Here is a 57178-nt window from a genome sequence, read left to right as displayed (position 1 = left end):
CCTGCTCCTCCTTCACCAGATATGCCCGCTTTCGTCCCGTTGACTGCAGCGGTTTTATTCGGCCGCGGCACGCTCCATAATGAGAGCGCGCACGGCACCGGCATCGGCCTTACCGTGAGTTGCCTTCATCACGGCACCGATAATTGCACCGGCGGCCTGCACTTTTCCACCGCGGATTTTTTCAACGACGTCAGGATTGGCAGCCAGGGCTTCATCCACGGCCTTCTCCAGGGCCCCGCTATCGGACACAATCTCCAGATTGCGCGCGGCAACAACCTCCTCCGGACTACCTTCCCCGGCGAGGACTCCCGCGAGCGCTTGGCGCCCCAGTTTGTCATTGAGACGTCCGCTCTGGATGAGGCCGTCCAGCTCGGCAACCGCCTCCGGAGTAATGGGGGCATCCTCGAGTTCGACGTCGTTATCCTTGGCGTAGCGGGCGATATCACCCATCCACCACTTGCGGGCTCCGGCGGGCGTTGCCCCGGCCCGAACGGTGGCATCTACCAGATCCACCGCGCCGGCGTTGATGAGGTCACGCAATTCCTCCGGGGAAAGCTCCCATTCCTCGGTGATACGGGCGCGCTTCGCGGCTGGCAATTCGGGCAGCCCCGCACGCACCTCCTCCACGTAGTCGGGAGTGCAGATCACCGGGACAAGATCCGGTTCGGGGAAGTAACGGTAGTCATCCGCGTCGGACTTCACGCGCCCGGCGATGGTGCCCTGGATTTCTTCCTTGTAATGGCGCGTTTCCTGAAGAATCGTACCTCCGGCGGCCAAAATCGCCGCCTGGCGGGAGATCTCGTAGCGAATGGTGTTTTCGATGCCGCGGAAGGAGTTGACATTCTTCGTTTCGGTTCGGGTACCGAAAGGCGCATCCGGGCTTTCCCGCAGGGACACATTGACGTCCGCGCGGATATTTCCGCGCTCCATCCGCCCCTCGGAAATCCCAAGCGCGCGCACCAGTTCGCGGATCCCGCGCACGTAGGCACCGGCGATCTCCGGGGCGTTCTTCCCCACCCCGGTAGCCGGGTCGGAAACGATCTCAATAAGCGGCACCCCGGAACGGTTGTAATCCACCAGGGAGTAGCGCGCCCCCTGGAGGCGCCCATCCGCCCCACCCACGTGGGTATTCTTCCCGGCGTCTTCTTCCAGATGCGCGTGTTCGATGGGGAAACGGTAGGGCGTGCCGTCGGCCAGCTCAATATCCAGGTAGCCGCCCAGGATAATCGGCTGGGCGTTCTGGGTGATCTGGTAGGCCTTGGGCAAATCCGGGTAGAAGTAGTTCTTGCGTTCAAAACGCGAGAGCTCGTTAATGCGGGAGTTGAGGGCCAGGCCCAGCTTCACCGCGTATTCCACCGCTGCCTCATTAACCACCGGGAGCGAACCGGGAAGCCCGAGGGAAACCGGCTGCACATCGGTATTGGGTTCGGCACCGAAAGCCACCGGTGCGGCGTCGAAAATCTTGGTCTTTGTGGACAGTTCGACGTGCACTTCCAACCCGATCACCGGATCGAAACGCGCGACGGCGTCCTCGTAATTCATGAGTTCATCCATGCTTTATTCCTCCCAATCCCGCGCGGGGCAGGCAGCGGGGACGTTGTGTCCAAGCGCGGCGTCGATGGCCGCGGCCACCCGGTACATGAGGGCATCGGCCCGGGCCGGGCTGAGAATCTGCAAGCCCACCGGCAGCCCTTCCGAGAGTCCGGCCGGCAACGAAATACCCGGGATTCCAGCCAGGTTGGCAGGAATGGTGGCGATGTCGTTGAGGTACATAGCCAGCGGGTCGTTTGTTTTTGAGCCAAAGGGGAACGCCACCGTGGGCGAGGTGGGCGAAACGATCACGTGGCACCGGGAGAAAGCCTGCTCCAGATCACGCTGGACCAGGGTACGGACCCGCAGCGCCGCGCCGTAGAAAGCATCGAAGTTTCCGGCAGAGAGCACGTGGGTTCCCAAAATAATGCGCCGCTTGACTTCCTCGCCGAAACCGACCGCGCGGGTAGCCCGCATCACGGTTTCCGCGGTGACCGGCCCTTCTTCGGGTTCGACCCGCAGGCCGTAACGCATCCCGTCAAAACGGGCCAGGTTGGAGGAAACTTCGGCGGGCATAATGAGGTAGTAGGCGGCCAGCGAATAGTGGAAACTGGGGCAGGAGAGCTCCACTGTTTCCGCGCCGAGTTCGCGCATGCGCCCCACCGCGTTTTCGAAAGCCTCAAGCACGCCCGGCGCGTAGCCTTCCCCGTGCATTTCTTCCACAAGGCCCACCTTGAGACCCGCGAGCGGCCGCTCCGGATCGCTTCCGGCACCTTCCCAACTCCCGGCTTCGCCGTGGCAGGCCGCAACGAGGCCAGAAGGAGTTTCGGGAAGCGAGGTGGAATCGTGGGGATCGTGCCCGCTGAGCAATTCCTGGAGCAGCGCGGCATCTTCCACGGTGCGGGTCACCGGCCCGATCTGGTCCAGCGAGGATGCCATGGCGATCAAACCGAAGCGAGAAACCGCGCCGTAGGTGGGCTTGGCACCCACTGTTCCGGTGACTGCGGCAGGCTGGCGGATCGACCCGCCGGTATCAGAACCGAGGGCGAGCGGCACCATAAAAGCACCGACGGCCGCGGCACTACCGCCACCCGAACCGCCCGGAATCCGGTCCAGATCCCAGGGGTTGCGCGAAGGCCCGAAAGCGGAATGCTCCGTGGAAGAGCCCATCGCGAATTCGTCCATATTGGTCTTGCCCACGATGGGGAGCCGGGCTTCTTTAATTTTTACGACGACGCTCGCATCGTACGGCGGGCGCCACCCCTCCAAGATCTTCGACGCCGCGGTGGTGGGAATCCCGCGGGTGCAAATATTGTCCTTCACCGCGATAGGAATACCGGCCAGCGGGTGGAGCTCCTGGCCTTCCGCGCGGGCGGCATCCACCCCGCGGGCAACCTCCAGGGCACCTTCACGATCCACGTGGAGGAAAGCGTTGACCTTGGGATTGAGCGCCTCAATGCGATCCAGGCAGGCGGTGGTGAGCTCCACGGAGGTGATCTCCCCCGCGCGCAGCAGCGCGGAGAGTTCCACGGCGGATTTGAGCAACAAGCTATTCATTTATTCCTCCCCCATAATGCGCGGGACGAGGAATTTACCTTCTTCGGCGGCCGGAGCCGCGGCGAGGACTTCCTCACGATCAAGGGTTTCCCCCGGAACATCGGGGCGTTTGACATTGGCCAGCGGAAGCGGATTGTATGTAAAGGGAATATCCGGCGTAACAACTTCGGATACCGCCTTCACTGCATCCTCGATGACGGAAAGTTCACCGGCCATTTTTTCGGCCTCGGTATCCGTCAGGGCGATGCGGGACAGGTCCGCTAGGCGCGCTACCTCTTCCTTAGAAAATGACGACATGGCTCAAGTCTACGCGGTTGCACCGCGCGATGGCGCACCGTCTACAATTGGCGCTATGACTGAGTGGACTTCGCGCCGGGTGCTGCGCACGGCGGGTGTGCTCGCGGCCGCGGCGCCGCTGGCCGCCGCGGGCGCCGTCGTCGTTGTGGATGAAATGCGCAAACGCCGCACCCCACCGGTCAATTCGTATCCGCACCTACCCCCGCAAGCGGTGCAGGTCGGGCGCGACCACGCAATCTTGTATACCGGCGCCGCGGACGTGTACCGCGCTATGCTCGCCGATATTAATAATGCACGGGATCATATTTATTTCGAGTGGTTTATTGTCAAAGCGGATCATGTGGGACACCGTTTCCGCGATGCGCTTATCGCTGCGGCCCACCGCGGGGTGCAGGTGCATGTACTGCTGGATACCTGGGGGAATCTCAACCAGCCGCCTTCCTTCCGGCACCCGCCACGCATCGCGAACCTGCACTGGATGAATTTCCCGCTGGTGCGCACCGGTATTCTTACCGGGCGTTCGCGTGATAAGGGGCGTGATCACCGCAAGATCCTAACCGTGGACGGGCGCGTTGGCTACGTGGGTGGCTACAATATCGGCGGCCTGTACGTAACGGAATGGCGCGATACTCACCTGCGCGTGGAGGGCCCCTCGGTATGGGAACTGGACGTGGCTTTTGTGGATATGTGGAATGCGTACCGCAAACGCGATCATCCCACCTTGCGCCGTGCTCTCACCCACCATTGGGATTCACGCATGCGGGCGGTCACGAATTCCCCGGCGCATAATACTTATCCTATTTCTTCGCTGTATTTGGATGCGTTGGCACGCTCCTCGCAGCGGGCTTGGATCACCATGGGGTATTTCATTCCGGATGCGCCCATGCTTGATGCGCTGACCGATGCGGCCGAACGCGGGGTGGACGTGCGGATTCTCATCCCGCAGTACTCCAATCATATTTACACGGACTGGGTGGGGCGGCCGCATTACGAGCGGCTACTGCGCGCCGGGGTGCGCATTTTCCTCTACCAGGACGCCATGATTCACGCGAAAACCATGACGATGGATTCCACCTGGTCCACCGTGGGAACCGCAAATATTGACCGGCTGTCCCTGCGGGGGAATTTCGAAATTAATATGTCGATTCACGATGCCGGTTTCGCGGCTGTCATGGAGAAGATTTTCGAATTTGACCTGCGTAATACCCACGAACTCACCTTGGAGGAATGGGGTCAGCGCGGCGCGCTGGCACGGGTGACAGAAAAAATCATGGCTCCGCTGGCACCGCTGCTGTAGTCGCGTTGCGGTCCGTGCTGCTGTAGCCGCGCACGGTCGCAAGGGGCACGACGCCGCAGCGCCGTCCCGTCGCGCCGCCGCTGCACGGCGCTCGGTTTTTGCGTTGTGCGGTTTTATGCGGGCAGCTGGCCGGTGCGCAACAGCTCGGTGAATTCCGCTTCGCTCAGGCGTGGAATGCCCAGTTCTTCAGCCTTAGCGGCTTTCGACCCGGCGTTCTCCCCCACCACCACCGCGGTAGTTTTCTTGGAAACCGAGCCTGCGGCCTTCCCGCCGTGCGCGAGGATTACTTCTTTCACCGAATCGCGGGTATAGCCCTCCAGGGAGCCGGTGGCCACAATCGTCATGCCAGCCAGGGTTTGGGGAACTTGCTCAGCGTCCGCGGCGCTATCGGCGAAAACCACCCCGGCCGCTTCCCATTGCTCAATAATCTCCAGGTGCCAGGGCACCTCGAACCATTCTTTAAAGGAGCGGGCAATAATCTCCCCCACCCCGTCCACCGCGGAGAGTTCCTCCACGGAAGCCTCGCGCAGCTGCGAAAGAGCCGGGAAAGCGGCCGCGAGCGCACGGGCCGCGGTGGGCCCGACGTGCCGGATGGAGAGGGCCACAAGTTTGCGCCACAGTTCTTTCCCGCGGGCCTTCTCCAGCTCGGTGAGCATGGTGAGGAGGGCTTTGCCGGGTTCGCTTTCTTTGGTGATGACGCGCTGGCCGGCGCTGCTTCCCCAGGTGGGTTTGGTCCAGGCGGCGCGCACATAGCGGTAATCACCGGTGGGTTGGCCGGCGCTGCGGATTTCTTTCCATACCCAGGTATTTGCCACATCCGCGGCCTGCACCGCGAATAGTCCGGCCTCGCTGTGGAGCACCGGTTCTTGGGGTTCGGGAACGCCCAAGCTGCGGGCTACCGCGGGTGGAATAATCACTTCGGAGTTAAGGATTGCGCCGTCGTCGTCCACGATTTCGAGTTCGCGTGCCGCCTCGCGCGCGAGGCGCAGGGTTTTTTTGCGCCCGTCCGGGCCTTCGATTTCGAGGCGGTGGCCGCTGGCGAGCGCGATAAGTGCTTCGCGGCGCCGGGCGTCCGGGTTGGTAAGCCACAGCGCGGTTTCTTCGCCGAGAGCCTCCACGTCCAGCGCTCCGCGCGAACCGATATGAACCACGCGTTCGGCCAGTTGTGCGGGGCAGGATTGCGCATTGGGACAGCGCATATCCACATCGCCTTCCTGGGCGGGGGCGAGAGTGGCCCCGCAGGAGGGGCAGGCGCGGGGCATCACCCATTCGCGTTCGGTGCCGTCGCGTTCCATAAGGACGGGGCCGACCACTTCGGGGATGACATCCCCGGCTTTGCGCACGATAACGACGTCGCCAATGCGTACGCCTTTGCGAGCCACTTCTTCGCGGTTGTGGAGGGTTGCCTGGGTAACAACCGAGCCATCCACGAGTACGGGTTCCATAATGGCGTAGGGGGTGGCGCGCCCGGTACGTCCCACATTGACCTGGATATCCAGGAGGGTGGTTTCCACTTCTTCGGGCGGGTATTTATAGGCGATGGCCCATCGTGGGACCCGGGAGGTGTAGCCGAGCCCTGCCTGGCTCGCCCGGTCATTAACTTTGAGGACGGCACCGTCAATCCCGTGGATGAGATCGTAGCGGTGGGTGGCCAGGTCCGCCACGAAAGCCTCAATATCATCCCAGGTTGAGACAAGTTTGGTGTAGGGAGAAATGGGCAGGCCCCAGCGCGCGAATGCTTCGTATACGCCAGCCTGGGTGGACAGTGCTTCCGCCAGGGAGGCCGGCACGCCCGCGAGCGCCCCGATGCCGTGGGCAATGAAGGAGAGCGGGCGGGAGGCGGTGACGGCCGGGTCTTTTTGGCGCAAGGAGCCGGCCGCGGCGTTACGCGGGTTTGCGAATTCGCGGCAGGAGCGGATGATGCGATTAGCTTCGCGCACCGCTGCGATATCCCCGGTTTGTTCCGCGGCAGCCCGCTCACGTTCGGCTGCGGCGCGGCGCTCACGCTGATCGGCGTTGAACTGGGCGAACTCTGCGAGCGGGAAGAAAACTTCCCCGCGTACTTCCATAACGTCCGGAATATTGTTGCCCTGCAAGCGCTGCGGAATGGCGGCGATGGTGGCGATATTGCGGGTGACATCTTCCCCGGTCACGCCGTCCCCGCGAGTGGCGGCTACCGTGAGCGCGCCGTTGTTATAGCGCAGGTTGATGGCGAGGCCGTCGATTTTCGCTTCCGCGGTGACGGCGGTGCCAGACTCCCCGGACGTTCCCGGGAGCGCGGCGTACCAGACACGCAGATCCTCGAGGGAAAAGACGTCCTGGAGGGAGTAGAGGCGTTCGCGGTGCCGCACCGGCGCGAAGGGCTGAGCATCGGGCAGGGGCACGGCGCTGAGCGAAGGCCCGGCACCGAGCTCCGGTCCGGCACCCTGCTCCGGTTCCACGCCTTCATCCGCCAGGGCATCCGCTGCGAGCGTGGCTGCGCCGTCGTTCTTAACAGGTGCCCCGACGGCGCGGCTGGGGGAATCCGGTGCCGCGAGCTCCGGGTAGCGCTCTTCCAGATCGCGCAGCTCGTGAATGAGGCGGTCGTAGTGGTCATCCGTCATGAGCGGATCGGCCCCGGAATGGTAGGCGATCTGCGCGCGGGTCAGCGTGGGGGCAATCTCATTCCAGCGGCGGCGGGCCTCGTCAATGCTCATGCCCCTATTGTCCCTCACCGCCCGGTTACCTCAAACCCCAGGGTACGGCGGGCCGCACCTATAGTTGTTTAAGCCTGGAATAACAAGAGAGGATCTCGAAAAGCCCAGGCCTTGAAATATCACACCGGCAGGCTCTTTACCGCGGCGCTGCTCTTTGCCAAGATATATGGGTCTCATATGCAGCTATCCCGCAGGAGCGGGAATACCCCGCGAGTGGCGGGGAAAAGGAGGATTCATGGATTGGCGTTCGCGTGCCGCGTGCCTGACGGAAGACCCGGAGCTTTTCTTCCCGATTGGTAGTTCGGCCTCGGCCCTGGCCCAAACGGATCGGGCCAAGCGGGTATGCCAGGAATGTACCGTCCGTGAAGACTGCCTCAGCTACGCTCTCGAACACAACCAGGATTCGGGCGTATGGGGTGGCACCTCCGAAGATGAACGCCGCCGGCTGCGCCGCCGCACCGCCCGCGCGCGGCGAGTACGCGAACTTGCCTCCTAAGGCGAACCGGCCCAAACCCTACCAGCCCACGCGCAAAGCGCGTGGGCTGCGTCGTCGTACTTAGCGCTCTGCGTCCTCGTACTTAATTCTTAGGCGCGCCGGGAGCGGAAACTATTTTTCATCCGTGGGCGGCAGCCCGGCCGTCACATTAATCGTGAGGGTAACGGTGGTGCCACCGCCGTCCCGCGCCTCCCATTTAATGGTGCCGTGCAATTCGCCTTCCACCATGGTGCGCACAATCCGAGTGCCCAGGCCCTGCTTGACGCCGGTGGTGGGCACGCCCACGCCGTCGTCACTCACCTGCACCGTGAGAACATCGCCCTCACGGTCCGCGCTCACCACAATATGCCCGCCGTGCGGCAGACCGTGCTCCACCGCATTGGAGACCAGTTCGTTGAGAACAACTGCCAGGCGGGTAGCGGTATTCGCGTCCACCATCCCGAATTCGCCGCGCACCTCGGAAGAAACACGCACATCCGTGGAGGCGATATCGGTAGCCATGGTGATAAGCGGGGTGAGGACCTCGGAAAAGTCCACGATTTCGTCCACGGTTTGGGAGAGGATTTGGTGGACGAGGGCAATGGTTTCCACGCGGCGCTGCGCCTCGGAGAGCACCTCGATTACCTTTTTATCGTCCGCGCGGCGCGCCTGCATCCGCAGCAGCGCGGATACGGTCTGCAAATTATTTTTGACGCGATGGTTAATTTCGCGGATCGTGGTGTCTTTGCTGACCAGCTCCAATTCGCGCCGGCGCAACTCGCTAATATCACGCGAAAGCACCACCGCGCCCACGTGCTTGCCGTCCTTCCACAGCGGCACCGCCCGCAGGGAGAGTACCGCCCCGCGCAATTCGAGTTCCGTCATCCACGGGGCGCGCCCGAGCAGCACCACCGGCAGCGCATCATCCAACCGAGTTTCCGCGTCAATACTCGAGGTGATTTGCTCGGCAAGTAGCTGGCCTTCGAAGGTGGAACGAATCCCGAGCCGGTGCAGATTAGAGACCGCGTTCGGGCTATTGAAAATCACAGCGCCATCGGCGTCGATATGGGTGAAACCGTCCGTGACGCGCGGGGCGCCGTGGCGGAAACCGCTCGGGGTGCCCTCCATCGGGAAAAGCCCCTGGGTGACCATATCAAGGAGCTGCTCTTCAATTTCCTCATAGGAGGAATGGCGCAGCACCGTTTCTTTGCGTGAACGCTGGGAGTAGACCAGGGCGAGAACCGCGAAAGGATCCTCACCCGCCCGGCGCACCGGATAACCTTCGTAACGCAGGCCGTGAATATAGACCGTGCCGCGCTGCCCGGTAGCAATAATCTCCCGGAACTTCTCCGAATCGGCCGGATCGAAAGTCATATTGACCACGTCATTATCCAGCGCGGTGGCATTGGTGGCCGGGCGGCAGGCCGCCGCGATAATGAAGCGTTCATCCTGGAGCGGGGTGACCAGCACGAGGTCCGCGAAGGAAAAATCGGAGAGTAACTGCCAGTCCCCCACCAGCTGATGCAACCATTCGCGTTGCGAAGCGGAGAGCGTTTGGGACCGTTCCAAGATATGACCGAGAGATGGCATACCCCTAAGAGTAGTCGCTCGCGCGAGTACACTAGTAGTTCCGCGTTAGTTATATTCACGGCAGTGCGAGGGCCGGGCTGCGCCGGCGGTGGAGGCCGGGTGGAGCGGCGCCGCGCTGCGCCGTCGTTCTATCCACGAAGGGAAACCCGCATGGCCGCACGTACCCGCGCCACCGCGCACCACACCGCGCTGGCGCGCAGCCTCACCTCCCCGCAAATCGCCATGATTGCGCTGTCCGGGGCGCTGGGCACGGGGCTGTTCCTCGGGGCGGGGGCCACGATTTCGCTGGCGGGACCGGCCACGATTATTTCTTACGCGCTGGCCGGGCTGCTGGCGCTCTCGGTGGTGTGGGCGCTGGCGGAAATGGTCAGCGCGCATCCCGTTCCCGGTGGGCACGGCACTATCGCGGGGGCTTATCTGGGGAACCTGGGCGCTTTTGTGACCCGCTGGAATCTGGCGGTCACCTATATTGTGGCGGTGGGCGCGGAGGTGACGGCCGGCGCGAAATACCTCCAGCACTGGCTGCCCCAGCTCAATAGTGCGGTGGGGACGGTGGCCTGTTCCCTCTTTATTGTGGGGCTCAATATGGCCACGGTGCGGCTGTACGGCACCGCGGAATACTGGTTCTCCATGATTAAAGTGGCGGCCATTTCGGTCTTTATTCTGCTCGGTCTCATTATTATTTTCGTGGGGCTGCCCGCGAGTGAGCCGGTGGGGCTGGTCAATCTCACCGAGCACGGCGGGTTTATGCCGCTGGGCGCCGGCTCGGTTTTCATTGCCGCGTGCATGGCGGTTTTTTCTTTCGGTGGGATCGAAACGGTCTCGGTAACGGCCGCAGAATCAGGGAACCCCCGATACGATATTCCGCGCGCGGCCCACACCATGATTTGGCGGCTGCTGCTCTTCTACGTGGGGGCGATTGCGGTGGTGGTAGCGATGCAGCCGTGGACCGTGACCGCCGAGCCACTCCACGATATTTCCCAATCGCCGTTCGTGCACGCGCTGGATGCCGCGGAGATTCCGGCGGCCGGGCATATTATGAACGCGGTGCTGCTGGTGGCGGCGTTGAGCGCGGCGAACGGGTGCCTCTACACTTCCTCGCGTATGATTCACGCGCTGGCAGCCGACCGCATGGCCCCCGCTTTTGCGGCGCGCACCACGCCGAAGGGCACCCCGCGCGGTGCGGTCACTTTGGCGATGGTGGGAATGGTGGTCGCCTGTATTTTGGCGCTCACCTCCCCGCAGGCCGGCTTCTCGTATTTGTACGGCTGCGCCACGGTCGGGACCCTTCTCACCTGGGCTTTAGTAATGGCCACTCATATTGCTTTTCGACGACGCCGCAAGCAGCTGGGACTCGAGCTCCCTCCGGCTCGCCTCTGGGGTGCCCCGGTGACAAACCTGGCCGTCATAGCCGGCTGCCTGGCTATTTTCGTGGCGCTCTTCTGGCTCATGCCGGTAGCCTGGTATGCCGGGCTACCCTATCTGGGTATCCTTCTTCTTATCTATGTTTTTCTGGATCGGGTGCGCGGGCTGCCCGCGCCGCGGGACCTGGCCGGGGAGGAAGCGGCGGGCGGTGCGAATGCGGCACGGGGAGCCGTGGCGGTGAGTGACACGAGAGCGACCCGGGGAACCGCAACTGCGCATAATGCCGCGGCCGGGAGCGAAGGAGCTACGACGAATGGAGTCAGCGAAAACTAAACGTTGGATGTGGGCCGGGGCGAGCTCGATTGCTGCCGGCCTCGTCCCCCTTCTTCTCACCATGGTTTTCCAGCGCGGCTGGTGGGTTCCTTGGGCACTCCTGCTGGTGATTGGCTGCGTTGAAATTGCGTACGGGTTGTTGGTGTGCAGGCGTGCTGAGATTCGTGCCAGCGTTGATACCGAAATAAAGATGTAGATATTGGGTGTTGCGATGAAAGCTACCACGTCACTCAGATTGGTGTGGCATAACCGTTCGTTAGCGCCCATGGCCCTGGCTATTATTGCTGCCGGGCTAACCTTTTATGTTCCGGTTAGCGTGGTTTTCCTGACTTCTCGAGGGCAGTCCCTCGAAAATATTTTCATTTTCGAGAGTATTCTCTTAGCGAGCATCCTTGTTGCAGAAGTACCCAGCGGGCTTATTTCGGACAGAATTGATCGCCGGTGGGTTATCCTTTCCGGTTTCGTATTCAACGGGTGTGCGGAAGTTGTTTTTGCGTTGGGAAACTCGTTCACTGCGTTCACCTTGTCATTTGTGCTGAGCGGCCTAGGAATTGCGATGCTCACCGGCACGCAGGATGCCTACATCTACGAAGCTCTCGGCGACGATGCAGATCGGGACTCAGTTGCGGTGTGGGGACACTTCGGCGCCCTTGAGTTAGCGGCCGGGGTCTTTGCTTCATTCGTGGGTGGAGTGCTCACAAAGATTGATGTTGCTTTACCGGCTTGCGCGGCCGCCATCGCTGCCTGTCTAGCCGCGGTAGCCGTTCTCTTCCTCCCACCACAACCCGCTTCTACTTCTGAAAAAGCCACGGAAGAAACGGCACTTGTTTCCTTGAAGCGGGGTATTTGTTTGCTGTTCAGCTCCCCGGTACTGCTGTATACCGCTGTCGCTTCGGCAGCGGTCTTCGTGCTCTTCAATTCAGTATTTACGCTCAACCAGCCAATTTTTGATCGTGTTGATGTGCCGCTTGCCTTCTGGGGTTTCATCGTTGGTGGTGCCCAATTAGCTGCGGCAGTTTACGATCATTTCTCCGGGGTGATCGTTGAACGAGTCGGTCGGCGAGCAGGTCTTCTCCTGGCTTTCGGATACGGCGTCATTGGATTTATCTTGATGATGATTCCGCACATTATATGCGTGATCATTGGTTTCACATTGGTGGTTATCAGCATGTTCGCGCGTGGACCGATCACTCGAGCAGTCGCTAACAAGGAAATTCCGAGCGAGCGTCGTGCGACGGTTTTAAACGTTGCAAGCACACTGGGAAGTCTCATTGGAATCTTGCTCAACCCGGTCATCGGCTGGGGCGCAGATCAAAGTCCAGTGGTGACAGTGGGCGGAATCGCCCTTGTTCTTTTCTTCGTCACGCTGACGTGGATTCCAATCGCAAATCGTTACGTTCAGGTCAAGGAAACAGAAGAGGAACAGCGGTGAAAAATCTGAGCTGGAAGTCGTACTTATCCGTGGCTCTGCTGATCTTTGTGTGCCATGCCGCGTATCCCATCGTGGACCTCATTCAACCCGATAAACGCTACTACGCCGGGTACCTGGCCTTCGGATCAATACTCGCTTGTAGCCTCCTCGGTTTGATCCTTCCGCTACGCCTTGTATCCAGAAAATCCTTAGTTTTGTGCGGGGTCAGCATCGTCATCGGATTGGTAGCCGGCCTGGCAATGTGGCCGCTGGCGTGGAATTGGTTTCCGGATATGCCGCACTTCTTCGGCGGTTATCTCCTTGTGAATTGCGGAGTTTATGCCTTTGTAGGCTTCTTTTCCTACCGCCACCGCAAGGAAAGGCTCCGCTACGCCCACGTCCTGCACCAGGCGGCGCAGAAATCTACCCCGCACACCCCAGAACAGGATCCGGGCATTACCGCGCCGAATGTGCCAACATCCGATGTACCGACACCGGACGAACCAGCCCCTGGCTTGTAGCCCGAGTGCCAACTAGATCATCCCGCTAGGTGATCTTTCCAAGTGTATGAAACACTTCCTCAAGGTAGGACTCGGTGTGCTCGAGGATGATTTTCCCTCCGACTGCGATGCGAAAGTGAACCGCCGCAGCCTCGGGAGAAGCGGGGTCCACTTCTTCGCCGATGAGACCAAGCCATTGCACGGTGATATCTGAGGGCTCAATCTGTTCTGCGGTAGACACACATTCCGTATACGGGATATCAAATGCCTTCCCGTACGCGGCGACGCATACATCACCCTCATCCCGATATACCGTGAAGATCTTTTCCCCGGCAGGAGCCTGATTGACGATGATGTGCGCATCTTTGGGAATCGTAGGGGTCCGGTCGATATAGAATCCTGGAACGATATTCCAGTAGAGCGCGCCTATAGCCCCAAGCCACGCAACGAGCACGGCTAAAACAACCATACAAGCCGTTCTAAAACGCAGGATATTCCTGATCGTTCTAGGACTCAGTATCGTCGTTATATCAGTAGCCATATCGCCTCCGCTGGGCATGTATACCGCAGACGCTTTCCACTGACCGACGCCTACGTCATCCTCACTCCCTCGATTCTATTCTGATCTTGCGAAGGTCGGGTGCGGGAGCGTTCGGATTGCCCAGGCGCACGGTATTCCAACCTTGACGCAGGGACACTGAGGTATTCACCCAAGAGAATGCGCCGCTGAAAGAGCCCGTTGATAGGCCGCCGAGCACATACGCGTCGTCGTTCACATCTACGTGGAGGTCACGCACCTCACCGCTGCGGTATTCAATACCGAGGCGATACGTGCCAGCTTCCGGTGCATAAACGGAGGTGAGGGTAACATCATTCCCCGCGCCACCGAGCCACCGTGTTGTCCCGCTCGCAACCCGGGTTTCACCCCGCATCACGCCATCGGTCGTTGCGAGGGTATAGGGCAGTGTGCTCGGCGCATATTGGTACGCGCGGAAATAATCAATCTCGAACGTCTTTGGATACGGGATCGCGGGATCGAAGGGGCCGGTCCAGGAGTCAGCTTCACGTTTCTCGTACAGGCCTAGGTAGGTGAGCATCGGATAATTCGGGGAAAGCGGGGTGGAGAATTTCTCAACGCCATCGACGTACACTTTCATCCCCGAAGGCTTCCATTCAAAACCGTAGGTGTGGAAACCTTCGGAAAGATCGGTGCCGGTGGAAATCTTGGTCGTCCAGGGGAAGAGCCTGCCCCAATCACCCCAGGGATGAATAGCGCTTTGCGCCACGGTGGCGTTATTGCGCCCGAGGATCTCAAAAATATCAACTTCACCGTTCTGGCGTGACCATCCGCCCTGGCCTTCGGGCACGTCTTGGTTCGCTCCTGTCATCCACCAGGCGCTGTGCAAGCCTCCCCCGTTCGCAGCCCGGGCCCGCAGCTCAAAATAACCGTATTTCTGGAGATGCCCACGGAACGGCTGCGTCTGCTGTGCAATCCCGGGGTATTTGGTCCACTCGTGCAAATAGTCTTTTTGGTAGGTCTGCAGCGAGGAAACCCGCGTCGAGCCATCAAAGCTCGGGTCCCAGGGCTGTTGATCCGCGGTGATCTTGAGTTTGAGCGTACCATCGCTCACTTCATAGTTCGCTTGGGTGCCGGGCGAGGTTGACCAATGGGGTAGGTAGCGATCCGTGAAAAGGGCATCGTTGATGCCTGTACCGTTGAATTCGGAAGATGCGGTCAGCACCATTCCTTCTTTTGCCGGAGTTGCCGGGTCGATAATCTGTTCCGGGGCAGCCACGCGCGGCGTCGCTTCACCAGTTTCCACAGATGCCGCAGGCTCCGTGGTTTTCACGGCGTAGCTTGTGCATGGTACAAGAGTTACCGCACCCACCAAGGCGAGGAGCGCTGCGGAGCTCCTACTTCGCCGTAACAGCGTATCTTTACCGGGTTTCATGAGGTGTCCTTTCGGGAATGTGTTTCGCCTCCGGAGCAGCATTGCTCCGTCGAGCTGGTGGAAGTGGCGTCCATGCTTTACTTCACCAAGAGCCGATCAGAAATACGGGTGCTCGGGTTGAGATAGGGATCAAAATCGATGATTTCCCCGTTGATCTCGAAGCGGTAGCGCCCGAGTTGGCGAACCGCCAGCGCCCCGCGGAAACGCGTGGTCCAGGCACACACCGCCGCTTTTTCTTCTTCACTTAGCCAGGCCGCAGGGCAGGAGCATTGTGCGAACTCACACGCAAGTGCCGCATCCGCGGTCAAGGCATTAACCTCGGGAGAGAGCAGCGATCCGCGGGTGCGGAAGTAGGCAACATCGGGGTCGCAATCGAGGAGCGGCTTAAGCCAGGTACGCGAGAGCGAATTCCGCAGCGCGTTGACCACCGCCGGACCGGATGGATCGCGCACGCGTTCGCTATTATCCCAGTAGGGTGCGGTATCCGGGCCAACCCTAACCCCATCCAGCACCCCGAGAGATGCGTTCATCACCGCTCCGGAACCGAGCAAATACACCTCGTCACCAAGCGCGGCGCGAATTGTTTCCAGGCCGCTCCGGTAGGCTTCTTCGCGCGGCATCCCGCCCGTGCGTTCCCCTGCTACCGCGGCGGCATAGATGAAATCAAGCTTGAACATATCCACACCCCAGCCCTGGATCGTGGACATAGTGGTAGCCAGCCAGTCATGCGCTTGGGGTTTGGAAAAATCGAGCGCGTAATAATTCGCTCCCCAATTATTGCCAGTTACAGTCAGGGAGCCATCAGCGTTATGGAGGAATAGCTCTGGATAAGAGGAGAGCACCGGAGTATCCGGGAGGGCGATAAAGGGTGCGACCCACAGTCCTGCTTTCAGGCCCGCATCATGAATCTTGGAGAAGACATCCGGCATACCCGCGGCGAATTTGGAGTTGGCCCGCCAGTCCCCGACCCGGCGTTCCCAACCATCGTCGATCTGGATGGTGCCGTAGCCCAGCTCGCGCGCGGGCGCTATTTCCGCGTTAATAATCTCCGCGGTTATTTCTTCGAACCAGGAGTACCAGGAGGACCACACCGGCCCGAGCGTTTCCGCAGCCCGCAGCGGCGTGCGCTCCCCCAGGTATTCTTCTTTGAGAACGCCTGCGTAGCGGGTAAATACCTCCGGTTCGCTCCCGATGCTCACCAGCCACGAAGCTTCGTCGGCTTCCGCGCTTGCCTCTACTTCTTCCGCGGAGATTTTCAAGAGCGGCGAGGAGGCGTGCACGGCTCCGATGAGGAGGGTGCGCCCTTCCGGGCCGCTCAGAGCGGTCATCATGGACGAGTGATGCTCGGCGGGAGTATCCGTTGCGGCGTCGTCGGCCGTGAGTGCGCGTAAGGGCTTGTCCCAGATTCGCCACGGTTCCCGGCGCAGCGTCCACCACCGCGTGGGGGTCCAGGAATTCCACCCGTGCCGGTAGTATTCGGTGGCGCCCCACGGGTGGGAGAGTTTCCACGAAGTTCCGGTAATGAGGTAGTCGCTTGTATTAAGTGGTACGACGGCGCTGGCTCCGTGAACGGTGAACGTGCCTGAGTCGGTGTGGATGTCCATGTTTTCTCCGCGAAAAATATGCAGCGGGGTACGGTTTGCTCGAGTGCCTAACCGCACCCCGCCGTGTAGGTAATGGGGGTTACTTGGTGAGGATGGAGTTCACCTTGTCATTGAGCTTGGCCAGTGCCTCGGCCGGCTCAACGGAGAGCTGTTCGATCTCATCGAAGGTGACCTGGCCTTCCGTTGCGATCTCATTGCCCTTATCGGTGATCGGGTAGTAGGCGAGGTTGGAGGCATCCTTGGTGATTTCGGTGAATGCCGAAACGTCCCGGCCTGCCTTCTCATGCGCCTGGGCGGCCTTCTCGGAGTATTCGGTCAGCGAGGGGAAAACAACCGCATCTTCCGCAACGATGGACTGGCACTTATCCGAGGTAAGGAACTTGACCCATTGGAACGCGGCTTCGGGGTTCTTAGCCTGCTTGGTGATGGAGGGAGCCAGGCCGTTAATGATAGTCTTACGGCCTTGCGGACCTTCGGGAAGCGGAGCGAAAGCAAACTTGTTCTTCTCCGAGCTGGACCACATCTTGATACGCCAGGATCCATCCGGAACCAGCGCAGCCTTGCCCTGCTCCATCATGGGTTCCAGGCCCAGCGGACCTGCAATTTCCAACGGGGTAACGTAGCCGGCTTCAATCTGCTTTTGCCACCAGGCCATTGCTTCAGCGAGCTTGGGATCGTTCATCTTGTACTCGGTGCCGAAGGGATTCTTATCGAGGTACTTGAAGCCATTGGAAAGAGCGAACCACGACCACTGGCCCTGGCCGACGATCCCGCCGCCCTTTTCCAGACCCCAGCCGTAAACCTTGACATTGTTCTTGTCGAAACCGGGTTCATCACCGCGCTTGCCATTATTATCAATGGTCAGATGAGCGATGAGTTTGCCGAAGGTGCCGCCGTCTTGCGGATTCCAGGTGAGCTTCTTGAGCTCATCGGCGGAGACACCGGCTTCTTCGGTCAGTTTGGTGTTGTAGACAAAGGCGATGGTGTCCCAGTCCTGCGGGATACCGTAACGCTTACCGTCCTTGACCCAGAGGTTCGCCAGTTCGCCGGTGTACTTGGAGAAATCAATCTCCCCATCTTTCATATACTGGTTGAGATCTAGGAGCTGACCCTTACCTGCCAACTCGGGATAGTACTGAACGTGGTTGGTAATAACATCCGGCGCTGTGCCAGAAACAAGGTCGGTAGTCAGATTCTTCCAGTAGTCATCCCAGCCCTGCTGTTCAATCTTGACCTTGATACCGGTTTCCTTTTCAAAAGCAACCGCGCACTTCTGGTAGGTGGCCTGCTGGCCAGCGTCCCAGAGCCGGTAGGTGACTTCTTTGGAGGTGGAGTCCTTTCCGGAGTCGGTTTTACCTTGGGATACGGAGGTGCCATTGGAGCACGCTCCCAATGCGAGGCACATAGTTGCACCTACGGCAAACAGCTGCGTTACCTTGCGCATCTGAGTTCCTTTCTCGTGGGTTGACGTCGTCGTCGTTCTTATTTCAATTTTTGGGTACTTGACTTGTGCCCGCCTATTTCGCGGCGGTCAAACCAAGAGAGTTAACTAGGCGCTTGCCGAAGATAATGAGCAAGATGAACATCGGGATGATCTGCAAGGTCGCCGCGGCCATGAGCCCGGCCCAATCGGGGCGGGTGGAGGGTGAGGACTGCGCGAAAACGGACAGGGCCACGTTGAGGAGCCGCACGGAGTCGCCCTTGGCAATGAGCTGGGGCCACATGTATTCGTTCCATCCGAATACCGCTTGAATAATCGCGAGCGTGGTGATGGGTGCAGCACACATGGGCACGATCATTTTCCGGAAAACCGTCCACCGGCTCGCACCGTCGAGCATGGCGGCTTCTTCCACTTCCCTAGGTAGGGAAAGCATGAATTGGCGCAGGAAGAAGATTCCGAAGGGGCAGATGAGCACGTACGGGGCGAGCAAGCCCTGGAAGGTGTTGATCCACGCCAGCTTGTCCATGAGCACGAAGTTGGGAAGGGCCACGAAGATCGGGGGAATCATGAGTGCCACCAACAGCGTGACGAAAAGAGTGTCCCGGCCGCGGAAGTGCAGGCGTGAGAGCGCGTAGGCAGCCATGGTGGATGTAGTTACCTGAGCGATAACCAGAATCGCCACGAAGAGCAGCGAGTTGCGCATATAGAGCCAGAAGTTAATGGTTGCCGCCGTACCTCCTGCGGCCACACTTTCTTCCGGAGTGGTCATGCCCAACACCCGCCGGAAATTGATGGTGGTGGCGTTCTCGGGGATGAGTGAATAGTTCCCGGAGAAAATTTCCGAATTGGGCGTGAGCGCGGTACGCAGTGCCCACAGGAGCGGAAGAACCGTGACAATAATGAGAAGGATAAGCAATCCCCATCCGGCCACTTTTCGGGCTGTTACGGGCTGGTGTCGTTTTTTCGTTGTTGTGCGTGCGATCGTCTTCATTGTTCTTCCTCCAGCCCCTTAGTTCATATCGGATTCGTTGGAGCGAGCGAGCCTCAGCTGGATGATGGTAATGACAACCAAGGCCAGCATGAGCACCACTGCCATCGCGGAGGCGTAGCCCATATCAAATTGTTCGAAAGCTTTTTCGTAGATATACAGGTAGATCACCCGGGTTGAGTTCCCCGGCCCGCCCGAGGTGGCAACCGAAACGGTGTCAAAGATCTGGAAGGAACCGATCATGGAGACCACCACAACCATGACGAGGATCGGGCGGAGCAGCGGGAGGGTGACGTGGCGGAACGTTTGCCAGGTGGAGGCGCCTTCCGTTTCCGCGGCTTCGTAGATCATGCGGGGAATTGTTTGCATTCCCGCGAAAAGCAGCAATCCGGTATAGCCCATATTGCGCCAGGAGTTCACCAAAGCCACGGTATAGATTGCGATATCCGGGTTGCCGTAGAAGGAAATGGGACCGACCCCGATAAAACCGATGATGTGGTTGAGCAGGCCAACCGTGGGATCGAGGATGAACAGCGTGATGGCCGCGATCGTGACATTGGGAACGAGCCAGGGTAGGAGCAAAACGGAACGCACCAGAGTGGATTGCGAAACCTTTTGCATGAGGAAGGCAATGCCGAGCCCCAGGATGGTCTGGGTGGAGATATTCACGAGCACGTATATGACCGTCACCTTGATGGAGTTCAGGAAGGTGTCATCCGAGAGAAGCCGCGCGTAGTTATCCCATCCCACCCATTTTGCGTCCTCGAGCAGGTTCCAATCGGTAAAGGACATGTGGATACCGCGCACAATCGGGATGAGGTAAAAGACCACGAATCCGATAACTGCCGGGGCCAGGAAGAGTACCGCCGCGCGCCCCTCCCCTTTCCGGTGGAAGCGGCTCCCGCGCGGAGTTCCCTGCGCGCGTGGTTTCTTTCGTGCGGGTACTACGCCATTCTCGGCTGTAGCTGCGGCTGTGTGCATCATCGCCTCCATACCTGCCGGGGCAGGTTTTCGCTTCATTGCGTATCCAGTATCTGGTTACCGGTTGCCTCGCGAACATTATTACGTTAGTTTCTTTAGTATGTCAAACGTTTCGAAGTTCCCTGCTGCGGTGACCCGCAGGGTGCAGCGTCGCATGAACCTCCTCGCGGCGTGTCAGTACCTGGTGCACGAATCGCAGACTATCGCGGAAATTGCGGGGAAAATTGGCGTCACACGGCCGGCCGCGGAAAGCATCGTGGCCGATCTTGATGATCTGGGTTGGCTCAAACAGCTGGAGCCCGAAAACACCCTGGGGCGCCCGGCGGTGCGCTGGGTGCTGGACGAGCACGCCGTTTACGTGCTCGGTTTAGATATTGGCGCGCACCATTGCACCGCCATGCTCTGCAATGCCAGGGGCGAGGTTCTTGGGGAGCGCACCTGCGAACTTTCCGCAGCTCAGGTGGCTAATGAGCGTGTTGACGCGGCCGTTGATCTGGGGCGAAGCACTGTCGCGGACGCGAAACTAGACGTGAGAGATATTACACTTTGTTCGGTCGCGTCACCCGGTGTCATTAACGACGGCGCAGTTGAGTACTTCGGCGGCAGTGGAATGCCCGGGTGGCAGGGCAGCAATATCGCAGCTCAGATCTCCACCAGGCTGGGCTGCCACACGGTGGTGGCCGGGGATTGCGCCCTCGGTGCCCTCGGGGAAGCCTGGCAGGGAGCCGCGGAGGGCCACGACGAAGTGGTGTATATCCTCTCCGGTGAACGTACCGGAGCGGCCGCCATCGTGGGTGGGCGTATCCACCGCGGGCTGCGGGGTGGAGCCGGCCTTATTGGCGAACTTGGAGTGTTACGCTGGCGCGATATCGAAGCGGCAACACATGCCCGGGAGCTGTACCCCGCGGGTGAAGTCCCCTCCCGCACCAAGATTTTCGAGAGTGTAGATAGCGATCCGCGCGCCCGTGACTTCGTTGATGACTTCGCCGATGCTCTCTCCCTGGGAGCTTCCGCCATGATCCTCGCGCTTGCTCCATCCCATGTGGTGGTAGGCGGGAAATACTCCGCCTACGCGGATACGTTCTTGGAGCGATTCATCGAGAACTTACGGCGAATCTGCCCAATTATGCCGGAAGTTTCCGTATCAGCCCTGGGCCCGCGCGCTATTTGCTTAGGTGCGTTGCGGCAAGGATTAGACACCCTGACCGATGACCTTACGCAGATGGCTTCTTCCTCGGAAGTATTCCCATCCGTCCAAGGTTTCCAAGAAATCTACCGTAGATAACTAGTTCGATTTTGACGTGGTTGTCCGGGTTGGCTGGGCGGCACGTCCTCAGCGGAAGAAGTGGCCATGACACCTCCCCCACACCTCCTCCCGGTGTACCGCAGCATCGATGCCCTGCTCGCCTACGCCCAGGACTATCTAGATCTTGACGCCCGCGATATCACCCTGACCCGCAATCGGATCTTTGAGATTTTTTCTCTAGATTCGTACCCCGGAGCGGAAGAAGTCCTAGCTTTGCTCGATAGCGATCCGGGGGCAGAGTCCGCACCCGCGGACCCAAGGGATGCGAATCCCGTGCACGGTGGCCGGCCCGATAACGTGCTGAGCGAGTTTCTAGACTCGTGCGAGAAGGCCGGCCTCATTGAGACGGGTGGCCGGGCAGCCATGGCCGATAGGGTTATGGGAATCGTGAGCATCCCGCCCTCCGTTATCCGCTCCAAGTTTGCTGCTCTGAAGAATTCTGCGGGGGGCCGGGCGGCGATGGAGTGGTTCTATAACTACGGCGTGGCAAATGACTACGTGAAACGCAGCGTGCTTGATCGCAATCCACGTTTCGAATCTAACGGCCTGATTATCACCATCAATTTGGCCAAGCCCGAGTTCAAGGACCCGCGTACCGCGGCAAGTGGGAATTCCCTTGCGGGCGGCTATCCCAAATGCACGATCTGCCCGGAGAACGAAGGTTTTGCGGGGCGCTCTAAAGCGACTCTCCGCACGGTGCCCTTACATTTAGCCGGCCAGGATTGGTTCTGGCAGTTCTCCCCCTACGGATATTTCACGCAGCACGGGATAGCGGTAAACACTGAGCACATCCCCATGCATATCGACGAAGCTACCTTTGACAGGCTCATGGACTTCGTTGATGCATTCCCCGGGTACTTTATTGGCTGCAATGCCACCCTTCCCCGGATCGGAGGATCCGTGCTCGGGCATGATCACTATCAGGGTGGCCTGGAAACTCTTCCCCTCCACACCACCCCTGCCCGCCAGAGCTATACCTCGGCAGAGGAGTGCGCCGTCGTACTAGAAAGTGTGGAATGGCCCGGAAGTGTGCTGCGCGTTGTGGGGCGTGACCGCGCTGCCGTGACGCGGGCCAGCTACGGCATCACTCGGGCCTGGAATACTTATACGAATGAGCAGCTCGGCATTATTCCGCGGGACGCAGAAGGGCAGCATTCCGGGGTATCGCCCACCTGTGTGCGTACCGCGCGCGGCTACGAAATGAACATCATTTTGCGCTCGAATATCACCAGTGAGCGCTATCCGCAGGGGGTTTTCCACGCGCACCCGGAGTTTTTCCCCGTCAAGCAGGAGTCCATCGGTCTGATCGAAGCTCAGGGCTTGTTTATTTTGCCGGCGCGTCTGCAGCGTCAGCTCGCGCTGCTCGCGCAAGCTTTGGAGGATGGGCACAAACTGCCCGAGGAGCTTCCGGAATTCGCCATGATTTTTGAGGAGATCCGCCAGCTGCTCGGTGGTGCCCGTGATAAGGAAAGTGTGGAAGATGCGATCCGGACCGAACTGGGTAGCGTCTGCGTTCGAATTCTCGAAAACACCGCCGTATTCCCGAGCGAAGCGGATACCGCGAGCTTCCTGTCCGAATGCGGCTGGTATCCGCAAGCGTGATACCGCAAGGCATTAGGTCGCAAGCTTCAATGCGGCACGTCCGCACAGAACAAGACAACAGGTTTGTGAAAAGAGGTTAGTGATGACAACTGTTTTAGTAGCTGGAGGTGCTGGCTATATCGGCACCCACACGAGTATTGAACTCCTTGAACAGGGCTACAACGTGGTGTGCGTGGACAATTACGCGAATTCCAGCCCGGAAGCCGTGGAGCGCGTGCGCCGGATTACCGATCACGACCTCCCCGCTTACGACATTGACGTTCGTGATGCGCAAGCTCTCGACCAGGTTTTTAGCCGCCACCCGATTGACTGGGTCATTTATTTTGCTGGTTTCAAAGCGGTGGGTGAATCCGTGGCGCAACCGCTCAAGTATTACGAGAATAATATTGGCGGGGCGCTGGCATTGCTGTCTGTCATGCAAGCCCATTCGGTGAAGAAGATTGTCTTTTCTAGTTCTGCCACCGTTTATGGAGATCCGGTATCTTTGCCACTCACCGAGGAGTCTCCGGCGGGGAAAGCCACGAATCCGTACGGGCAAACCAAGGTGATGACCGAGCAAATTTTGGAGGATATCCAGAAGGCTGACCCGAACTGGACGGTAGTGCTGCTGCGGTATTTCAATCCTATTGGCGCCCATCCCAGTGGCTTGATCGGGGAAGATCCCAAGGGTATCCCCGCTAATCTCACGCCGTATGTGGCGAAGGTAGTGGTAGGGGAACTTGACCACGTCCAGGTGTTTGGTGATGACTATGACACCCCGGACGGTACCGGCGTACGGGATTATATCCACGTTGTTGATTTAGCGCGCGGGCACGTTGCTGCGGTTGACAAGGTCAATTCGCCGGGGGTGTACGTATATAACCTGGGTACCGGTCACGGCTCCTCAGTTTTGGAGGTTATTCACGCCTATGAAAAGGCAGCCGGGATTAAAATTCCCTACCGGGTGGTCGCCCGGCGGCCAGGCGATATTGCTTCCAGTTATGCCGATGCCAGTAAAGCCGCACGGGAATTGGGCTGGCGAGCCACCCATTCCCTTGATGAGATGGCGACCTCCTCCCTGCACTGGCAGAGAATGAATCCCGCGGGGTTGCGGGGCTGAGCAGCGTATCTTCGTTTCCTTCGTTCCCCTGAACGTCTCTTCGACACCGCGGGTATTGGCCGGTATCCCCCATTCGGATGACCGGCCGATACTACTTTGCGCTCTTATTGAGCGCCATCGGTTTCTCCGCTGACCAGGCGGGCCCCGCAGCTTGCCTGCGCTAGCAGTAGTTCCGGGGTGGGGAATCCGCGTGCTGCGGCCGCTTCCATAACGCCGGCAGCGAGCGCCTCTACTTTGTCGAGCGGAACGAGCGCGATTGCGGAACCACCGAATCCGCCGCCGGTCATGCGAGCGCCCAGGGCGCCGTGCTGGCATGCTGCTTCGACCACGCAATCCAGTTCGGGGCAGGAGACCTCGAAGTCATCGCGTAGCGATACGTGTGATTCGTTGAACAGCTTGCCAAGGGTGTGGAAATCACCTGCCCTCAGGGCTTCGATGGCATGGGTAACACGGACGTTTTCGGTGATGACGTGCCGCGCACGCCGGGCATGCACTCCGTTGATCCTATCGATATCCTCCACGCTTGCTTCGCGCAGGGAGCTCAGCCCCAGAAGCTTCGCGGCTTCTTCGCATTCCTGGCGGCGATTTCCGTATTGCCCGTCTGATAGGGAGTGCTTGGCGCGGGTATTGATGACAACCAGTTGCAGTCCGGCTGCCGCGAAATCTGCGGGAATAAGGCTGTGTGTGTGGGAGTGGAAATCGAGCGCAACGGCTGCGCCGTCGTTCCCGAAAACGGATACCGTTTGGTCCATTCCGCCTGTTGGCGCGTGCGCTACTTCGTTTTCCGCGCGAATACAGGCAGTAACAACAGCGTTCGGATCTTCCTGAATGAGGCACGGGTTGATGGCGCATGCCATGGCGCATTCGAGGGCTGCCGAAGAGGAAAGCCCTGCTCCCAGCGGAACACAGGAGACGATAGCCGCGTCGTAGCCGCGCTGTACATCTAATGCCCAGGCGGGTCCGGCAGCATAGGCGATCCACGATCCCGGCATAGCGGGATTGATATCTTCAACGTGTCCCTCCCAGAGTTCGCCGTGCTCGGATATCAGCCGAATACGGTTATCGCTGCGCACATTCAGGGCAACGTAGGTGCGGTGCGGTAGCGCGATGGGGAGGCACAGCCCGGCGTTGTAGTCGGTGTGTTCGCCAATAAGATTGACTCGCCCGGGTGCGAAAGCCACGCGCTCAGCCGTTTCGCTAAAAGTCCGGGTGAATAGCTCCTGAGCCCGCCGAGTTCCTTCGGCGGTATCCCACGCAGCGGTGAAAGCTAATGACATTGAGTGTCCCTATGCTCGCTCGTCGTTGAGAAACAAGCCAAGTTTACCAGAGCGGAATAGGTGATCCCTAGATTCCCTGGGGTTCCCAGAGGTAGTGTCCGGAAGGCCGACTTATGTCACAATGAGGACATGCATAAGTTCCGGTTGGCTGACCCGAAAAACTTGCGCTCCCGTTCCAATAGGGGTGCAAGCGAGTCTGTGCGCATATACGAATGGGCACATCCCTGGGACAAACACTGTGGAGTAGGACTTGCCTGGACAAATCCCCAATGCTGGCTGCGAAAAGATCTCAACGAGCTACGCAGTTTATTCGGCAATGACCCAGAAGCGTTTTTCGTCACAGCAACGTTAGCCGGGCACTTACGGGAATACCTCGAGCAAGCCTCTCTCGGTGAACTATCATCAAAAGAAGCTACTGCCTGTAAAAGCCAGCCTGGCGTTGCAGAAATTCGGCTCCCCATTCCGTACAGAATCAACTCCAGACAGTTTTTAGTTCGGCTGTATTATGGAGAACCCGCCGAGTGGGGCGGCATGGTTTCTCTATGTCTTGGAGCCAAAGAAAACTCCGACAACTGGAAAGAGCAACAAAATGTGAGCATCTCCCTGGCGCAAAACAGAGGAGAATCCTGGTTAATAAATTGGCGGAGCGGTAATACATCAGAGGGAGGATGAGCAGCATGGATTTCTTCGCCGAGGTTGTAGAGAGATCGTACGAGCAAGCCAAACGGAACCGTCGATTATTCGAAAAGCTTCAATTTCTGCGTGAAGCCAAACAAATACCGAGGGAGATTGTTGCTAGAAGGCTAGCTACCACTCCGGAGTCAGTGACAGATTTAGAGTTAAGGGCCGTGAATCCGACACTGCAGGAGCTGCATTCCTACGCGGTCGCTATCGGTGTTTCCATCGACTACGACGTGAAAGACCTAGACGAGCAGGACACCACTTTCGGTTGGGATGGAAGCCTCAACACTGGTGAAAAGAAACGGATCAAGGACAATGCTTAGAGACAACATCACGGATATTAGTTTTATCGAGGTTTCCGGCAAAACGACCAAATATTACAACGATAACCAGCGCGATCTCGGAAGCCATTTGGACGTACATACGCGGTTTATTGATCTCGACGAAGACACTGCGGGCGTTTCCACCGCTGATGTCACCATGAATCTTGTCGCCACATTCCAAGGTAAAGAAGTGTACCTGTCCGAGGTCACGGCACGCGTGCGTATTGAAAACCTGGAAGACAAGCACCAGGACATTACCTCAGAACTCATCGATCTTGTATGGCCGATCATGGCCACAAAACTACTCGACGTCGCGCAAGCGGTGGGGCTTTCCCTCACCGGCCTGCCGATGTTCAAACCGGAAAAAAGCGCTCAGCGATAGATCTCCACACTGGCTACCAGCGCCCCACTTCTCCGGCTCTGCGCTGAAAAAACCGGCCGAGCTTTCCTCGCGCCGCGCTCATGCAGGAAAATATAGCCATGCAGTTTTCCCATTCGTATGAAATCGACGCCCCCGCGAGCGCCGTCGCCACCGTCCTCATGTCCGAAGAACTCGCCAACCGCCGTCTCGCCGCGCTCCACACGCAACCGTCCTCCTTCACACCCGGCGCCGAGCGCGCAGTCCTCACGGTGCGGGTGGATGCCGAACAGCTTCCCGCACAGGCTCGGCGGTTCCTTTCTTCCGGTTTAGCCGCCAGTATCGTGTTTACCCGCAGTGGGAACGACGTCGCAGCGCAGCTGGAAGCCAAACTTCCCGTCCACGCCAGCGCTGATTTCCAGGTTGCTGGTTCCGGGCCGGCCACGGTCACGGTGACCGGTGAGGTGCGGGTCTCCATTCCCTTCGTCGGCAAGAAAATTGAGGAGAAGGTGGCCCAGTACGCCGCGAAAGTGGTGGAGCGCGACGCCGCGCTTATCCGCGAGATCATCGCGCAGGGCTAAGATGCTCACCCGGCATGCTGCCTCTCCCAGCGCGGCCCGGCCGGGTAGCTTTTTCGCAGCCAATTTTTCTGTCGTAGTTGCCACGTAGGATGGGTTCATGATTAATCGCCAATATGAAGATCTGCTTGCAGATATCCTCGCCAACGGAACTCGCAAGGGGGACCGCACCGGCACGGGTACCCTCTCTGTCTTCGGGCGCCAGCTGCGCTACCACCTGGCTGATGGTTTCCCGCGTATCACCACCAAGTTCGTGGCCATGAAGCCCATCAAGGGAGAACTCCTGTGGTTCTTGCGCGGATCTACCAATATTGAGTGGTTGCAGCGCAATGGCATCACCATTTGGGATGAGTGGGCTGATGAACATGGGGAGCTCGGCCCGGTTTACGGCTATCAGTGGCGTAGCTGGCCCGCGCCGGATGGCCGGCATATCGATCAGATTTCCCAGCTCTTGGAAACCTTACGTACCAACCCGGATTCGCGGCGCATGATCGTCTCTGCGTGGAATGTGGCGGATCTGGATAAGATGGCGCTCCAGCCCTGCCATGCTTTCTTCCAGTTCTACGTGGCGGATGGCAAGCTTTCTTGCCAGCTCTACCAGCGCAGCGCGGATATGTTCCTCGGGGTGCCTTTCAATATCGCCTCGTATTCCCTGCTCACCCATATGATCGCCCAGCAGGTTGGTCTGGATGTTGGTGATTTTGTGTGGACGGGTGGGGACTGCCATATCTACCTCAACCACCTCGATCAGGTGCGCGAACAGATCTCGCGCGAACCTTATCCCTTCCCCACCCTGGAGCTGCGCAAAGCCGATTCCCTCTTCTCTTATGAGATGGATGATATTTCGGCCACCCAGGGCTACCAGCACCACCCCAAGCTCACCGGCGCGGTCTCGGTCTAGGAGGAAGCTATGCTCATTGCACAAATCTGGGCGGAAGCACACGGTCATGCCCTCGCGAAGGGTTTGCGGCTGCCCTGGAACGTTCCGGAAGATTCGGCCTTTTTCCGAGCGGCGGTGCGCGGGCGGCCCGTTATCATGGGGCGGAAAACCTGGATTTCGGCGGGGCGACGGCCCATGCCGCACTCCCCCACCATCGTGGTGAGCACGCAGGAAGATTTTGGGGTTCCCGGTGCGCAGCTCGCCTCGAATCTTGAGGAGGCCTTCACGCTGGCCCGTGCTACCGGGGCGGATGCGGCTTGGGTATGCGGGGGTGCCGGGGTCTATGCCGAAACCCGGGACTATTCACAGGTGCTTATCCGCACCGTTATCGATGCAGATGTGGATGCTGATATTTTCGCGCCCGCAATCACCCCGGAATGGGAGCTGCGGCTCTGCTCACCGGGAAACGCTCATGAAGGCTGGCACGCCTCGCGCGCCGGGCTGCGCTATCGATACGAAGTCTGGGCTCGCCCCGGTGTTTCCATCCCGGAAAATCTACTCCCCGTTACCCCGGATGCGGCCTGGCAGGTGGCCTAAATGCTGCGTGTGGGCGCGCGGGCAGCTGGCGTTCTTGCCGCCGTGGCGCTCAGCTGCGCAGCCTGCACTCCCACCGGCAACGCGGGCGCGCCGCCCTCCCCCACCCCGCGGCCCATCACCGCCATCGTGCAACTAGGTGATTCTTTTTCCTCCGGTAACGGAGCCGGCACTTACGAAGAAGATACCTGCCGGCGCTCCCCGGATAACTACTCCGCTCCGCTCGCCCGTGAACTCGGCGCCAGCTATACCAACGCCTCGTGCTCCGGAGCACGAACATCCGACATTGCCGAACAAGTTAGTGCCGTCACCCCGGATACTTCAGTCGTTTTCCTCACCGCCGGCGGCAACAACGCCAACTTCGCCCGGATCATCAGCTCGTGCTTCGTGCTCCGTACCCCGAATAGCTGCGAAGAAGCCATGAATGCAGCCACCGCGGCACTCCCGGCTATCGAAGAATCCACCCTAGAGATCCTGCGGGCCATCGATACCGCCTCCCACGGCCAGGCCACCGCTATCCTGGTCGGCTACCCGAGGCTTTTCGCGGAACACTCCTACCGCATCCCTCCGGTGGTGGAAAGCTACGATGCCGGGGCCGCCCTCGCCCAGCTCCAGGATGCCGCTGACGCCATGCAAGAACGCGTCACCGCCCAGATGCGGAAAGAAACCGGATCCAAACGTTTCCTCTTCGCCTCCACCCACGCATTATTCGCCGGGCACGAACCGCGCGCCCAAGCCTTCCGCGATAACGAAGAAGCGTGGCTGGTCTCCCCCTTCTCATCCTCAGATGTTCAAGCGTGGATGCATCCCACCGCGCGCGGGTACCGCGAAATACACGCCTACCTGCGCGAACTCCTCGCCGGAGCCGGTTTCGCCGTCCCCGCTATCCCCGAAAGCACTCCGGCAACACCGTCACCTCCCGCCCGAGCACTGCTATCCGAGTAGACCTGCGGTAGCGGCTTCCGGGCGCCGCACACCTAGCTAGCTTCCGGCTCAGTCATAGCCGCTGGATTCACCCAGGTATCAAAATCCGCCGCGCTGACCTGCCCCGAAGCAAGCGCAACCTCCCGTAGTGAAGCCCCACTGGCCTGAGCTGCGCGCGCCAGCTTAGCTGCGGCGTCGTACCCAATATGAGGAGCAAGTGCCGTGACCAACATGAGATTCCGGTCCAGGTGCGCGGAGATGACGCCGGTGCGCGGGGTGATGCCTGCCGCGCAGAAACGTTCGAAAGTGCGCAGGGCGTCGCCGAGCAGGCACAATGCCTCCAGCACCGAAAACACCATGACCGGCTTGTACACATTGAGCTGGAAATTGCCCTGCGAGCCTGCGAAAGCCACCGCGGCGTCATAACCGAAAACCGCGACGCACACCTGAGTAAGAGCCTCCGCCTGGGTTGGATTCACCTTGCCCGGCATAATCGAAGAACCCGGCTCGTTATCGGGGATCGCGATCTCGCCGATGCCGGTACGCGGGCCCGAGGCATACCAGCGGATATCGTTAGCAATCTTCATGGATGCAGCGGCCAAAGTGCGCAAACTTGCCGAAAAAGTCACGAGGTCATCGTGGGCAGCCAGAGCCGCGGGAAGATCATCCGCCGGGCGGAACGGCAAGCCGGTAGCCTCCTCGAGCAGCTCGCAGACCCGCGCCGCGAAACGCGGATGCGAATTCAGACCGGTGCCCACCGCGGTCCCGCCCAGCGCCACTCGGTACAGGCCCGCCGCCGCTGCCCGCACCCCCGCGAGCGCGCTCTCCAGTTGCGCCGCCCAGGAGCCCACCACCTGATCCCAGCGGATCGGGGTGGCATCCTGCAGATGGGTACGCCCCACCATCACCACATCCGCGAAGCGGCTCGCGCGAGCGCGGAACGTGGCCGCCAAGCTCTCCACCGCCGGGATAAGCTGGCGGTGCGCCTGGCGAGCCACCGCCACATACATCGCAGTGGGGAACACATCATTCGAGGACTGGCCCTTATTGACATGGTCATTGGGGTGCACCGGACTTTTCCCGCCGCGCTGCCCGGTGGCGATTTCATTCGCACGCGCCGCAATCACCTCATTGGCGTTCATATTCGTTTGGGTGCCCGAACCTGTCTGGAACACCTTGAGCGGAAATTCCGCGTCAAGAACACCCTCAGCAACCTCGCTGGCGGCCGCGGTAATAAGGGTGGCGAGCTGCGGATCAAGCACCCCGAGCTCGGCATTCGCACGAGCAGCAGCGCCTTTGAGCAACCCAAACGCGTGAATAAGGGGGCCACCCCAGGTGTAACGCTGCCCGCCGATGGGGAAATGCTGAAGCGAGCGAGCGGTCTGCGCGCCCCAATAGTGCGCGGCGGGCACCTCAACCGGACCCATCAAATCCGTTTCCGTGCGGGTGAGCTGAGCCGCGGCGGGCTTAGGTGCGGCGGCGGTGCCGTCCGCGCCGGTGAGCTGATCCTTCGTCATAATTCCAAGGGTAGTGCCTATCCAGCTGAGAACGGTCAGTCCACCTGGATTGGCCCCTGCCCACCACAACCGCTATGAAGCTGAGTGGCATCTCTCACGCTCCCGGTATTTAGGCAGGAAAGGCCGCCGCGGGCGGGCCATAAGCATCTGCGCGCGCTATGTTTATTAGGTAAAGTCAGGCGCGGACAAAGGAGGGACATGGCTACGGAGCGACGGCGCGGTTCTCGGGCACTTGATACTCCCGCGCGCGGCAAACGCGCCTCGGTGCCCGCACCATCTTCCACTCCTTCTCCCACCACGGAAAAAGCCACACTCCGGGACGAGCGCGACCAGCTGCGCGCAGAGTGCGAAAAATTGCGTGGTGAGCACGCGAAGCTGCGTGAGGAGCACGCGAAGCTGCGCGGCGAAAGCACCGCGCTCCACCGCGAAGTAGAAGCGCTGGGCGCGAAAAATTCGCAGCTGCGTGGCGAGCGCGAGGCTGCCCGCGCGGAGGCCGCCACGCTCCAGACCCGCGTGACCGAGCTGGAGGGCCTGGTGGCGGATTTGCGCCGTCGTGAAAAAGAAGTGGAAGCGGGCGTGGTCTACGCCTCGGGCGTGGAACAAAGCGCCGTGACCGCGCAGGCCCGCAGCGAGGACGCGATGCGGCGCGCGGCCCGGCTGGTTGCGCGCGTGCGCGGTTTAGAGCAGCAGCTAGAAGAAGAACGACGGCGCTACGCGGCCCTCGAGGCGGCGGGTCGGGCTCGGGAAGCGCGCCTCACCGTGGATTCGGCACGTACCTCCGCCGCGCATCAGGAACGTTATACCAGCCAGATCAGCACTCTTGAGGTGCAGCTGCGCGAAGCGCGGGCCCAGCTGGCCGCCACCCGCACCCAGCTGGAGACCTCCGGCAATGAGCTGGCCGAGGCACAGGCGGAGCTGCGCGAGGCGCAATCCCACGCGCAAACCCAGCGCTACCTGAGCCTCGGAATGGGAGGACTCGCGGCAGCGCTGGGTATTGCGATGCTCATTATTGTTTTATAAGAACACGCACTTACACCTATCGGTGCGGTGCGAACGGGCTAGGCCTCCTCACTGGCAACCTTCCCCCAGCCGTCAGCTGGGAAAAGCTGGCGGCGGAAAGCGAAGAAAGCCAGCAAACCAGCCAGGCACGTCGCGCCCACGATGATGAAAAGCAGGGTGAGGCTATGCGCGGAATCAGCGAGATACTGCGCTTCGGCCACGCCGTCTGGGCGAACCGCCGCGGGCATCATTGACCCGAGGATTGCGATCCCAATCGAGGGTGAGATATTCATAGCCAGGTCATTCATGCCCACCGCACGCCCCGATTCGGATACATCCACGGTTCCCATGACGGTATCCACCACCGGCGCATAGGCCAAGCCCAGGCCACCGAAGAGGAACACCGCCGAAACAATAATGCCCCACAGGCCCTCGTCTACCGTGAAAGCGGCAAGGAAGGCGCCGATAGCGGCAGCTCCACCCGCCAGTACAATTCCCATCCCGCAGCCGATTTTCGCCACGATTGCGCCGCTCATCACGCCCATGGCGGTCGCAACAACGTAGCCGGCGAGCAGCACGAAGCCCATTTCCAGGGCCGTCTTGCCGTGGAAAATACCACCTGCCAGGTTGAAGAGCGGCGTCATGGCGTAATTACCGAAGTAGAAGAGCAGCACCAGGGAGACCGCCATGAGGTAGCGGCGGTTCTGGAAGAACTCCGGGGTGACGAAGGGGTTCTTGGCCTTGGAAATGTAGATGATGAAGAGGACCAGGAGCACCGCGAAGGCGCCCAGGTAAAGCCAGTTCATCGAGTTGAAGTACATGACCAGGGCCGTGACCGTAACGCCGGCCAGCAGGAAGCCGGGCACATCAATCCGCTGGGCCTTTCCGGAAACATCCGGGAGGCCCCGCCACAGGGTGGGGATGAAGAGCACCGAAATGAGCGGGATCGCGAAGAGCCACACCCAGGACATGGTGATAAGCCATCCAGCCGCGAGCACCCCAATGGCCGTGGAGAACTGATAGGCCGCGGTGAAGACACCGAAATACAGAACCTTTTTCACCCCGGGGACATACTTGGTGGTCACCACGAGGTAGACGGACCCGGATACCTGCGTGCCCGCTGTTTGAATCGCACGGGCGATAATCACCACCCAGATGGAGGACCGCGATGCCACCAGTCCCAACACCGAGCCGATAACGATGAGCACGATACCCGCCATCATCATTTTGCGCAGGGAAACGAAATCGCCAAGCGAACCGTAAATCACGCACACAATACCCAGCACAATGCCGGGAATTGAGGTAATAAGCGGGGCATACTCAACCGCGTTGAGCTGCGCGCCGATGTCTTGGAAAACCAGGTTGAAGCCCTGGATCGTGAGAATTGAGGTAATGAAAATAATGATGAGTTGCGGCAGCGTGCGCATGGCAGCCGCGGTATCAACCTGAGATCGATCACGCGCGTCCACGGTCAGATGCCTTTCAACAGCGAGGTGATACGGGACATGAACTCGGAAAGGAAACGCTCCACGTCCACCGCGATGGCCACATCCGCGGTCTTGACCGGATCATTGAGCCGTTCCTCATCGCAGATAGTGCGCCCACGCACCGGTTCGTGCAGATCAACCTTGATATTGCAGGGGAAGAGCGTGACCAGCGTGGGATCAATAGCCACGGCAACGGCCAAAGGATCATGCAGACCGCAGCCGCCCAGATGCGGGGCGGTAGTCTCATAGGCCTTGATATAGAAGTCCGTAATATCTGCCAAAGCAGTGGCGGCCGGGGTGCCAAGATCGCGCCACTGTTGCGTATGTTCATAGGTGAGCAACGTCTGAAGCGTGACATCCAGTCCGATCATGGTCACGTGAGCACCTGAGCGGAAGAGCAGATCCGCGGCCTCCGGGTCCTGGGAAATATTCGCTTCCATGACGTCATTGCAATTCCCGGGAACCGTGAGCGCCCCGCCCATAATGACGATGCGGGCATTGTCTTTGAATGTGGGGTCCAGTTCAATAGCGCGGGCCAGATTCGTCATGGGGCCGGTAGCAACAATAACGACGTCGCTGCCATACTCCCGCACCGCTTCCACCATAAATTCGGGTGCCGGCGTGGTTTGCGGAACCCGATTCGACACCGGAATCTCAACTTCCCCGATACCGTTCTTACCGTGAATGAATTCCGAAATCTCAAGGACCTCAAAACCGTCCTTTTCACGAGCGTGCGGGATCCCCGGATAGACCGGCACCTCCGGATGCCCGAAAAGATCAAGAAGGTCAAGATCGTTTTTCACGCCGGTGTCCAGCAGAACATTCCCGTAGGTGCCGGTAATGCCAATTAATTCGACTTCCGGTGATCCGAGAGCGTAGGTGATTGCCAGGCAATCATCAACACCTGTATCCAGGTCCAGAATCATCTTCATTGTGGTTCCTCCTTAGATTCGGTCACGACCTTCGTGCTGACCGTAATCACCACCCGGCACCCTTGCCGGATATCATGAGTATACGAAACAAATATCGACTGCGGGCTCTTTAATGAAAGGGATAATGATGGTAATCTCTGCCGCGGTTATCTCCGTCCCCACCGCGCCTTTTATCACCATTCCGGCAGTTCTTTTCCGCGGTGACACGCAATGATCTTCGGCGGCGAATTCACCGCACTCCCGCCCCGCTCCGCTTCGCGCGCGCTCCCGATTCCGCCCGGCGCGATGCTGGTGCAATCGGGGCGCCAGGCTCTTGGCCTTATCGCCCAGGCGCTCGCCGCCCGCGGTATCCGTCGCGTAATCGCGCCGGGCTTCCTGTGCGCGACTGCACTCACACCGTTCCAGCTCGAAGGCATCCGGGTCCGCTGGGTGCAGGTTGGCCCGGATCTCGTGCCCGATCCGGCCGCCCTTGCCAAACTCCTCACCGATCCGCGGCGCTGCGCGGTGCTCATCTCCACCACCTTCGGTGCCTGGCCCACTCCCGAGTTGCGGGCCGTGCTCGAGGGGTGGGAGGGCCGCGGTGGCGTCGTCGTCGCTGATTTCACGCACGCACCTTGTGGTGACGCGACGCGAAAGATCCCGGCACATTATGCCGCAGCGTCCTTGCGGAAATGGTTTCCGATTCCCGACGGCGCCTGGGCGTTCGGCGCCGCGCTTCCTGCCGTGGCTGCGGATAATGCGGCGGCCCGCGAGGTAACCCGGTGCGGCTTGCTGCAATTGCGCGGGGAGGAGAACGACGGCGCAGCTGAGGCCGCCATTGATGCCGCTCTCAGCCCGAGCTCGATGAGCGGTGCCGCCCGGGATATTCTCGCCCACCTCGATGTCGCGGCAGTGCTGGAGCGGCGGAGGACCAACGCTCGGGCTTTGCGCGCGGCCCTGATGAGCCAAGGTGTACCGGAGGGGGCGCTCTTCGGCGATGGGGAAGAAAGTCGCGGGGCTACGAACAGCGCGCTCTACGCCCTCGCCCTCCGTCTGGACGCCCTACCGCCAAGCTGGCCCGCGTCGCATAACCCGCACCATTGTGCCGAACTCCTTGCCGCCCACGGAGTTTTCACCCCCGCTTTCTGGCCGTGCCTGACTCATGCGGTCAACTGGCCGAATATCCTTGCCCTACCCATCGATCAGCGCTATTGCCCAGAGCAGATGCCCGAGCTCGCCCGGCGAGTGATGCAGGTGCTGCGGGCAGAATAAGCCCAAGCCCCGCACCTAGATCCGGCGCACCGATTCACGCATGCGCAGCGGCATATCCACCAGGTGAATATCGCGATCTCCCGCACCTTCCTCACCCAGGAGGCGGGTGGCAGTTTGCCCGATCTCCCAGTAGGGAATCGCGATGGTGGTGAGAGCCGGGTGAACGTAGAGCGCGATTTCATCGTCATCGAAAGAAGCAATAGAGAGATCATCCGGCAGATGCATACCCCGCCCCAAACACTGCTGGATTGCACCCAAAGAAATACGATCATTGAGGGCAAGAATCGCGGTACACTCCGGACCATTATCCAACAGGTCGCCCATCGCCTCGTAACCTAAATCCGGGTCCCAAAGCGTGCCCGGGAAAATCTTTACCGGCCTGAGGCCCGCTTCCTCGAAAGCATCCAGGATTCCGTCAAAACGATGGCCGATCGTGGCGGAGATGCGCGGCTCGCGCAGACCGTCATCCATGCCAATAATCGCGATTTTGCGGTGCCCGGCCTCGATGAGAACATTGGCCATACGCCGCCCAGCCTCGTATTCAGCCGGAAGCACCGCCGGGAAAACTCCCTCCCGATCAGGAACCGCATTGCACACCACCACCGGCAGGCCCGTCACGCTCTTCGGCACGGTGATCATCTTCGCTCCCATTTCCGCGAAGATAAGACCATCAACATTACGATTGAGCATTTCACGCACCGAATTCTCCGCCCGGCTTGCGCTATCCCCAACTTCCGCGAGAAACACGATTTTTTCAGCCTGATCCGCAGCGTCGAGAATCCCACGCAGCATCGCCGAAGCGTAACGCGTAACAGTCACGTCCCGGCTAATCACTCCGTAAATCCCGGTGGTATTGGTCCGCAAAGAACGTGCGGCCGGGTTGGGCCGGTAATTGAGGGCGGCCGCCGCCTCGATCACCCGATCCCGTACTTCTTGAGAGAGACGCGCGGGGCGATCATTTAGCACCAAGCTCACCGCGGTGGGTGAAACACCCGCTCGTTGTGCCACCTGAGCGATCGTCGCTCGCTTCATTCAACCTCCTCGCGCCATTCTTCCCACCTTTGGGCCACAGCCTGAGCTAAGAGTATCCGATCACCAAGGTGACCAAGCTCATACACACCCCCACATTGCGCATACCCACGAGCAGTCCTACACTTTCTGGCAAGTGCTAAATGCATTTATCACGGTGCAAAGGTGCCGCGTGATGGTTCTCCCTTTTAGCACGTTCCCGCTTCCCGGGCGGGGCGCCAAACAAACCCAAGGAGGGGTGATGAGTAAAAGATTCCGGAAACTCACCGCACTAACATCCGCCGCTGCACTCGCTTTCACGCTGAGCGCTTGCAGTAAGGGCGGAACCTCGTCCCAAGGCAATGTTGCGGACGGGAAACAAGAAGTCACCATGTGGACTCATAACGCCGGCAACGAAGAAGAGCTCGCCGCCATCGAGCAAATCGTTGCCGATTACAACGCACAATCTGATAAGTACCAAGTCACCATGCAGGCTTTCCCGCAGGCTTCCTACAACCAATCTGTGGTGGCGGCCGCTTCCTCCAATAGCCTCCCGTGCATTATGGATATTGACGGCCCCAATGTTCCTAACTGGGCGTGGGCCGGCTACCTTGCCCCGCTCGAAGGCATGGATGACACCCTCAATAAATTCCTCCCCACCACGGTGGGACGCTACGAGGACAAGATTTACTCCTACGGCTACTACGATGTGGCTCTATCCGTCATTACCCGCAAGTCCATCCTCGATGAATTCGGCATCCGCACCCCCACCGTGGATCAGCCGTGGACACGTGATGAGTTCACCGACGCCCTAGCCAAGGTGAAAGCCTCCGGGAAATACGCCGTGCCCTTCGATATCAATACCGCAGACCAGGGTGAATGGTATCCCTACGCCTACTCCCCTTACCTGCAGAGCTTCGGCGGTGATCTTATTGACCGCTCGAAGTTCGAAAGCGCGGAAGGTGCACTCAACGGTCCGGAGGCCCTGGAATGGGCAAAGTGGATGCGTTCCCTGGTAACCGAGGGCTACACGCCGGCCAATGCGGGCTCGGATCCCACGCAGGATTTCATTAACGGAAAATCAGCTTTCTTGTGGATGGGTTCGTGGGCTGCACAACCCACCGAAGAGGCTTTTGGCGACGACGTTGTTTTCCTCCCGCCGCCTGATTTTGGTAAGGGCCCGAAGATTGGCGGCGGCTCCTGGCAGTGGGGAATGTCGCCGTCGTGCCCTGCCCCCGAGGGAGCCTTGGACTACATGAAGTTTGCCGCCCAGGATAAATACGTAGCCTCCGTTTCGGTTGCCACCCGTAATATCCCGGCAACTGATGCCGCCACCGCGGAAGTTCCGGCTTTCGCCGAAGGTGGGAAGTACTCTATCTTCCGGGAATTCTCTAAGAAGTACGCGGTGCTACGTCCTGAAACAGCCGGCTACCCCTTCATCGCTACCGAATTCACCAAGGCAACCCAGGACATCCTCAACGGCGGGGATCCCAAGAAGATTCTCGACCAAACCGTGGCGAATATTGACGCCAACCAAAAAGCCAACGGCTTCTTTAAGTAACACCTGATGTGCAGGGTGCGTGAGCTGCCAGTGGTAGCTCACGCACCTTGCCGAAAGGCCAGTGATATGACTTCTGCACCCCAGGCCACCGCGGAGAGTAAGCACGCACCCCGGCCGGCGTCCGCATCTTCTCAGCGTGCTAAGGCAACCGCTGCACCGTCGCAAAAATATCGGCGCGAAACCTCCGCGCAAGCACGCGCCGGATGGGGAATGCTGGCTCCCGCGGGGATTCTCATGCTGCTTTTCCTCGTTGTTCCCATTGTCCTCACCTTCATTCTCGCTTTTACTGACGCGCGTCTCATCTCCCCGCGGCCGATGCAATTCATTGGACTGGAGAATTTTGAGCGGTTATTTGGAACCGAGGTCTTTTGGGCGTCCCTGCGCAATACCCTAATTTTCGCCCTCGTTATTGTGCCCGGGCAGTCTGGGCTGGCTCTCATTATGGCACTGCTCGTAAATAAGAAGTTCCCGGGCTTGAACTTCTTCCGCACCGTATTCTTCCTGCCTATGGTGACCTCCATGGTCGTGGTCTCCATGCTGTGGCTTTTCATGTACCAGCCCGATGGCCTGCTCAACGCACTACTGGCCAAAGTTGGTATTTCCGGGCCGGATTGGTTGGGCGATCCGAGTTGGGCACTCTTCGCCATTATCGTGATGTCCGCCTGGCAGGCCGCCGGGATGCATATGATTATTTGGCTCTCCGGTCTGCAAACGATCCCGGGTGAACTTTATGAAGCGGCGTCTCTGGACGGGGCATCAACCTGGCAGCAGTTCAAGCACGTGACCTGGCCGGGACTGCGCCAAACCCGCACTTTTATTCTTATTACGATCACCATCGCGGCGTTCTCGCTTTTCACCCAGATCAATATTATGACGAAGGGCGGGCCCCTCGATTCCACCTCAACAGTGGTCTACCAGGCGGTGCGAACCGGATACGACCAGCAACAAACCGGCTATGCCGCAGCAATTTCCCTAGTCTTCTTCGTCTTGGTTCTTGCCGTAAATCTTGTGCAACGCTATCTCACTCGCGATAAGGAGGCCCGCGCATGAGCACCACGACGTCGTCTCGCAGTATCCCCCGCGCTATTGGAATCTGGGCACTTCGTATTGGCTTGGCCGCCATCTTCGGCCTGCCGCTCCTTTTCATGGTGGTCTCCAGTTTCAAACCAGATACCCAGATTTTCGGGGATATGGGTGGCCTCGAGGCTTTCCTTCCGGTAGGTGACCTTAGTTTCGATAACTACTCCGGGGTCTTCAACCGGGTGCCGTTCTGGCGCTTCCTCCTCAACTCCGTCATTATTTCGGTGTGCATCGTGGTTTTCGGGCTCATCGTCAATTCCATGGCAGCTTTTGCACTCTCCCGCCTGCAATTCCGCGGCCGCAAGATTTCGCTGACGCTTGTGATCGCCACCCTTATTGTTCCCTTTGAAACTCTGGCGCTGCCACTGCTGTGGTGGGTCAATAAGCTTCCGTGGTTGGACGCCAACGGGTTCTCACAGAGTTGGCTGGATACCTACCAAGTGCAGATCGTGCCCTTTATTGCCAACGCACTCTCGATTTATCTCTTCTACCAGTACTTCGATTCCATTCCGCGCGAGCTGGATGAAGCGGCGCGCGTGGACGGGGCGAGCTGGTTCAAGATTTACCGCTCTATCGTTATGCCACTGTCCGGCCCAGCCACCGCGACCGTCGCGATTCTGACTTTCCTACCGGCTTGGAATTCCTACTTGTGGCCACTCATGACGGTACGCTCGGAGGAGTTACGCCCGGCAATGATCGGAATCGACTATTTCCAGCAGCTCAACGTATCCTGGGGCCAGATCATGGCGTTCTCCACGCTGATTACCGTTCCTGTCATTATGCTGTTCCTGGCTTTCCAGAAACAATTCGTCAACTCTATTGCCGCTTCCGGTATTAAGGGATAACCATGTCGCTTTCCTTCGAGTTCACCGCCGACCACGATGCGGCGCTGGCCCGAGCCCGCGCCGCGAATGCGCAGCTCGCCGCCGCCGTGAATCCGCGCTGGTACCCGCGTTTCCATATCGCGGCACCTGCCGGCTGGATCAACGACCCCAACGGCCTTGTCCACACCGGCGAAGAACTCCACGTGTTCTTCCAGCACCACCCCTACTCCACTGAATGGGGGCCCATGCACTGGGGACATGTGGTTTCGCGCGACGGCGCCACCTGGGAGCGCCGCCCCCTCGCCCTGGCTCCCTCCCTGGAAGCCGACCGCGACGGAGTTTTCTCCGGCTCCGCCCTCCAGGCCCCCTGCGGGCACCTCGAGGTGTTCTACACCGGGAATCGCACTGTGGCGAGCCAGCCCGGCATCGGTGATCTACCAGCCGCCAGCTGCGGGCAGTCGCAGTGCCGGGCGATCTCACGTGACGGAGTGACCTTTGAGAAGAAAGGCGTCGTCGTACCCACCCCGGAAGGCGTGCGCGATTTCCGCGACCCGAAAGTCTGGCGCCACGGCGATACGTACCGCATGGTCGTGGGCGTGCAAAGCAGCGACCGCCGCGGTGAAGTGTGGATGTACACCTCCCCGGATCTGGCGCGCTGGAGCTTCGAATGCGTGCTCTACCGGCACCCCGATCCGCGGGTTTTCATGCTCGAATGCCCCGATTTCTTCCCGCTCGACGATACGTGGGTGCTGATTTTCTCCCCCATGGGCATCCGCCCCGAAGGTTTCGCGCATTGCAATGTCAATAGCGCCGGCTACCTGCTGGGCAGCTGGGAGCCTGGCGAAAGCTTTGAACCCACCGCGCCCTATCGCACCCTCAATTGGGGGCACAGTTTTTACGCGCCGCAGACCTGCCTCATTGCCGGACAGCGCACGCTTTTCGGCTGGATGGGCAGCTTCGGGCGCGCCCCGGCCTCCGCGGCCGACGGCTGGTCCGGCCAGCTCACGGTACCGATGAGCGTCTCTCTTGAGTCCGGTGACCTGTGCTTACGGCCCGCCCCTGCCCTCACGCGTTTGCGGGGCCGGTGTGTGTGGAACGACGACGCCGCACTCGCCGCCAGCGCGCCCCTCACCATCGCCCGGGATGTGACCGCAGCGGATATTTCCGTGAGTGTACTCACGGGTGAATGCGAACGACTGCGGTTGCGCATCGGTTCGGATGCCAGTTCCGTGAGCATCATCGTGGATCGCAATAGCGGCACCATCGGGGTGGACCGCGGCGCGGCGGTGGAGAATCTGGGCTACCGGGCTGCCCCCTGGGCACCGGCCTATCGCCTCTGGGGCGAACGCGCCGGTGAAATTGCCGGTGAGACAGCCGCTAAGAAAGCGGGAGAATCCGCCGGAGCTGGCGAATCTGCACTGGCCCCGCTGAGCTTCCGGGTGCTCGTTGATGCCGGATCGGTGGAGGTGATTGCCGGGAACGGCGAGCGGGTGCTTTCCTCTCTTGCTTTCGTGGAGGGCAAACGTGATATCACCCTCCTGGCTGAGGAGGGTGATATCGCGGTCGCGGCCTCGGCGTGGGAGATGATGGATGCTTTCCCCCAGGCCAAGCCGGAGCCAGAAACGAAAGCTGAAGCGGAGAACCCGGCGAGCTAAACGTGGGCAGCCTGCCCTACCGGGCGGCCAGCTCTACCGGGCAGCCGGCTCTACCGGGCAGCCGCGAGCGCGGTGCTGACCGTTTCGCTCAGTTCCTTCCAGGAGACGATGAACTTCTCCACGCCTTCGCGTTCGAGCTGGGCGGCTACATCGCCCATATCGACGCCCACCGCGGCGAGTTCCTCGAAAACCCGATGTGTCTGCCCGTAGTTCTCCCGCACCGTGTCCCCGGTGATCTCCGCGTGATCCGCGGTGGCCTCCAGGGTTTTTTCCGGCATGGTATTGACGGTTGCGGGAGCCACCAGCTCGGTAACGTAGAGCGTATCGGGATAATTCGGGTTCTTGACCCCGGTGGAAGCCCACAGCGGACGCTGGGCATGCGCGTGGTCCGCAGCCAGCACGGTGAAACGTTCGGAAGCGAATTTCTTCTCGAAGATTTCGTAGACCAGGCGAGCATTGGCTACCCCGGCCTTACCGCGCAGCGCCAAGGCTTCCTCAGTACCGATCTTCTCCAGACGGGCATCCACTTCTGTATCAACACGGGAAACGAAAAGCGAAGCCACCGAGTGAATATCGCTGAGTGCATGCCCGGAACGCTGGGCCTTTTCCAGGCCGGCGAGGTAGGCATCCACAACCTCGCCGTAGCGCGCCAGGGAGAAGATGAGGGTGACATTCACGGAGATCCCGTGGCCGATCACTTCGGTAATAGCCGGCAGGCCTTCCTTAGTGGCCGGGATTTTGATCATAGCGTTCGGGCGATCCACCCGGTCCCACAGCTGGCGGGCCTGGGCCACGGTGGCCGAGGTGTCATGCGCCAACTCCGGGGAAACTTCGATGGAAACACGCCCGTCTTCCCCACCGGATTCCTCATAAATGGGGTGGAAAATATCGCAGGCGTCCTGAACGTCCTTAATGATGATGTCAAAAATCGCCTCGTCGCCATCCTTGCCGGCCGCCGCAGTAGCGGCCACCTGTTCGGTGTAGCTTTCCCCGTTGCGCAGGGCCGCGGCGAAAATTGTGGGATTCGTGGTCACGCCCCGCACCGTATGGGTGTCAATAAGGGAAGCGAGATTCCCGGAGGCAATCCGCTCGCGGGATAAATCATCCAGCCAGATACTCACTCCGGCATCGCTCAAGCTAGCGGTACTCATGCTTGCTGTCCTTTCTCCGTGGTACCCGAAGGCATCCTAGTTATCCGCAGCGTTGCGAATCTCCAGGTCATGCGGGACGGGGTGGTCAAGAGTGCGACCCACCGTGCAAGCCCGCTCAATGGCGCGGTCTACCCGCCCCAAAAGCGCAGCGCGCGCTTCTTCTGGCATATCGGCAAATTCCACCTCGAGAGCGGTGTGGAACGCGGTGAACCGGTTATCCTCGCGGTCCGCATCCGCACTCACCGTGAAGGTGGCACGGTAGCCCTCCCCGAGAGCCTGCTCGAAACGGGAATCCGCGCTGAGGGCCTGGCAGCCGGCCACCGCCAGTTGCATGAGTTCCCCGGGGGTGAATTGTTCGGGACCTTTCCCGATTTCCACGCTAGCACCGCGATCATTAACGGCGGTGAAATGAAGATGCCCGATACGCCGGGCAGAGAGCTGAGCCATAGCTACCTCCTTGTTTCTTTCACTTTACGGGAAAGCTCAGCGCTGTGGTGAGCGCGCTTTCCACCAGCGGAAAAGTCCGGCCAAGAAAAGACCGACCGCTGCCAGTACGCAAGCACCCCACAGGGCCGGGGTGAAGGAACCGCCGTGGGCACCGGCACTTGCCGCGGCCCAGCGCGGGGCGACGACGGCGGCCAGCGAGAAACCGAGGAACATGAGGCCGTAGTTGGTTCCATTATGACGCGGCCCGAAGCTTTGCATGGTCAGCGGCGCAAAAAGACTCATGGTGCCCCCGAAGGCCAGGGCCACGAGGATGGCCCCGGTAAGGAAGAGTACCGTTGCCCCGCGCTCGGATAGCGCAAGAAGCGCGAGCCCACCGGCTGCGCAGCCGAGCACCGCCACCAGGCACAGCGGAATACCGATGCGGTCGGAAAGCCAGCCCCAGGCCAGCCGCCCGGCCGCGTTCGCGACCGCGAAAAGTGAGACGGTGAGAGCCGCGGCTGCGGCGTCGAACCCAATACTGGTAGCGAGCGGCGCCATATTGGCATTCACCATGATGCCACCGAAAGCAGCCGTGACGAAAATTGCGAGGATGAGCCAGAAGGTGGGGGTGGCGAGCATCTGGAGCGGATTCAGGCTCGCGCGCGGTCCGGCGGCTGCGGCGGTGCCCGCCGGGCGAGGTAGGTAGGCCCCGTATTCTTCCCGGAAAGGACGCACCAGGAAGATGACCGCGGCGGCGTTAATCACCGTGAAAGCGATGCCGAGAATCACCAGGGCGCTGTGCACGCCGTAGCCGGCAATGAGATGCTGGCCGGCCGGGGCGATAATCATGGGGCCGATTCCCATCCCGGCGGTGATGAGACCGGCCACCATACCGCGCCGGTCGGGGAAGAAACGCATGGTATTAGTGAGCGCAGCCGAGTAGAAGAGACCCTGACCTCCGCCGGTGACCAACCCGTAACTGAGCACGAACAGCGGGAGGGTGGGTGCTAGGCCGGCCAGGATATGTCCCAGCCCGAAGCAGGTACCGCCCACCGCCATCATCTGGGCCGCGTAACCGCGCCGCAAGAGCGTGCCGGAGGCAATCATAATAAAGGGCACTACCAGGGAGGCGAGCCCGAAGGCCAGCATAATATCCGGCGCTGCCCAGCCGCGGCTCGCGGCGAGCGGGCGCACAAAAATAGAGAAGGCGGTGAGCGCCCCGGTGGTCATAATGGCAAGAAGTGTTCCAATAAGGACGCGGCTGCGGCGCGGCATCGTTGCCGGCGGCTGGGCCGCGGGACGCTCATCCTCGGGATGCTGATCCGCGGGGGCCTGGTTCCCTAGGTGCTGGTCAGCGGACTGTTGGGCCGCGGGTTCTTGAGCGGCAGGGTGAGTGCTGGTCACGTTAGTCGTAATCTCCATTTTTCCAGAGCCGCACCGGGGCTTCGCACCCGGCTTGCATGGCGGCAAATGTTTCGGGCACGTCGATAATGCGCTGGTTCTTGGAGCCGCGGAACGTGAGGTCACGAATGAACTGGGATTGGATAAAGGGCCCGTCCACCAGCACGTCCACGTGGGAAAGAAGTTCGCGTTTATCTTCGGTTTCTTCCAGGAGCTGCTCGAAGGTGTATCCGCTCCAGCTCCAAATTGTTTTACTATTCCCGAAGCGCTCCCGGAAACGCCGCGCTAACGGCAGCAGAACCGGAGTATTGAGGAACGGTTCCCCGCCCACGAAGGACACTCCGGCCACGTAGCTTTTCGCGCAGTCCTCAAGGATGCGTTCTTCGAGTTCTTCCGTGTAGGGGGTACCGTAGCGAAAACTCTGGGCCGCCACGTTATAGCAGCCCGGGCATTTGAAGGGGCAGCCGGAAACGTAAATGGCGCAACGCACCCCTTCCCCGTCCACCATGACGAAGGGCTTGTAATCCGCAACGTAGCTGCGTGACAAACGCCGCCCATCCCACGCGCCGGGGCGCTTGGGTTGGTGCACCCCCGGAGCTTCCGGAGGTGTGGAGAGCAGGCGCAATTCTCGCATTCTTCCTTACCTTTTCACAGTCCCTGAGTCACAATACTCCCCGCGCCCGGCACATTCGCCGAGTGCGGGGAGCCTTGCGAGAGTGCGCCAGCGAAGAGCTAAGACGCACGGGGCCTTAGGTGCTGGGGTGCACCGGGCACGCGGCACTCAACCACGCGGCACCGGACACCCAGGAGTTTAGGCGCAGGGACCGTCCATATGCTTAACGCGGGAAATGATTTCCTCATGCCGGCCGTGCACCATGGGGCGCTTGACCGGATTACCGAGGTACCCGCAGGTCCGCTTGACCACATCGCAACGGTCGGGATCATCATTACCGCAGTTCGGGCACTTGAAGCCCTCCGCGGTGGGATCGAATTCCCCGCTGAAACCGCATTCGTAGCACTTATCAATCGGAGTATTGGTGCCCAGATAGGCCACCTTATCGTAAGCATAATCCCATACCGCTTCCAGAGCCGCGGTGTTATGGGTCAGTTTGGGGTACTCGCAGTAGTGGATGAAACCACCCTTGGTGTACTCCGCGTAGGGCGCTTCGAAGTCAATCTTCTCGAAAGGAGTGATCTTCTTGCGCACATCGTAGTGGAAGGAATTCGTGTAGTAATCCTTCGCGGTGATATCCGGAACCGCACCGAAACGCTCACGATCCATGGAGCAGAAACGGTTGGTCAGTGATTCAGCCGGGGTGGAGTAGACGGAGAACCAGTAGGGGTACTCCTTCTTCCACTGGTCAGCGTACGCACTCAAGCGGCGCACGATATCCATGGTGAATTCCTTCGCTTCGGAATTGTGCTCCCAATTGGGGCCGTAGAAAGCGGTAGCGGCTTCGTACAGGCCAATGTAACCAATGGATAGCGTAGAACGCTGATTGTGGAAGAACTTCGTGACGTCCTCATCGCCTTCTTCCGCGCGGATACCCAGGGCACCGTAGCGGTAGAGAATGGGGGCGTTTTCCGGAGTGGCATCCTCGCAACGCTGGGCGCGGTAGACCAGAGCTTCCTTAACTACCTGCATGCGCTCATCGAAGATCTTCCAGAAACGCTGCTTATCCCCGCGCGCCTGCAGTGCAATGCGCGGCACGTTGAGGGTCACCACGCCCAGGTTATTACGCCCGGCGTTCACGGCCTCACCGGTTTCCGGATCCACCCACTTAGGCAGGAAGGAACGGCAACCCATGGGAGCCTTGTAATCACCTTCCAGCTCGGTGAGACGGTCATAAGAAAGGACATCCGGATACATGCGCTTCGTGGAACATTCCAAAGCGAGCTGCTTCACGTCGTAATTGGGATCCTCAGGGTTGAGGTTAACCCCGCGGCGCAGCCCGAAGACGAGCTTCGGGAAGATCGCGGTATGGCCATCGGCCCCGATGCCCTTAATACGAATGGTCAGGATTGCCTTCTGGATTTCCCGCTCGAAACGGCTGGTACCCAGGCCGAAACCGAGGGTGACAAAAGGAGTCTGCCCGTTCGAGGAGTAGAGAGTATTGATCTCATACTCCAGGGACTGCATGGCATCGTAGATGTCCTTCTTCGTCTTTTCCCAGCAGTACTCATCGCGCTTATCTTCGGAAACCCAGCGCTGCGCATCCTTGAGATGCTTGGCGTAATTAAGTTCCGCGTAGGGGGCAAGCACTTCATCGCAGCGATCCACCGAGCAGCCGCCGTACTGGCTGGAAGCCACATTCGCGATGATCTGAGCGATCTGCGCGGTAGCGGTGTTAATGGAACGCGGGGATTCCACCCGAGCATTACCGATCTGGAAGCCATCACGCAGCATGCCTTCAATATCGATCAGGCAGCAATTGGTCATGGGCTGGAAGGGATTGTAATCCAGATCGTGGAAGTGGATATCGCCCTTAATATGCGCATTGGCCACCGCCGGGGGCAGCAGGTACTTGAGGGCGTAGGCCTTGGCCACCGCACCCGCGGTCAAATCACGCTGGGTGTTAAAAACAGTGGAGTCCTTATTCGCGTTCTCATTGACCACAGTCTTATCGCGCTGCATGAGCTTATCCAGGGAGCGCGAAATATCCATGGCCTGTTCGCGCGCAGTATCACGATCATGGCGATATTCGATATAAGCGCGCGCCACCTGCGGGTAGCGGGAAGCCATGAGAACGTTTTCCACTTCCGTCTGGATGGTGGGAACGTCAAGCTTGGCAGTATCAAGATGATCGATGACCGTACGGGTGGCTTCCTCAACGAATGCGTAATCGTCAATACCCTGGCTGTTCATTGCCAGCGCGATTGCGCGGTAGATCTTACCGGCGTCAAAGCTAACCGACCGACCGTCACGCTTGGTGACGACTACCCCCGTGGTCGTTGAGGTATCAATCAACATCTTGTGCCTCCGTAAAAATCGAACACTACATATAGTAGTCGGCCAGAATGACACCGGTGTGCTTCGCGTGTCACACGGGCGCGTTTTTTGCACCGCGAGCACCGCACCCGGCTCCGTAAAGGGCGACGCCGCGCCACTCTCTCCCCACACCCGCCATCTTTATGATGTGTGACACATTTTTTCAGTGCCGCGTTTCGCGCCCACCGGGCGAGCTTACCACTATCTATAGGGGCGCCATCCGCTTAGCACCCCTACATCTTGCGATTTGGGAGAAAATGGCTCCAGACTGCCATTTACACCCCAAGGCGACACCCGACCACCTGGCGGCGTCGTCGCACTTCACCATCACGAGCAGCAATTTCGGTGGTCTAGCTCACAATAAGGCCGGTAACGGGAACGTAAGTTAACGCAACACTGTTGCACCCGTTTATTATCGGAGGTGGTGGCGTACGCCACCCGGGTACTCAACCGAGAATCCGCTCGAGATGCCAGCGCTGCCGTCCACGCGGACAGCGCCGGCCCATATAAATGGAGTTTCAGCTATGAGTGCACCAGCTGACACTGCTCTTCCTCAGTATTCCGAGGAAGAGGAAAAATATATTATCCGGAACCGCCATGGTGTTCCGGTCGGAACAAAACCGCATACGAAGTGGACGCTGCCGCGCATCGCGGTGTGGGTCCTCGTCACAGCCCTCGGTGTTGCGGGCTGGTACATGCTCGCCTTCTATCGCGGTGAACAAGTTAATACCGCGTGGTTCGTGGTGACGTCGGTCTGCACCTACATGATCGCCTACCGCTTCTACGCGCTCTTTATTCAAAAAACCATTATGAAGCCCGACGATTCCAACGCGACGCCGGCCGAACGCATCAATAACGGACGCGACTTCGACCCGACGAACCGCGTGGTCCTCTACGGGCATCACTTCGCCGCTATCGCCGGTGCCGGCCCGCTGGTGGGCCCGGTACTGGCCGCCCAGATGGGCTACCTGCCCGGCACCCTGTGGATTATCTTCGGGGTGTGCGTGGCCGGTGCCGTCCAGGACATGCTTGTCCTCTTCTTCTCTATGCGTCGTGGCGGGCGCAGCCTCGGCCAGATGGCCGTGGACGAAATCGGGAAGGTCGGCGGGGCCGTGGCCGCGGTCATGATCCTCGTCATGCTCATGATCGTGCTGGCCGTGCTCGCCATGATCTGCGTGAACGCGCTGGCCGATTCGCCGTGGGGCGTTTTCGCCGTCGGTATGACCATCCCCATTGCGCTGTGTATGGGCCTGTGGCTGCGTTTCGTGCAGCCCGGCAATATCACGATGGTGTCTATTGTTGGGTTCATTGCGCTGCTCGGTGCGATTATCGGGGGCCGCTACGTGGCGGAATCCGATTTCGGCCAGGCTTTCCTGCACCTATCCCCCACCACCCTCGTGTGGTGCATGATTGTGTACGGTTTCTTCGCGGCGGTGCTGCCGGTATGGCTGCTCCTCACCCCGCGTGACTACCTGTCCACCTTCATGAAGGTCGGCACCATTGTGGTGCTGGCGTTGGGCATCCTCATCGTGCGCCCGCTGGTGGAAATGCCGGCCGTCACCGAATTCGCCTCGAATACGGACGGGCCGGTGTTCGCCGGGGAACTCTTCCCCTTCCTCTTTATTACCATCGCCTGCGGGGCGCTCTCCGGGATGCACGCAACGGTGTCCTCAGGTACTTCCCCGAAGATGATCCAGAAGGAATCCCAGGTGCGCATGATCGGCTACGGCGGCATGCTCATGGAATCCTTCGTGGCAATTATGGCGCTGGCTGCGGCCTCCTCCCTCAATATGGGTATCTACTTCGGTATGAATACCTCCGAGCACACCACCGATAAGCTGGCGGGCACGGCCATCGTGCAGATGACCGATAACCGCGCCGAACTTTCGGCTGCCGCGGTGCAAAACCTCGCGGTCACCGATACCCACGGCAATTCGGTGGAAGCCCGGTGGGAATCCTGGGATGAGAACGGAAATGAGAAAACCTACGTGGGAGCGGAGGCCTTCGACAAGGTCGCCGAGGACGTTGGGGAAACCTCCATCACCTCGCGTACCGGTGGTGCGCCCACCCTCGCGGTAGCTATCGCCCATATTCTGCACCAGGTAGGTGGCGGCCAGGCCATGATGGGCTTCTGGTACCACTTCGCGATTATGTTCGAGGCGCTCTTCATCCTCTCCGCGGTGGACGCTGTGACCCGCGTGGCCCGCTTCCAGCTGGGCGACGCCCTGGGCAATGTGCTGCCCAAGTTCAAGGATCCCTCCTGGCGAGTGGGCGCGTGGATTACCACGGCCGTGGTGGTGGCGGCCTGGGGTTCGCTGCTGCTCATGGGCGTGACCGACCCGCGCGGTGGTATCCAAACCCTCTACCCGCTCTTCGGCGTAGCCAACCAGCTCATCGCCGCCCTGGCGCTTATTTTGTGCACCGTGGTGGTGGTCAATAAGGGCTGGGCGAAATGGGCTTGGATCCCGGGCATTGCCGCAACCTTCGACCTGGTGGTCACCTTCGCGGCGTCCTGGCAGAAGATCTTCTCCTCCGACGCCGCCATCGGGTACTTCACCCAGAACACCAACGCTAAGGCAGCGCTCGCGAAGGCGCAGGCCGCCGGCGACACCGAGGCCATCGGTATCCAGTCCGCGATTGTGCGCAACACCTTCATCCAGGGCTGGCTCTCCGTCATCTTCCTGGCCACGGTGGCCTTCGTGCTGGTCTGCGCGATTATCAAGATCATCCGGGTTATCACCGCGAAGAAGTACGTGAATTCCGAAGATCCTTACCAGGAATCCAACTTCTACGCGCCTACCCAGCTCTTCCCGACCAAGTTGGAGAAGAAGGTGGTGGCGGAATACGCCGTCGTGGGCGACCCGGCGTTGATTCCCGGTTTCGATCACCGTAAGGGCGCGGCACCGCACGGTGCGGGTGCTGGTTCTGGCGATGGTTCTGGCGATGGTTCTGGTACGACGGCGCCCGCAGCCAAGGCGGGCTCTGCCAGCGACGCGGATTCTTCCGAGTCCGCCCAGCACTAGGAGATCAGGTCCATGTTTATTACCCAGCTTCGCGCCTTCGCGGCACATGCTCGCAGCCTGTGGCGGGACTTCACCGGCGAATCGGCCTACGACAAATACGTAGCCCGGCATGCCCGTGAACACCCCGATCATCCGCCGCTTGCCGAACGTGATTTCTGGCGTCAGCGCGCAGCCTTCGACGAGGAGAATGTCTCCACCGGCTGCTGCTAAGCGCTGGGCGCTGGGCGCTGAACAGGTGCCGGGCGCTGAGCTGGCATGAGGCGCCGGGCTGGAAACTGGCCAATAACACCGCTCCCCGAACCTCGGACTTCGGTCCGCCGTTCGGGGAGCGGTGCTTTGTCCCACTTCCATGTGCCCCACTTCCCGCTCCGCACAAAATGCAACAGCAAATACATTAAGTTTTCCAAATCATGCACTGGGGTTGCTTTCTGCGGCACCTACCGCCATAGCGTTGCTTTCTGCGGAACCTACCGCCATAGCGTTGCTTTCTGTGGGCCCCGCCGTCATGACGTTGCTTTCTGCGGCACCTACCGCCATAGCGTTGCTTTCTGTGGGCCCCGCCGTCATAGCGTTGCTTTCCACAAGACCTACGGTCGAGAGGATGCATTTTCCGGTCTCCGAGAGGGCACCCGCGGCGATCACGAACAAAGTGGTACTGGAGCTACAACCAATACCCGATTTTCTGTCGTGCAGTACCACTCTGTCAGGCCCGACGTTCTCCAGTACCACTACGCCAACCAAACCCATCTGCAACACCGGTATACCGATATGACTCACCCCATCCCCAGCCAATCCACATACGCAGTCCGCCTCGCGCGCCCGCAGAGCCGGAGCTCCGCAGCGGCGGGGCGGGGTGTTTTTCCTGAGGTGTACTTCAAACGTACGACAAATGAAGTACAGCTCTGAAAACACGTAGTGCCTCGCCGGTTCAGAAAGCGCGATCTAGTCCGCCCGGTTCAGAGCGCTCGGTCTGGCCCGCCCGGCTCAGAGTGCCTGTCCGGACACCCCGAAAGACCCCGCACCGAAAGCCCCCGCACCGAAAGACCCACCCACCGTGGGACCTCGGGCCTAGACGCGGCGACGACCGGCCTCTCGCGGCGAAAGTGGCGCACACTTGTGTGGCGTCGTCGTACCTGGTCCCTATTACTGATCGCCCGGCCGACCTAGGATGAAAGAGAGGCAAAGGAGCCTCATCATTTTATGTCGAGGTAATTATGGGACGTTGTTTTTCTGTATCCACACACAAGAACACCTCGCGTCCACGCCGGCTGCTCCCCCTGCTCGGGGCGCTCGCGCTGGCTCCCGTTGCCCTAGGTTCGTGCGCCGCATCCGCGAGCGCGCCCGCCGGTGCGGCAACTGTGCACGGAGGTGAAGCAAATATCGTACTGCCTGACCTGTCGGGCGTGAGCGCGGTGGGCGGGGTTTCCGGCCGGCTGCTCCTCCTCATCGGGGTGGGGGTATGCGTGCTGGGACTGTGCTTCGGGCTCATCACGTATATGAATCTGCGTAAGCTTCCGGTGCATCGGGCCATGGCCGAGGTCGCGGACCTGATTTACGAAACCTGCAAGGCCTACCTGGTCAAGCAGGGGCGATTCCTGCTGGTGCTCTGGGCCTTCATCACCGCGGTGATCGTGGTCTACTACAAGTTCCTCGTGGGCTTCACGTGGGGCAAGCTCGCGATTGTGGTGGCGTTCTCGCTGCTGGGTATGGGCGGGTCCTACGCGGTGGCGTGGTTCGGGATTCGCGTGAACACCCTGGCCAATGCGCGCACGGCTTTCGCTTCGCTGCGCGGGCGCCCGCTGCCGCTGCACCAGGTGCCGCTGCGTTCGGGGATGTCCATCGGGATGGTGCTCATTTCCCTGGAACTGCTGATGATGCTCGTCATTTTGCTGTTCCTGCCCGCGGATGTGGCCGGGGCGTGCTTTATTGGCTTCGCCATCGGGGAATCCCTGGGGGCGTCGGCCCTGCGCATCGCCGGTGGTATTTTCACGAAGATTGCCGATATTGGCTCCGACCTCATGAAAATCGTGTTCAAAATTGATGAGGACGACCCGCGGAACCCGGGTGTTATCGCCGATTGCGTGGGTGATAATGCCGGGGATTCGGTGGGCCCCTCCGCGGACGGCTTCGAAACGTACGGGGTGACCGGGGTGGCGCTGGTGACCTTTATTGTGCTGGCCGTTCATGATCCGGCGCTGCAAGCCACCCTGCTGGTGTGGGTGTTCACGGTGCGGGTGGCGATGATTATCGCCTCGGCCTTGGCCTACGGGCTCAATGCGCGCCTGGCCGCGACCCGCTACGCGCAGGCCACCACCCTCAATTTCGAAAAACCGCTGAGTTCACTCGTGTGGCTCACCTCGATTTTCTGCATTGCTTGCGTGTACGGGATCTCCTGGCTCGTTTTGGGTGGGCACGACGGCGCACTGTGGCTCGCGCTCGCCACGATCGTCACCTGCGGGACTCTCGCGGGGGCGCTCATCCCGGAGCTGGTCAAGGTCTTCACCTCCACGACCTCGCGGCACGTGCGTGAAGTGGTGAAAAGTTCGCGCCAGGGCGGGGCTTCCCTCAATATTCTCTCCGGCGTGGTGGCCGGGAATTTCTCCGCTTTCTGGCTGGGTATCACCATTGTGGGGCTCATGGCCGGGGCATTCGTGATCGCGGATGCCACCCTGCGCGAGTTCATGCTAGCGCCGGCGGTTTTCGCTTTCGGTCTGGTGGCTTTCGGTTTCCTGGGCATGGGACCGGTGACGATCGCGGTGGATTCCTACGGGCCGGTGACCGATAACGCCCAGTCGGTTTACGAGCTCTCCCGCATTGAGGCCCTTCCTGATATCGACGCCGACATTCGCTCCGGTTTCGGTTTCGCGCCGCAGTGGGATCGCGCCAAGCTCATGTTGGAGGAGAACGACGGCGCCGGCAATACTTTCAAGGCAACCGCCAAGCCGGTGCTCATCGGTACCGCGGTGGTGGGTGCCACCACGATGATTTTCTCCATTATTATCGGGCTGACCGGCGGGCTGACCGCCGGGATCGAGATGCTGTCGCTCATGCACGCCCCGTTCCTGCTGGGGATTATCAGCGGGGGTGCGGTGATCTTCTGGTTCTCCGGGGCGTCGATGCAGGCGGTGACCACGGGGGCCTACCGGGCGGTGGAGTTCATCAAGGATTCCATCCACCTGGATAAGAATGCGGAGCGGGCTTCCCATGATGACTCGCGGCGCGTCGTCGAAATTTGTACCCAGTACGCGCAGCAGGGAATGCTCACGATTTTCCTGGCGGTTTTCTTCGCCACGCTGTCCTTCGCCTTTATCGAGCCGTACTTCTTCATCGGCTACCTCATTTCCATCGCTATTTTCGGCCTCTACCAGGCTATTTACATGGCGAATGCGGGCGGGGCCTGGGATAACGCGAAGAAGATCGTGGAGGTGGATTTGCACGCGAAGGGCACCGCGCTCCACGATGCCACCATCGTGGGTGATACCGTGGGCGATCCGTTCAAGGACACCTCCTCGGTGGCCCTCAACCCGATTATTAAGTTCACCACCCTCTTCGGCCTGCTCGCCGTGGAGCTGGCCGTGAGCCTCAATGCCCAGAATCTCACCGCGGTGGTCACCGGCCTGGCGGTGTGCTTCGGGGCCCTCGCGCTCGTCTTTATTTACCGCTCCTTCTACAGCATGCGAATCCAGGCCTCCACGGAGGATCCGCTGCTGGACGAGCCCGCATCCGCATCAGAATCTGCATCCGCATCAGAATCCGAACCCGGATCCGGATTCACCTCTGAACCCACCTCTGAACCCGAGAAGGGAGTCCTGGCATGAATATCGCCGTGCACTGGTCCGGCGCGCAGCTCAGCCCGGAAGGAAATATAGTCGGCCAGGATGCCGGCGCCACCCTGCTGCGGCGTCTCTTGCGTATTTTCCCGGGCGCCGCGGTTCTTGACCCGGGCGCCGCGGTTCTTGACCCGGCGGCAGCATCCGCGCAAGATCTTGCCCCGGATACGGTTGTTATCACTATGGATGTGCATGACACTCCGGCCCTGTGGGCGCGCCTGCGCAAGGCCGGCCACGCTACCCCGCGCCTCATGAATTTTGTGTGGCTGCCGGTGTCTACCCTGGAAAGCGCCGAGGAACTCGCCCCGGTGGCGCTTTCCTGCGCACTCTTCCCCACGTTCGCGAATTCGGAGCGCACCGCCGGGGAGATCCGCGAGATGGTCAATAAGTGGACGGTGCCGCCGCTGGCCGGGCGCCTGAAGCTGGGGTGGGTGAATCTCGGTTTCCGCCTCGATCACGTGCAGGAGCGGCACGAGCCGGACGTCCCGGTGGTGCTCTACCCCGCGATCTACCTTTCCCCGCGCAAACGCCCCGAGTTCTTTATGGATGTGCTGACCCGGGTGCGTGAGCTTATCCCGCTCACGGTGGAGATGCGCCTGCACGAAGCGCATCTGGTTTCCGAGAAAGCCATGACGTATTCGCGCCTGCCGTGGATGCACGTGGGGCCGCTCACCGATACCCGCACTTCGTATTACGAGGCTCTCGCGCATACCACGGCGTTCCTGGCCACGGCCGCGGAGGAATCCTACGGGCTGTCCTACGTGGAGGCGCTGGGCGCCGGGGCGCTCGGGGTATTCCCGGACGTAGCCTGGGCCCGCGCCCTGCTGCCCGAGCACTATCCCTTCTTCTATCCGGATGGCGATACCGCGGCCGCCGCGGCCATGCTCACCAGGGTTCTTACCCGCACCGCGCAGTGCCGGGCGGATCTGGATGCGGCTTGCGGCGGGAGTTTCCGCGAGTGGATCGCGGCGCATCACTCCGATGATGCCTTCGACCGGGAAATCACAGCCGCGGTGCGGAGGTGGTTCGCGTAGGAGTCGGTGCCGTGTGCGTAGGGTTAGGCGCAAACATAACGACGACGGCGCCAGCGCCTGCGGCCTCGCTTTGACCTCGCGTTTTATTCCTCGGTGATAGCGGGGGCGGGGCGGGCCGTGTAGGGCGTCGTCGTACCTACCAGGCGGTACGCGACGGTGCGGTTGAAGAAATCGACGACGACGCCAATTCCCAGCGCCATAATCGCGGTGCCAATGCCGATCACGCCGCTGCTGAGGTCGAAGCGGAAGAGTGCGAGGGCGATGAGGACCACGATGAAGTCCTGGGCCACGCGGAAGGTGCGGTAGGAGTGGCCCGGGAAACGGCGCAGGAGGACGGGGACGATGCAGTCGGCGGCGCCCTGCCCGATATCCGGGGTGATGTAGAGCGAGAGCCCGAGCGCGAAAATAACTAGCCCTACCGCGAGGTGGGCGAGCATCCCGGGGATGGAATACGTGAAAACGTAGATGGAATCGAGAATGCCGGTGAAGCTGGTGACGAGTACCCCGACCAGGGTGAAGTTGAGGACGGTGCCCAGCCCGAAGACTTTGTGATCGAAGGGGAAAATGAGGGCGATGAGGGCGATATTGACCGCCGGGACCACCCAGGAAAAAGACAGGCCCGTCACGTGGCTGACGCCCTGGAGGAGGGCCGTGAAAGGATCCACGCCGGCGTGACCTTTGAGGGCCACGGTGATGCCGATGGCGGTGAGGATCACGCCGATGAGGCATACCAGCGAGCGACGCAGCAGGCTGCCCGGGCGTAACGTCCATTCGCGGGCGCAGCGCAGTGTCTCAAACATGACGAGCCACCTTTTCAATCTCAGGGAAGCCGCCGTGCCACACCGCGGCATCACCAGCGTAGTGCATGCAGGCGGGCATTTCCTGGGCCGTGGCGGAGGTCGCTTTCGTCATTCGTGCGAGCGGCTTCATCTGCAAGGAGGGGCTGGTAGATCATCCTCTAGAGGATTCTCTACCAGCCCCTCGCTTGTGTTATGCGATTAGTTCAGCAGCTTATGCCTTGCGGCGCCGCGTCACCACGAGTCCACCGGCGAGCAGCAGGAGTGCTGCCGTGCCGGCAAGACCGACGCTCGTTGCACCTGTCACCTGAAGAGTCTTCTTGACCTTCTTGGGCTTCGGCGCAGGCTTACCGGGATCGTTCGGGTTCAACGGGTCGGTGCCGTTCTTGATTTCGTCACCGTCGTTGATACCGTCACCATCGGTATCGGCCTTGTTCGGGTTGGTCGCCTTGCCACCATTCTTGGCACCGGTCACCTCGTCACCATCGGTGAGTCCATCACCGTCAGTATCCGGGTTGAGCGGATCGGTATTACCGGGCTTGCCGTCCTTATTGAACTTATCGTCCTTGAACGG

48 protein-coding genes and 1 pseudogene are annotated in these 57178 nt (G+C 60.3%); 26 read left to right on the top strand and 23 right to left on the bottom strand.

The window, feature by feature from the left end:
* Positions 1-54 precede the first annotated feature (54 nt).
* The 3 genes from gatB to gatC are packed head-to-tail and all read right to left on the bottom strand — an operon-like array spanning position 55 to position 3384.
* Positions 55-1554, bottom strand: a complete 1500-nt coding sequence (gene gatB / locus AC5RK6_RS02010; RefSeq protein WP_320757949.1) for an Asp-tRNA(Asn)/Glu-tRNA(Gln) amidotransferase subunit GatB — start codon at positions 1552-1554, stop codon at positions 55-57.
* A 3-nt stretch (positions 1555-1557) separates the two neighbouring features.
* A complete protein-coding gene (gene gatA / locus AC5RK6_RS02005; RefSeq protein ID WP_320757950.1) occupies positions 1558-3087 on the bottom strand; it encodes an Asp-tRNA(Asn)/Glu-tRNA(Gln) amidotransferase subunit GatA in 1530 nt (509 codons plus the stop codon).
* On the bottom strand, positions 3088-3384 hold the full coding sequence (gene gatC, locus AC5RK6_RS02000; RefSeq protein WP_284891379.1) for an Asp-tRNA(Asn)/Glu-tRNA(Gln) amidotransferase subunit GatC: 297 nt from the start codon (positions 3382-3384) through the stop codon (positions 3088-3090).
* 55 nt (positions 3385-3439) lie between these two features.
* Here gatC and AC5RK6_RS01995 point away from each other — a divergent pair, with 55 nt between their 5' ends.
* On the top strand, positions 3440-4681 hold the full coding sequence (locus tag AC5RK6_RS01995; protein WP_320757951.1) for a phospholipase D-like domain-containing protein: 1242 nt from the start codon (positions 3440-3442) through the stop codon (positions 4679-4681).
* A 113-nt stretch (positions 4682-4794) separates the two neighbouring features.
* On the opposite strand, the gene ligA is transcribed toward AC5RK6_RS01995, so the two are convergent.
* Positions 4795-7377, bottom strand: a complete 2583-nt coding sequence (gene ligA / locus AC5RK6_RS01990; RefSeq protein ID WP_435730831.1) for an NAD-dependent DNA ligase LigA — start codon at positions 7375-7377, stop codon at positions 4795-4797.
* A gap of 235 nt (positions 7378-7612) precedes the next feature.
* Here ligA and AC5RK6_RS01985 point away from each other — a divergent pair, with 235 nt between their 5' ends.
* Complete coding sequence (locus AC5RK6_RS01985; protein ID WP_274733911.1) at positions 7613-7873, top strand: WhiB family transcriptional regulator; 261 nt, start codon at positions 7613-7615, stop codon at positions 7871-7873.
* Positions 7874-7984: 111 nt separating this feature from the next.
* Here AC5RK6_RS01985 and AC5RK6_RS01980 read toward each other — a convergent pair whose 3' ends face one another.
* Positions 7985-9442, bottom strand: a complete 1458-nt coding sequence (locus AC5RK6_RS01980) for a sensor histidine kinase (RefSeq protein ID WP_274733909.1) — start codon at positions 9440-9442, stop codon at positions 7985-7987.
* 150 nt (positions 9443-9592) lie between these two features.
* On the opposite strand from AC5RK6_RS01980, the gene AC5RK6_RS01975 reads away from it, so the two are divergent.
* The 4 genes from AC5RK6_RS01975 (at position 9593) to AC5RK6_RS01960 (ending at position 13072) form a co-directional block, all read left to right on the top strand.
* Positions 9593-11140 (top strand): amino acid permease, encoded by a 1548-nt coding sequence (locus tag AC5RK6_RS01975; protein ID WP_435706300.1) that lies wholly within the window; start codon positions 9593-9595, stop codon positions 11138-11140.
* A complete protein-coding gene (locus AC5RK6_RS01970; RefSeq protein ID WP_320757954.1) occupies positions 11121-11336 on the top strand; it encodes a hypothetical protein in 216 nt (71 codons plus the stop codon). The genes AC5RK6_RS01975 and AC5RK6_RS01970 overlap by 20 nt, the downstream gene beginning before the upstream one ends.
* A 69-nt stretch (positions 11337-11405) precedes the next feature.
* Entirely contained in the window at positions 11406-12572 is a 1167-nt protein-coding gene (locus AC5RK6_RS01965; protein WP_320757955.1) for an MFS transporter, read from the top strand.
* Complete coding sequence (locus AC5RK6_RS01960) at positions 12569-13072, top strand: hypothetical protein (protein ID WP_320757956.1); 504 nt, start codon at positions 12569-12571, stop codon at positions 13070-13072. Before AC5RK6_RS01965 ends, AC5RK6_RS01960 begins: the two co-directional genes overlap by 4 nt.
* 25 nt (positions 13073-13097) lie before the next feature.
* Here AC5RK6_RS01960 and AC5RK6_RS01955 read toward each other — a convergent pair whose 3' ends face one another.
* From AC5RK6_RS01955 to AC5RK6_RS01930, 6 genes are all read right to left on the bottom strand, one after another.
* Entirely contained in the window at positions 13098-13592 is a 495-nt protein-coding gene (locus AC5RK6_RS01955; RefSeq protein ID WP_320757957.1) for a hypothetical protein, read from the bottom strand.
* Between the two features lie 61 nt (positions 13593-13653).
* Positions 13654-14901: a family 16 glycosylhydrolase gene (locus AC5RK6_RS01950; protein ID WP_320757958.1), complete on the bottom strand. Its 1248-nt coding sequence runs from the start codon at positions 14899-14901 to the stop codon at positions 13654-13656.
* Between the two features lie 179 nt (positions 14902-15080).
* Complete coding sequence (locus tag AC5RK6_RS01945; protein ID WP_320757959.1) at positions 15081-16607, bottom strand: glycoside hydrolase family 36 protein; 1527 nt, start codon at positions 16605-16607, stop codon at positions 15081-15083.
* A gap of 79 nt (positions 16608-16686) precedes the next feature.
* Positions 16687-18051, bottom strand: a complete 1365-nt coding sequence (locus tag AC5RK6_RS01940) for an ABC transporter substrate-binding protein (RefSeq protein ID WP_320757960.1) — start codon at positions 18049-18051, stop codon at positions 16687-16689.
* Positions 18052-18124: 73 nt separating this feature from the next.
* Positions 18125-19039 carry a carbohydrate ABC transporter permease gene (locus tag AC5RK6_RS01935; RefSeq protein ID WP_320757961.1) on the bottom strand — a complete coding sequence of 305 codons (915 nt, stop codon included), beginning with the start codon at positions 19037-19039 and terminating at the stop codon, positions 18125-18127.
* A gap of 18 nt (positions 19040-19057) precedes the next feature.
* Positions 19058-20056, bottom strand: coding sequence for a carbohydrate ABC transporter permease (locus AC5RK6_RS01930; RefSeq protein WP_320757962.1), 999 nt, complete (start codon positions 20054-20056; stop codon positions 19058-19060).
* 61 nt (positions 20057-20117) lie between these two features.
* Between AC5RK6_RS01930 and AC5RK6_RS01925 the strand changes: the two genes are divergently transcribed.
* The 3 genes from AC5RK6_RS01925 (at position 20118) to galE (ending at position 24024) form a co-directional block, all read left to right on the top strand.
* Positions 20118-21302 carry an ROK family transcriptional regulator gene (locus AC5RK6_RS01925; protein WP_320757963.1) on the top strand — a complete coding sequence of 395 codons (1185 nt, stop codon included), beginning with the start codon at positions 20118-20120 and terminating at the stop codon, positions 21300-21302.
* Between the two features lie 66 nt (positions 21303-21368).
* Positions 21369-22925, top strand: a complete 1557-nt coding sequence (locus AC5RK6_RS01920) for a galactose-1-phosphate uridylyltransferase (RefSeq protein WP_320757964.1) — start codon at positions 21369-21371, stop codon at positions 22923-22925.
* Positions 22926-23007: 82 nt separating this feature from the next.
* The gene (gene galE / locus AC5RK6_RS01915) at positions 23008-24024 is read left to right on the top strand and encodes a UDP-glucose 4-epimerase GalE (protein ID WP_320757965.1); all 1017 of its coding nucleotides are present in this window, start codon (positions 23008-23010) and stop codon (positions 24022-24024) included.
* Positions 24025-24128: 104 nt separating this feature from the next.
* On the opposite strand, the gene galK is transcribed toward galE, so the two are convergent.
* A complete protein-coding gene (gene galK / locus AC5RK6_RS01910) occupies positions 24129-25301 on the bottom strand; it encodes a galactokinase (protein WP_320757966.1) in 1173 nt (390 codons plus the stop codon).
* Between the two features lie 129 nt (positions 25302-25430).
* Between galK and AC5RK6_RS01905 the strand changes: the two genes are divergently transcribed.
* The 7 genes from AC5RK6_RS01905 to AC5RK6_RS01875 all read left to right on the top strand — a co-directional run bounded on the left by AC5RK6_RS01905 (position 25431) and on the right by AC5RK6_RS01875 (position 29660).
* Positions 25431-25973: a hypothetical protein gene (locus tag AC5RK6_RS01905; RefSeq protein WP_320757967.1), complete on the top strand. Its 543-nt coding sequence runs from the start codon at positions 25431-25433 to the stop codon at positions 25971-25973.
* Between the two features lie 5 nt (positions 25974-25978).
* Positions 25979-26305 (top strand): helix-turn-helix domain-containing protein, encoded by a 327-nt coding sequence (locus AC5RK6_RS01900; protein WP_320757968.1) that lies wholly within the window; start codon positions 25979-25981, stop codon positions 26303-26305.
* Positions 26298-26687: a hypothetical protein gene (locus AC5RK6_RS01895; protein WP_320757969.1), complete on the top strand. Its 390-nt coding sequence runs from the start codon at positions 26298-26300 to the stop codon at positions 26685-26687. Before AC5RK6_RS01900 ends, AC5RK6_RS01895 begins: the two co-directional genes overlap by 8 nt.
* 98 nt (positions 26688-26785) lie before the next feature.
* Positions 26786-27244 carry a DUF2505 domain-containing protein gene (locus tag AC5RK6_RS01890; RefSeq protein ID WP_320757970.1) on the top strand — a complete coding sequence of 153 codons (459 nt, stop codon included), beginning with the start codon at positions 26786-26788 and terminating at the stop codon, positions 27242-27244.
* A 97-nt stretch (positions 27245-27341) separates the two neighbouring features.
* A complete protein-coding gene (locus AC5RK6_RS01885) occupies positions 27342-28142 on the top strand; it encodes a thymidylate synthase (protein WP_320757971.1) in 801 nt (266 codons plus the stop codon).
* A gap of 9 nt (positions 28143-28151) precedes the next feature.
* Complete coding sequence (locus AC5RK6_RS01880) at positions 28152-28718, top strand: dihydrofolate reductase (RefSeq protein ID WP_320757972.1); 567 nt, start codon at positions 28152-28154, stop codon at positions 28716-28718.
* The gene (locus AC5RK6_RS01875) at positions 28719-29660 is read left to right on the top strand and encodes an SGNH/GDSL hydrolase family protein (RefSeq protein WP_320757973.1); all 942 of its coding nucleotides are present in this window, start codon (positions 28719-28721) and stop codon (positions 29658-29660) included.
* 32 nt (positions 29661-29692) lie between these two features.
* Here AC5RK6_RS01875 and AC5RK6_RS01870 read toward each other — a convergent pair whose 3' ends face one another.
* Positions 29693-31156, bottom strand: a complete 1464-nt coding sequence (locus AC5RK6_RS01870) for a class II fumarate hydratase (protein WP_435706304.1) — start codon at positions 31154-31156, stop codon at positions 29693-29695.
* A 198-nt stretch (positions 31157-31354) separates the two neighbouring features.
* Between AC5RK6_RS01870 and AC5RK6_RS01865 the strand changes: the two genes are divergently transcribed.
* Positions 31355-32176 carry a coiled-coil domain-containing protein gene (locus AC5RK6_RS01865; RefSeq protein ID WP_320757333.1) on the top strand — a complete coding sequence of 274 codons (822 nt, stop codon included), beginning with the start codon at positions 31355-31357 and terminating at the stop codon, positions 32174-32176.
* A 38-nt stretch (positions 32177-32214) separates the two neighbouring features.
* On the opposite strand, the gene AC5RK6_RS01860 is transcribed toward AC5RK6_RS01865, so the two are convergent.
* On the bottom strand, positions 32215-33624 hold the full coding sequence (locus AC5RK6_RS01860; protein ID WP_435706305.1) for an MFS transporter: 1410 nt from the start codon (positions 33622-33624) through the stop codon (positions 32215-32217).
* 2 nt (positions 33625-33626) lie between these two features.
* Complete coding sequence (locus AC5RK6_RS01855; protein WP_320757395.1) at positions 33627-34568, bottom strand: nucleoside hydrolase; 942 nt, start codon at positions 34566-34568, stop codon at positions 33627-33629.
* 216 nt (positions 34569-34784) lie between these two features.
* On the opposite strand from AC5RK6_RS01855, the gene AC5RK6_RS01850 reads away from it, so the two are divergent.
* Entirely contained in the window at positions 34785-35825 is a 1041-nt protein-coding gene (locus tag AC5RK6_RS01850; RefSeq protein WP_435706306.1) for a hypothetical protein, read from the top strand.
* A gap of 15 nt (positions 35826-35840) precedes the next feature.
* Here the strand turns inward: AC5RK6_RS01850 and AC5RK6_RS01845 are convergent, their stop codons facing one another.
* The gene (locus AC5RK6_RS01845) at positions 35841-36857 is read right to left on the bottom strand and encodes a LacI family DNA-binding transcriptional regulator (RefSeq protein ID WP_320757336.1); all 1017 of its coding nucleotides are present in this window, start codon (positions 36855-36857) and stop codon (positions 35841-35843) included.
* A gap of 238 nt (positions 36858-37095) precedes the next feature.
* Here AC5RK6_RS01845 and AC5RK6_RS01840 point away from each other — a divergent pair, with 238 nt between their 5' ends.
* The 4 genes from AC5RK6_RS01840 (at position 37096) to AC5RK6_RS01825 (ending at position 41953) form a co-directional block, all read left to right on the top strand.
* Positions 37096-38394, top strand: coding sequence for an ABC transporter substrate-binding protein (locus AC5RK6_RS01840; protein WP_320757337.1), 1299 nt, complete (start codon positions 37096-37098; stop codon positions 38392-38394).
* 66 nt (positions 38395-38460) lie between these two features.
* Positions 38461-39444 carry a carbohydrate ABC transporter permease gene (locus tag AC5RK6_RS01835; protein WP_320757338.1) on the top strand — a complete coding sequence of 328 codons (984 nt, stop codon included), beginning with the start codon at positions 38461-38463 and terminating at the stop codon, positions 39442-39444.
* Complete coding sequence (locus AC5RK6_RS01830; RefSeq protein ID WP_274733861.1) at positions 39441-40319, top strand: carbohydrate ABC transporter permease; 879 nt, start codon at positions 39441-39443, stop codon at positions 40317-40319. Before AC5RK6_RS01835 ends, AC5RK6_RS01830 begins: the two co-directional genes overlap by 4 nt.
* A gap of 2 nt (positions 40320-40321) precedes the next feature.
* A complete protein-coding gene (locus AC5RK6_RS01825; RefSeq protein ID WP_320757339.1) occupies positions 40322-41953 on the top strand; it encodes a glycoside hydrolase family 32 protein in 1632 nt (543 codons plus the stop codon).
* Between the two features lie 50 nt (positions 41954-42003).
* On the opposite strand, the gene tal is transcribed toward AC5RK6_RS01825, so the two are convergent.
* The 5 genes from tal to nrdD form a co-directional block, all read right to left on the bottom strand.
* Positions 42004-43104, bottom strand: coding sequence for a transaldolase (tal, locus tag AC5RK6_RS01820; RefSeq protein WP_435730832.1), 1101 nt, complete (start codon positions 43102-43104; stop codon positions 42004-42006).
* A gap of 36 nt (positions 43105-43140) precedes the next feature.
* Entirely contained in the window at positions 43141-43551 is a 411-nt protein-coding gene (locus tag AC5RK6_RS01815) for an OsmC family protein (RefSeq protein ID WP_320757341.1), read from the bottom strand.
* 36 nt (positions 43552-43587) lie between these two features.
* Positions 43588-44952 carry an OFA family MFS transporter gene (locus tag AC5RK6_RS01810; RefSeq protein ID WP_320757342.1) on the bottom strand — a complete coding sequence of 455 codons (1365 nt, stop codon included), beginning with the start codon at positions 44950-44952 and terminating at the stop codon, positions 43588-43590.
* Positions 44936-45565, bottom strand: a complete 630-nt coding sequence (gene nrdG, locus AC5RK6_RS01805) for an anaerobic ribonucleoside-triphosphate reductase activating protein (RefSeq protein WP_320757343.1) — start codon at positions 45563-45565, stop codon at positions 44936-44938. The genes AC5RK6_RS01810 and nrdG overlap by 17 nt, the downstream gene beginning before the upstream one ends.
* Before the next feature lie 177 nt (positions 45566-45742).
* Complete coding sequence (nrdD, locus tag AC5RK6_RS01800; RefSeq protein WP_320757344.1) at positions 45743-47902, bottom strand: anaerobic ribonucleoside-triphosphate reductase; 2160 nt, start codon at positions 47900-47902, stop codon at positions 45743-45745.
* Positions 47903-48444: 542 nt separating this feature from the next.
* Between nrdD and AC5RK6_RS01795 the strand changes: the two genes are divergently transcribed.
* The 4 genes from AC5RK6_RS01795 to AC5RK6_RS01780 all read left to right on the top strand — a co-directional run bounded on the left by AC5RK6_RS01795 (position 48445) and on the right by AC5RK6_RS01780 (position 55807).
* On the top strand, positions 48445-50943 hold the full coding sequence (locus AC5RK6_RS01795; RefSeq protein WP_435730833.1) for a carbon starvation CstA family protein: 2499 nt from the start codon (positions 48445-48447) through the stop codon (positions 50941-50943).
* Positions 50944-50955: 12 nt separating this feature from the next.
* Positions 50956-51153, top strand: a complete 198-nt coding sequence (locus AC5RK6_RS01790) for a YbdD/YjiX family protein (RefSeq protein ID WP_016441686.1) — start codon at positions 50956-50958, stop codon at positions 51151-51153.
* Between the two features lie 1004 nt (positions 51154-52157).
* Entirely contained in the window at positions 52158-54761 is a 2604-nt protein-coding gene (locus tag AC5RK6_RS01785) for a sodium-translocating pyrophosphatase (protein WP_016441688.1), read from the top strand.
* Positions 54758-55807 carry a glycosyltransferase family protein gene (locus AC5RK6_RS01780; protein WP_274735514.1) on the top strand — a complete coding sequence of 350 codons (1050 nt, stop codon included), beginning with the start codon at positions 54758-54760 and terminating at the stop codon, positions 55805-55807. Before AC5RK6_RS01785 ends, AC5RK6_RS01780 begins: the two co-directional genes overlap by 4 nt.
* Before the next feature lie 83 nt (positions 55808-55890).
* Here the strand turns inward: AC5RK6_RS01780 and AC5RK6_RS01775 are convergent, their stop codons facing one another.
* Both AC5RK6_RS01775 and AC5RK6_RS01770 read right to left on the bottom strand, forming a co-directional pair.
* A complete protein-coding gene (locus tag AC5RK6_RS01775) occupies positions 55891-56607 on the bottom strand; it encodes a YczE/YyaS/YitT family protein (RefSeq protein WP_274733846.1) in 717 nt (238 codons plus the stop codon).
* A 211-nt stretch (positions 56608-56818) separates the two neighbouring features.
* Positions 56819-57178 (bottom strand): annotated as a pseudogene (locus tag AC5RK6_RS01770) (hypothetical protein); the annotation flags it as partial.

The sequence above is a fragment of the Actinotignum sp. usb-actsch-213 genome, assembly GCF_059085665.1.
Note: the sequence above shows the minus strand (reverse complement) of the source record. Positions and strands in the feature narration are given on the sequence as shown.

What these genes read in the sequence shown, in the direction of transcription:
- gatB (WP_320757949.1), bottom strand. Translation starts at nt 1,554, where the DNA reads ATGGATGAACTCATGAATTACGAGGACGCCGTCGCGCGTTTCGATCCG.
- gatA (WP_320757950.1), bottom strand. Translation starts at nt 3,087, where the DNA reads ATGAATAGCTTGTTGCTCAAATCCGCCGTGGAACTCTCCGCGCTGCTG.
- gatC (WP_284891379.1), bottom strand. Translation starts at nt 3,384, where the DNA reads ATGTCGTCATTTTCTAAGGAAGAGGTAGCGCGCCTAGCGGACCTGTCC.
- AC5RK6_RS01995 (WP_320757951.1), top strand. Translation starts at nt 3,440, where the DNA reads ATGACTGAGTGGACTTCGCGCCGGGTGCTGCGCACGGCGGGTGTGCTC.
- ligA (WP_435730831.1), bottom strand. Translation starts at nt 7,377, where the DNA reads ATGAGCATTGACGAGGCCCGCCGCCGCTGGAATGAGATTGCCCCCACG.
- AC5RK6_RS01985 (WP_274733911.1), top strand. Translation starts at nt 7,613, where the DNA reads ATGGATTGGCGTTCGCGTGCCGCGTGCCTGACGGAAGACCCGGAGCTT.
- AC5RK6_RS01980 (WP_274733909.1), bottom strand. Translation starts at nt 9,442, where the DNA reads ATGCCATCTCTCGGTCATATCTTGGAACGGTCCCAAACGCTCTCCGCT.
- AC5RK6_RS01975 (WP_435706300.1), top strand. Translation starts at nt 9,593, where the DNA reads ATGGCCGCACGTACCCGCGCCACCGCGCACCACACCGCGCTGGCGCGC.
- AC5RK6_RS01970 (WP_320757954.1), top strand. Translation starts at nt 11,121, where the DNA reads ATGGAGTCAGCGAAAACTAAACGTTGGATGTGGGCCGGGGCGAGCTCG.
- AC5RK6_RS01965 (WP_320757955.1), top strand. Translation starts at nt 11,406, where the DNA reads ATGGCCCTGGCTATTATTGCTGCCGGGCTAACCTTTTATGTTCCGGTT.
- AC5RK6_RS01955 (WP_320757957.1), bottom strand. Translation starts at nt 13,592, where the DNA reads ATGGCTACTGATATAACGACGATACTGAGTCCTAGAACGATCAGGAAT.
- AC5RK6_RS01945 (WP_320757959.1), bottom strand. Translation starts at nt 16,607, where the DNA reads ATGGACATCCACACCGACTCAGGCACGTTCACCGTTCACGGAGCCAGC.
- AC5RK6_RS01940 (WP_320757960.1), bottom strand. Translation starts at nt 18,051, where the DNA reads ATGCGCAAGGTAACGCAGCTGTTTGCCGTAGGTGCAACTATGTGCCTC.
- AC5RK6_RS01935 (WP_320757961.1), bottom strand. Translation starts at nt 19,039, where the DNA reads ATGAAGACGATCGCACGCACAACAACGAAAAAACGACACCAGCCCGTA.
- AC5RK6_RS01930 (WP_320757962.1), bottom strand. Translation starts at nt 20,056, where the DNA reads ATGAAGCGAAAACCTGCCCCGGCAGGTATGGAGGCGATGATGCACACA.
- AC5RK6_RS01925 (WP_320757963.1), top strand. Translation starts at nt 20,118, where the DNA reads ATGTCAAACGTTTCGAAGTTCCCTGCTGCGGTGACCCGCAGGGTGCAG.
- AC5RK6_RS01920 (WP_320757964.1), top strand. Translation starts at nt 21,369, where the DNA reads ATGACACCTCCCCCACACCTCCTCCCGGTGTACCGCAGCATCGATGCC.
- galE (WP_320757965.1), top strand. Translation starts at nt 23,008, where the DNA reads ATGACAACTGTTTTAGTAGCTGGAGGTGCTGGCTATATCGGCACCCAC.
- galK (WP_320757966.1), bottom strand. Translation starts at nt 25,301, where the DNA reads ATGTCATTAGCTTTCACCGCTGCGTGGGATACCGCCGAAGGAACTCGG.
- AC5RK6_RS01905 (WP_320757967.1), top strand. Translation starts at nt 25,431, where the DNA reads ATGCATAAGTTCCGGTTGGCTGACCCGAAAAACTTGCGCTCCCGTTCC.
- AC5RK6_RS01900 (WP_320757968.1), top strand. Translation starts at nt 25,979, where the DNA reads ATGGATTTCTTCGCCGAGGTTGTAGAGAGATCGTACGAGCAAGCCAAA.
- AC5RK6_RS01895 (WP_320757969.1), top strand. Translation starts at nt 26,298, where the DNA reads ATGCTTAGAGACAACATCACGGATATTAGTTTTATCGAGGTTTCCGGC.
- AC5RK6_RS01890 (WP_320757970.1), top strand. Translation starts at nt 26,786, where the DNA reads ATGCAGTTTTCCCATTCGTATGAAATCGACGCCCCCGCGAGCGCCGTC.
- AC5RK6_RS01885 (WP_320757971.1), top strand. Translation starts at nt 27,342, where the DNA reads ATGATTAATCGCCAATATGAAGATCTGCTTGCAGATATCCTCGCCAAC.
- AC5RK6_RS01880 (WP_320757972.1), top strand. Translation starts at nt 28,152, where the DNA reads ATGCTCATTGCACAAATCTGGGCGGAAGCACACGGTCATGCCCTCGCG.
- AC5RK6_RS01875 (WP_320757973.1), top strand. Translation starts at nt 28,719, where the DNA reads ATGCTGCGTGTGGGCGCGCGGGCAGCTGGCGTTCTTGCCGCCGTGGCG.
- AC5RK6_RS01870 (WP_435706304.1), bottom strand. Translation starts at nt 31,156, where the DNA reads ATGACGAAGGATCAGCTCACCGGCGCGGACGGCACCGCCGCCGCACCT.
- AC5RK6_RS01865 (WP_320757333.1), top strand. Translation starts at nt 31,355, where the DNA reads ATGGCTACGGAGCGACGGCGCGGTTCTCGGGCACTTGATACTCCCGCG.
- AC5RK6_RS01855 (WP_320757395.1), bottom strand. Translation starts at nt 34,568, where the DNA reads ATGATTCTGGACCTGGATACAGGTGTTGATGATTGCCTGGCAATCACC.
- AC5RK6_RS01850 (WP_435706306.1), top strand. Translation starts at nt 34,785, where the DNA reads ATGATCTTCGGCGGCGAATTCACCGCACTCCCGCCCCGCTCCGCTTCG.
- AC5RK6_RS01845 (WP_320757336.1), bottom strand. Translation starts at nt 36,857, where the DNA reads ATGAAGCGAGCGACGATCGCTCAGGTGGCACAACGAGCGGGTGTTTCA.
- AC5RK6_RS01840 (WP_320757337.1), top strand. Translation starts at nt 37,096, where the DNA reads ATGAGTAAAAGATTCCGGAAACTCACCGCACTAACATCCGCCGCTGCA.
- AC5RK6_RS01835 (WP_320757338.1), top strand. Translation starts at nt 38,461, where the DNA reads ATGACTTCTGCACCCCAGGCCACCGCGGAGAGTAAGCACGCACCCCGG.
- AC5RK6_RS01830 (WP_274733861.1), top strand. Translation starts at nt 39,441, where the DNA reads ATGAGCACCACGACGTCGTCTCGCAGTATCCCCCGCGCTATTGGAATC.
- AC5RK6_RS01825 (WP_320757339.1), top strand. Translation starts at nt 40,322, where the DNA reads ATGTCGCTTTCCTTCGAGTTCACCGCCGACCACGATGCGGCGCTGGCC.
- tal (WP_435730832.1), bottom strand. Translation starts at nt 43,104, where the DNA reads ATGAGTACCGCTAGCTTGAGCGATGCCGGAGTGAGTATCTGGCTGGAT.
- AC5RK6_RS01815 (WP_320757341.1), bottom strand. Translation starts at nt 43,551, where the DNA reads ATGGCTCAGCTCTCTGCCCGGCGTATCGGGCATCTTCATTTCACCGCC.
- AC5RK6_RS01810 (WP_320757342.1), bottom strand. Translation starts at nt 44,952, where the DNA reads ATGGAGATTACGACTAACGTGACCAGCACTCACCCTGCCGCTCAAGAA.
- nrdG (WP_320757343.1), bottom strand. Translation starts at nt 45,565, where the DNA reads ATGCGAGAATTGCGCCTGCTCTCCACACCTCCGGAAGCTCCGGGGGTG.
- nrdD (WP_320757344.1), bottom strand. Translation starts at nt 47,902, where the DNA reads ATGTTGATTGATACCTCAACGACCACGGGGGTAGTCGTCACCAAGCGT.
- AC5RK6_RS01795 (WP_435730833.1), top strand. Translation starts at nt 48,445, where the DNA reads ATGAGTGCACCAGCTGACACTGCTCTTCCTCAGTATTCCGAGGAAGAG.
- AC5RK6_RS01790 (WP_016441686.1), top strand. Translation starts at nt 50,956, where the DNA reads ATGTTTATTACCCAGCTTCGCGCCTTCGCGGCACATGCTCGCAGCCTG.
- AC5RK6_RS01785 (WP_016441688.1), top strand. Translation starts at nt 52,158, where the DNA reads ATGGGACGTTGTTTTTCTGTATCCACACACAAGAACACCTCGCGTCCA.
- AC5RK6_RS01780 (WP_274735514.1), top strand. Translation starts at nt 54,758, where the DNA reads ATGAATATCGCCGTGCACTGGTCCGGCGCGCAGCTCAGCCCGGAAGGA.
- AC5RK6_RS01775 (WP_274733846.1), bottom strand. Translation starts at nt 56,607, where the DNA reads ATGTTTGAGACACTGCGCTGCGCCCGCGAATGGACGTTACGCCCGGGC.